A 56,858-nucleotide genomic window follows, 5' to 3' on the forward strand; every position below is an offset into this window, starting at 1 on the left:
GGGTCGACTCTCCACGAGGATGATGCCCTTGGCCATTGTGGCCGCCTCTCTTGTGCTACTCGTAGCGCACCGTCACCGAAGCCGTGTCGGGCACGCCCTGGCACGTCAGAATGTAGCCCTCGGCCACCTCGTCATCGTCAAGCGCATCGTTGACCCGCATGGTCACATGGCCTTCCTCGAGCCTGGCCATGCACGTTCCGCAGTTGCCGGCCTCGCAGTTGAACGGCGGGTCCAGGCCCGCGCGTCGCGCGCTTTCCAATAGCGTCTCGCCGGGAACCAGTGGCACCGACACTTTTTTGCGCTCGAGGAAGATCGTCACCGTGCCGGCCGCGGCACCGTTTGATGCGGGATCTGTCACCCGTGCAGTCTCCTCGATGATCGTGGCCAGCGCCGCATACTTGGGTTCCACCATGGCTGCCCTCCCGTACTTGCGTTCTTCATTATAGAGAATACTATTCTCACCAAGCGATAGGATCATCTCAAGACTGTGCAGATGGCGGGTCAGCCCGCCTGCCAGGGAAGGACGGGACGTGACCGAGCCGGCCGCGCTCGTGTTCGAGGAACGGCGGTTCACCCTGCCGCAACTCGAAGCGCTGGCCGGCGGGCTGGCAACCGCGCTGATCAAGAACGGTGTCACCGCGGGTCAGCGGGTCGCCGTCATGGCGTCCAACCGGCCGGAGTTCGTCGCCGTCGTGCAGGCGATCTGGCGGCTGAGTGCCGCGGCGGTGCTCATCAGCCCCGCCTGGAAGCGCGACGAGGTGGACCACGCGCTTGCGCTGACTGACCCGGCTCACGCCGTCGGGGACCACCCGGTGCTGGCCGACCTGATGCCGATGCTGCACCTCGACGAACCGATCGCTCCCGGAGAACCGCCAACCGGCTCGCCGGATCCGCGGGCCGACGCGGTGCTGGTGTTCAGCTCCGGCACCACCGGTCTGCCCAAAGCCGTCCGCCACACCCATGCGGCGCTGGACGAGGCGGTGCGGCAGTGGCGCGACGCGTTGCAGCTGACACGGCGTGACCGGATTCAAGTCGCCACGCCGCCGTCGCACATCCTCGGCCTGCTCAACATCCTCACGGCGCTGCGGACCGGCACCTGGATGCGGCTGCATCCGCGATTCGACATCGACCGGATGCTGCATCACATCGAAAGCGACCGCATCACAGTCGAAATGGCGGTCGCCCCCATCGCGCTGGCCATCGCCTCCCATCCCAGGCTCGAGTCGTACGACCTGTCTTCGCTGCGCTTCATCATGTGGGGAGCGACGCCGGTCAGCGCCAGCGTCGCCGAGACCGTGACCCGCCGGACCGGGGTTGGCTGGGTTCCCGCCTACGGGACCACCGAACTGCCCGTCATCGCATGCAATCCCCTCGAGGGGGCCCGGCTCGACGCAGTCGGGCGTCCGGTGCCCGGTGTGGACCTGCGGGTGGTCTCGCTGGAGACCGGCGAGCCGGTCCGTCCGGGGGAGGTCGGTGAGATTCAGGCCCGGTCGGCGTCGCTCATGGCCGGCTACCTGCCGGCGGATGCGACCGCCGAGGTGATCTGCGACGGCTGGTACCGGACCGGGGATGTCGGCTGCCTCGACACCGATGGTTGGCTGCGGATCACCGACCGTCTGAAAGAAATGATCAAAGTGCGCGGTTTCCAGGTGGCGCCGGCCGAAATCGAAAAGGTGCTGCACGGGCATCCGGCGGTCAAAGACTGCGCGGTGTTCGGCGTACCCGACGGCATCAACGGCGAAGCGATCGTTGCCGCCGTCGCGGCGCGCACTCCCTCTGACACGGAGGCCATTGAGGCGGTCGCCGCCGATCTCACCGCCCGGGTGGACCAGAAGCTGGCGTCCTACAAACACCTGAGCCGCGTCGTGTTCGTGGACGATATTCCGCGCCTGCCCTCGGGCAAGGTGCTGCGCCGAGTGCTCAAGGAGAGCTATGGATGTACGTCTGACAGCTGAGCAGCAGCAACTGCGTGACGCCGCCGCCAAGCTGGCCGACGATCTTGGACCGGGAGCAGTTCAGGATCTCGACGATGAGAGCCGAATCGCGCGTCTGGACAAGCAGGTTGAGATGACCGGGTGGCGAGCGCTGCGCTCCGACGGGGCGTCTGGCGTCGAGGTGGCCATCGTTGCAGAGGAATTCGGGCGCCGACTGGTCGACGCACCGTTCCTGGGTCCGATGCTGGCCGACGATCTGTCCCGCCGCATCGGTGCCGACAGCGCGGGAGCCCCCCTAACGACCTTCGTCGTTGACGACCGGGCGATCGACGCTCGGGGCGCCCAGCGTGCCCTGTTGCTCTCCGGCAGCACGATCCTGGCGACGGACCTGGGCGCCGGCCGCCCCGGCGCCGATTTGACTCGCGCCGAAGCGGACGTGGCGGGGTCGCCGGTGACCCTCGGTGAGGTGGGCTCCGACGTTGCCGCACAATGGCTGGCGCTCGCGCTGGTCGCCACGTCGGCGGACCTGGTCGGGATCGCCCGGGGCGCGCTCGCACTCACCTGCGACTACGCGAAAATACGTGAGCAGTACGGCAAACAGATCGGGTCTTATCAAGCCGTCGCGCACCTGTTGGCCGAAAGCCTTGCGCTGATTGAAGGTTCGGTGAGCGTGCTGCGCCATGCCGCGTGGGGGGTCGACGAACTGACGCCGGCCGAAGCCATCAGGGCCGCCCAGATCGCGAAGGCGTACTGCGCGCGCGCCACCCGCACCGTATGCGAGACCGCCGTGCAGGTGCACGGGGGCATCGGCAACACCTGGGACTGCCTGGTGCATGTCTACCTGCGCCGCGCGCTGACATCGACCGAACTGTGGCCCGTAACGCTGAAGGAGATCGACTTTGGACTTTCGTGACTCACCTGACGAGGGCGCATTTCGGGAGCGGCTGCGATCGTGGCTTTCCCTGCACGCCAAGGAGTTTTCCGGCTCCGGTGACGAGTACTGGGCCCGCCAGGCCGAATGGCATCAGGCCCTCTATGAGGGGGGCTTCTTCGGGTTGTCGTGGCCCAGCGAGTACGGCGGCCAGGAGCTACCGCCGGTGTACGACGTCATCGTGGACGAGGAATTGGCACGTGCCGGCGCCCCGCCGCGGCCCAGCGTGGGCTATTTGATCTACGGCATCGGCAGGCACGCCAGCGACGAACTGCGGAAACGCTTCCTGCCCGGCATCATCAACGGCACCGAGAGGTGGTGCCAGGGCTTCAGCGAGCCCGGCGCCGGCTCGGACCTGGCCTCGCTGACCACCACCGCCACCCGCGAGGGCGACAACTACGTCGTGCACGGGCACAAGATCTGGACCAGCTACTCCGATGTCGCCGACTGGTGTCTGCTGCTGGCCCGGACGGACCCCGAGGCAAAACGCCATCGCGGCCTCTCGGCATTCGTCATCGCGATGAAACAGCCTGGTGTGCAACAGCGTCCGCTGCGCATGATGAACGGAGTCACCAACGAATTCGGCCAGGTGTTCTTCGACGGTGCGACCGTGCCGGCTGATCGGATGGTCGGCGCTCCCGGCGACGGCTGGGCGGTCGCGATGACCGTCGTCGGACACGAGCGCGAACCGTCGACGCTCGGCTACGCGGCCCGATACGGCAAGCTTGTGCGAAGTCTGTTCGCGCGCAACGCGAACAATAAAGGTCCGGTGTCAGAAGAGCTCGCGTGGGCGGCGGTGCAGTCGGAAATGCTGACGCATCACGTCCGGCGGCGGCTGTCCGAGCAGCTGGACGGGGTCTCGCACGGGCCGGAGGGGTCGCTCGACAAGCTGCTGATGACCTGGGTCGAGCAATCCGTTGGGCACGCCGCGCTGGCCGTCGCAGGGACCCGCGATCCAGACCTGCTCAGCGCCTATCTGTACAGTCGCGCGCAGAGCGTAATGGGCGGGACATCACAGATACAGAAGAACATCATCGCCTCGCGAATCTTGGGATTGGGAGTCTGACGTGTACGACATGCCAACTGAAATCGATGTCCGTGCCGACGGTGCACTGCGGATCATCACCTTGAACCGGCCCGATTCTCTCAATTCGGTCAACGACAATCTGCACGTCGGACTCGCGCGACTATGGCAGCGATTGACCGATGACCCCACGGCCCGCGCCGCGGTGATCACCGGGGCCGGCAGGGCATTTTCGGCCGGTGGCGATTTCGGGTATCTCGAGGAGTTGGCGGGCGATGCCGACCTGCGTGCCAAGACCATCCGCGACGGGCGTGAGATAGTGCTGGGTATGGCGCGCTGCCGAATTCCCGTGGTGGCAGCGGTCAATGGCCCCGCCGTCGGACTAGGCTGCAGCCTGGTCGCGCTGAGCGATATCGTCTACATCGCCGAAGACGCCTACCTCGCCGACCCGCACGTGCAGGTGGGGTTGGTGGCCGCCGACGGCGGCCCGCTGACCTGGCCGCTGCACATCAGCCTGCTGCTGGCCAAGGAGTACGCGCTAACCGGCACTCGCATCAAAGCGCAGCGTGCGGTCGAACTCGGGCTGGCCAACCACGTGGTCGCCGACCCGGTTGCGGAGGCAATCGCATGCGCCAAAAAGATTTTGGAGCTGCCACAGCAAGCGGTCGAGAGCACCAAGCGGGTGCTCAACATTCACCTGGAACGCGCCGTTCTGGCCAGCTTGGACTACGCCCTTTCCGCCGAGAACCAGTCATTCCAAACCGAGGACTTCCGGTCAATCGTCACCAAGCTGAACGCGGGTAAGAACTAAGGCTGTCAGTCCGCTCGCGAAGGCTCAATCAGTCGTGTAGCCGCAGGAAGTCGCGCATCACCTGATCGAACCGGTCGGGCTCCTCGATGAAAGGCATGTGAGAGCTCGCTTCGAACAACTCGAACCGCGAACCCGCGATGCGCTGGTGCATTTCCCACATGTGTTCTGGCGCGCATTCGTCAAACCTGCCCGCGAGGACGAGGGTCGGCACTGCGATCTCGGGTAACCGGTCGAACACGTCCCAGTTCCGGATGGTCCCGACGATGTGAAAGTCGCTCGGTCCGAACACCGTTTCGAAGATCTCGGTGCCCATGTTTTGGAACGCGTCCAGGAGCTCGGTGGGCCAGGGACGAGCACGGCAAAGGTAGGTTTCGTTCCAGGTACGGATTGCGGACTGGTATTCGGCCGAGTGGGTCGTGCCCGCAGCTTCATGACGGTCGATAGCGGATTGGGTTGCCTGGTCAAGGTCAGTTTTCAAGCGCGCCACCATGTTCGAGAATTGGGGGATCGACGCGATGCTGTTGGAGATGGTGAGGCTGACGGCTCCCGATGTCGCGTCAAGCGCGTACTGTTGCGCCATCATCCCACCCCACGAATTGCCGAAGACATGGAAGCGGTTCAGGCCCAGCGCCCGCACCACGGCGTCCATTTCGGCCACCGAGCGTTCCATTGTCCAAAGTTCGGTGTTCGACGGGCATTCTGAATTCCCGCAACCGAGCTGGTCCCAGAAAATGACCTCTCGTTCGTCGGCCAAACGTTCCAGCGAACGCAAGTAGGTGTGCGGCAAACCGGGCCCACCATGAACCGTAAGGAGCGGACTGCCAGGCCCGCCACCAACCCGCTTGAACCAGACATTTCCGCCCGGGACCGCGACCATCCCCTCCATTGCCGACTATGCCTCCTGGGTGGGTTGGCGAGCAGACGCAGAATCGCACGATTCGATGCTGGTATATGCGATTCTGCGTCTGCTCGCGAGTCGACGCCGCACCCGGCACCTCCTTGCAACTCATCCTCTCGGCCTGAGAGAATAGTGTTCTCACCAATGTGCGGTTGGCTCTCGGGTCCCGCTCATGCATGTTGAAGTGCTCGCCGAACGGGAGAAGACCTGTGCCTGAAGCCGTCATCGTGTCCGCCCTGCGCACCCCCATCGGCACGGCCCGGAAGGGGACGCTGCGCGACACCAGTGCGTTCGACCTCGCGCACCATGTGGTCACCGAAGCGGCCAAGGATCTGGATCCGGCGCGGATCGACGATGTGATCCTGGGCGAGGGGCTCTACGGCGGCGGCGTACTCGCCCGCCACGCGGCCATCACCGCAGGCCTGACCCAGGTCCCCGGTTTGGCCAACAATCGGCACTGCGCGGCCGGTCAGGCCGCGGTGCAGAGTGCGGCGGCAAGTGTGCGCGCCGGGATGGATCAGCTCATCCTCGCCGGCGGTGTGAATTCGGCGTCCACCTCGCCGCGATCACGCATGCAGGTGGACGGTGACTGGGTCGACTGGTTCCCGCCGACCCACCCGGACCGTCCCGACGCGCCGAACCTCGACATGTCGATCACCGTGGGCTGGAACGCCGCGGTCAAAGCGGGCGTGAGTCGCGAGGAGATGGACGCGTGGGCGCTGCGATCACACCGCAATGCGATTGCCGCGATCGACGAAGGCCGCTTCAAAGAGGAGATCGTTCCTATCGAGACGCCGCACGGGCTGTTCTCGGTCGACGAGCACCCGCGCCGTGACACCAGCATGGAGAAGCTGGCCGCGCTCAAGCCGCTGCATCCGGAAATCGAGGGCTTCTCCATCACCGCCGGCAACGCCTGCGGCGCTAACGACGGTGCCGCGGTGTTGACCATCGCGAGCGACGCCCTCGGACTGCCCGCGCTGGCCACCGTACGGTCATGGGCGTCCGTCGGTGTCGACCCCGCGATTACCGGTTTGGCACCGGTGGAGGCGATACCGAAAGCGCTTGCCCGTGCTGGGCTTTCGATCTCGGACGTGGACCTGTTCGAAATCAACGAGGCGTTCGCGGCGATGTGTGTGGCCACCATCAAGCTGCTCGACCTGGACCCGGACAAGGTGAACGTGAGCGGCAGCGGCTGCTCGCTGGGGCATCCGGTCGCGGCGACCGGGGCCAGGATGCTGGTGACTCTCGTGCACGAATTGCGCCGCCGCGGCGGCGGAATGGGCGTTGCCGCCATGTGCGCGGGTGGCGGAATGGGTTCCGCGACGGTCATCGAGGTCCCGGCCCCGTAACACGCACATGACCATCGCTGACCTGATCGCGAGTGCGCGCAACGGATCTCAGCGCGCCGCGGGTCGGCTGCTCAGTCTCGTCGAAGGCGACCGGCGCGGCGAGGTGCTGGCGATCATCGACTCCGCATCGGTGCCCGCCGTCAGAGTTATCGGCATTACCGGACCACCGGGCGCGGGTAAGTCGACAACGGTCGCCGCCCTGGTCGGCGCGTACCGGGAGCGCGGGTGCCGGGTGGCCGTGCTGGCCGTGGACCCGTCGTCGCCGTTCAGCGGCGGTGCGCTGTTGGGCGATCGAATTCGAATGGCCGCGCATATCAACGACTCCGATGTGCTGATCCGTTCGGTGGCAAGCCGCGGTCATATCGGTGGTCTGTCCGCGGCGGTTCCGGCGGCGATTCGGCTACTGGGTGCCATTGGTTATGACGTGGTCCTGCTGGAGACCGTGGGGGTGGGGCAGTCCGAGATCGAGATCGCCGCCGTCGCCGACCCGACCATCGTCATCCTCAATCCCGGGGCGGGCGACGCGGTGCAGGCCGCCAAAGCCGGTGTGCTGGAAGTCGCCGACATCGTGGCCGTCAACAAGGCTGACCGGGAGGGTGCCGAACAAACCGTGCGGGACCTGCGCGCCGAAACCAACGCCCCGATCGTCAGTCTCATCGCCGCCAGGGGAGAGGGCGTCGACGATCTGGTGGCCGCCATCGACGCGCATCATCGCACCGACAGCCGGGAGCGGCGGCTGGCCCGTGCCCGCGCACAGATCTTGTCACTAGCGCAAACCCGGCTACGGACCCGGCCGGGTCTCGACCGGCTCGCCGAGGCGGTGGTCGACGGCCACGACGACCCTTACGCGGCCGCCGAACGACTGCTGTCACCTAGAGTGCAACGGGAGGATTGAACGGGCGCTGCAACGACCCTGACAGGCCGCTTAGTCACCGCCACAATCAATGACCACCGCAATCGATTTCGCGACTGTGCAAGGCCGGGTGCGAATCGTCGCGAACCGGTAAGGCTACGGGTTAGAGCAGCGGAATTCAGGCGCCCGAATATGCGAGTTGCGATGGACAGCTTTCGGCAGTGCAAATGGATATGCTCTTGATTTGTTTCTTGTCAACGAGTTTCATGAAGGTATGACGCGTTCTGCTGATGAGCTGGTAACCGAATTCTGCAAACTGTGGGCATCCCCCAACCCGGACGAGCTGGCAGGGTACTTCACCGAAGACGCCGTATACCACAACATCCCAATGGAGCCGGTACGAGGGCGCGAGGCGATCAGGGAATTCATCGCAGGGTTCCTGGCCGCATTCGACGGGATCGACTTCGAGGTACATCGGCAGGTTAGCGACGGTGCGTTGGTGATGAACGAACGCACCGACACGATGCGCCGCAAGGACGGCGAGAAAATCCCGCTGCCGGTGATGGGCGTCTTCGAGGTGGACAACGACAGGATTGTGGCGTGGCGGGACTACTTCGACATGGCGGCCATCACCAGCGCGTTCAGCTAGCCGGTTCAGCCGGAGTCGCAGCGACTGCCGTGCTGCGTGATGACTACCGGGGCTAACCGAACTCCCTCTTCGTTGGGACAGGCACGGTGAACGTGGACTTTCAAATCGCGCTTGCCCTATGAGAGTCCCGGCTCGTCATTACCGACTGCGCTACCGACAGCGCGGATGTCGGCAAGGTGGTGGACGCCCTCATGCATCGCCTGGCGGACCAACCAAAGTGCGGTGCGCTCCTCATCGGGCAGGCGGGTCGCCACGCGGCCCCAATCCTGGACGCCAGCGCGACCGATCTCTTCGCAGAAGCCGGCGACATTAGCGGCAAGCTCATCCAGAATGGGCGCCAGGTCGCGCTCGTTGTAGCGAAACCGACGCGCTCGTAGGTCGGCGAACATCGGTTCCAGCGCCGGTCGGTCCTCAGTGAGGACGCGGTGCAGACGGATTGTGAAGCTGGCATAGACGTCGCGCAGATGACAAACATATTCGGTAACCGACCATACCGGCAGGCTGGGCCGCTGGCGGCGGGCATGGTCTGCGACCGCGAACACGGCGTCGCCAACCGCGGCCGGTATCGATTGAATTACCCCGGTGGCGTGCTCCATCGAGATCTCGGAATAGTCGAGCGCGCAACGGGAACAGGTGTAATTCTCGGCGGCCAGCGGTGGCAATCCGTCGCTTGGACCGGCACCTTGTGGTGCACAGAGATCAGACATGATCACCATCATCCGACCCGGCGTGATGACAGCCAAGGTGGATAAGAGCTCACCTGCAACCATGCCAACCGCGCCGGCGCCGGCCTCAACGACGCCGAACGGGTTACCCGTGCCGGTTTATCTCGGTTGTGATCGACCTTGAAGATTCCGGTCCACGCGACGGTGATCGCAACAGCCTGGCTGTTCCCGGCATCTGTTACTTCAGGTCGACCGACTTTCCCGTGGCGGCCGCATGGCCGGCGCGGTAACCGAAAACCATTGCCGGACCGATAGTTCCGCCGGCACCACCATAAGCGCGTCCGGTCGCGCCGGCCATGGTGTTGCCCGCGGCGAACAGGCCAGGTATCGGCTCGCGATTGACGTGTAGGACGCGGCTGTCGACGTCGGTGCGCGGTCCGCCCTTGGTGCCCATCGCGCCGATGCACACTGGTACCGCGTAGTACGGGGCGGTGTCGATGGGGCCGAGGGTCTTGCCGGCAAGCGTGGGGGCCGTGTCGTCGCCCCAGTAGCCGTCGTATGCACTGGAACCGCGTCCGAAGTCGGGATCGGCACCGGCGGCCACATGGCGGTTCCATTGCTCGACGGTCCGGGTGAGGCCGTCGGCGTCGATGCCGGTCTTGGCGGCCAGCTCAGCGAGATCCGCCGATTCACAGAACCAGTCCGGAACCGGCTCTCCGGGCGCAATACCCAGGAATCCATAGCGCTGCAGGTGAACTGAATCGAACACCATCCATCCGCGATCGTTAACGTAACCACCGCGGGGATCGAGGTACTGGAAAGCGCCGGCCATCGAGTTGTAGTCGGACGCCTCGTTGACGAACCGCAGTCCCGCGGAGTTGACAATGATGCTCCTCGGACGAGTTCGTTCCAGGCGCACGCTGCGGCTGCGAGGCTTTCCCTCGATGGTGTCGCCCGGGATTTGCACAATCGGCACCCACCAGGCTTCCCCCATGTTGGCCAGATCCGCGCCGTGCGTCATCGCCATGCGCAGCCCGTCCCCGGTGTTGTTCGGTGGCGAGACCGCCCCGTGCATCGGGCCGCGCAGAAACGCCTGCACCAGAACCGGATCCCACTCGAAGCCACCGGTACCCAGGATGACTCCGCGGCGAGCACGCACGCGGATACTCTTTCCGGGCAAAGCGACCTCGACCCCTGTGATCTCCCCGGCGTCGGCGAAGAGCTGCTCGGCCCGCGCGTTCGTATGGACCGTCGCCCCGGCATCCAGCAACCCCTTGAGGAGCCCGGCTATCAGTGCGGCACCGGCGACACACAGGTGGCCGGATTGATCGTCCACCGCTGCGTGCAGGCGGGCTCTGGTCTCGGCGTCGAAACCGACGTTGGACCAGTCGGCGGGAAACGCCGTGATTCGAGTAGCCCAGTCGCCCACTTGATCGAGATCGAAAGGAACCGGGATGAGCGATCGGCCGCCGGCCGGTTGTCCTCCCGGCAACTCCGGCCGGTAGTCGGGGAAGCCGGTCGCGATCTCAAAGCGCACGCCGCTGTGTGCCTCGACAAAGTCGAGCATCGCCGGACCGGTTCGCACGAACGTCTCGACCAACGCGTCGTCCATTGCGCCGAAAGACTGCGCGCGCAGGTATTGCAACGCGTCCGCCACCGTCAATTCCCCATCGCTAGAACGGTTATGGGCGGGAATCCACACCACGCCACCCGACACCGCGGTGGTCCCGCCGACGGTCGGCGCCTTCTCGAACACCTCCACCGAGGCGCCGGCGACCGACGCGGTCAGTGCGGCGGTGAGCCCTGCGCCGCCGCTACCAAGCACGACGACATCGACTTCGTGGTCCCAAGACATGGACTGCTATCCCTTCAGCTCAGTAGCTAGCTCAGTAGCTCCGACAACTGCTTTGCGGCCTTGACGACCGCGTCCTTTCCGCGCATCACGACGTCTTCTCGGTGGGAGATGAGGTTGATGCAGGTCGGTGGCGACGGCGCCGGGCGGCGGACCGCCACGGCCAGACCGTAGGTGTTCGGTTCGATCTCCCCGTAGGTCGTCACCCAGCCGCGCTCGCGAGTGCGGGCGACCAGATCTCGTTCTCCCGGTCGCGGGGGCATGCTCGCGAGCAAGGCGATCCCGGCGGCACCGCGATCCAGCGGATATCGACTGCCCTCGTGGAAGGACAGTTGGTAGGCGACAAGACTGGGCACGATCACCGCGATAGCCACCTGCTGGTCGCCCTCGGCGATGAGCAACGACACGGTGGTGCCCAGGTCATCGGCCAGCGCGCGCAGCGTCGGCAAACTGACCTGGTGCACATTGCGATCGAACGACGCGCCGAGAACGGCGAGGCCCGCTGCGGGCCGGTAGCGCCCGTCCTCTCCTTTGGCCACCAGCCGAAACTCGGCCAAGGTCGACAGCAATCGATAGGCGATGGTGCGATGCACCCCGACCCGGTCGGCGAGCTGCTGCACGGTGAGCCCGCTCGGGGAATCCGCCACCATTTGCAGGGCAGAGAGTCCCCTGGCCAGCGTCTGCGAGCCGGTTCCCGAACCCGTCATGGCCTTGACAGACCACCATACGAGAGCGTAGCTCTATATATAACGCACATCAGTGTGCGATATTAGCACAAAAGATGTAACTCAAAGACGAGAACAAGATTTCCACTATCCGTAGGCGTGAGAGGAACCGTGGCGGAATTCGAGAGCATATGGAGCGATCTCCAGGGTGTCGCGTTTTCGCAGGGCTACCTCCACGCGGGCGGCGTCCGGACCCGCTACCTGCGTGCCGGCGATTCCAGCAAGCCGGTGCTGGTGTTCTTGCACGGATCCGGCGGCCACGCCGAGGCCTACGTCCGCAATTTGGCGGCGCACGCGGAGCATTTCTGGACCTGGTCCATCGACATGCTGGGCCACGGCTACGCCGACAAGCCGGGTCACCCGCTGGAAGTTGGCCACTATGTCGAACACCTGATGGCCGTGCTGCACGCCATCGGGGTCGATCGCGCCTGCCTGAGCGGCGAATCGCTCGGGGGCTGGGTAGCGGCCCGCACCGCTATCGACCATCCGGACGCCGTTGACCGACTGGTCCTCAACACCGCCGGCGGCTCCCAGGCCGATCCGGAGGTGATGCAGCGGATCATCACGCTGTCCATGGCGGCCGCCGAGAACCCGACGTGGGAAACCGTTCAAGCGCGGATCAAATGGTTGATGGCCGACAAGTCCAAGGATTACGACGACCTGGTCGCCAGCCGCCAACGGGTGTATCGCCAGGCGGGATTCGTCGATGCGATGCGCGACATCATGGCGTTGCAGGACCCTGAGGTCCGGGCCCGCAACATTATCGGGCCGGATGGCTACGGTTCAATCACCGCGCCAACCCTGGTGTTGTGGACGAGTGACGACCCGACCGCCGACGTGTCCGAGGGTCGCCGCATCGCGTCGATGATTCCCAATGCGCGCTTCGAAGTGATGCCCGACTGCGGTCATTGGCCGCAGTACGAGGACGCCAAGACCTTCAATCGTCTGCACCTCGACTTCCTGATGGGGCGCTGATGGTTGCAGCCGGGCAGGACAAACCAGAGGTAGATGTCGACGTTCTCGTCGTCGGCGCCGGCCCGGTCGGCTTGACGCTGGCCAATATCCTTGGTTTGCGCGGCATCCGGACTCTAGTTGTCGACGAACGGGACACGCTCATCGACTACCCACGTGGGGTTGGCCTGGATGACGAGGGGTTGCGCACCTTCCAGTCGATCGGCCTGGTTGACCGTGTCCTGCCGCACACCGTGCCCAACCAGATTCTGCGTTTCGTCGACGCCAAGCGCCGAGTGCTCGCCGAAATGGCCCCGCCCGATGCGCGTTTCGGCTGGCCGAAGCGCAATGGCTTCGTGCAGCCGCTGGTCGACGCCGAATTGCTGCGCGGTCTGGACAGATTCGAGCACGTCGAGGTGTGGTGGGAACGGCCGATGACGGCGTGTGAGCAAAGCGCCGACATGGTCACCGTCGAACTCGGTGGCAGCGCTCATGATGGCGGCGACACTTCCACTGTGCGGGCGCGTTACGTCGTCGGCTGCGACGGCGGCCGCAGCACCACCCGCCGCATGATGAATGTGTCCTTCGACGGGACGACGTCGTCGACGCGGTGGCTGGTCGTCGATCTCGCCAACGATCCGCTCGGCCATCCGAACAGCGAGGTGGGTGCCGACCCCGAACGCCCGTATGCCTCGATCTCGATCGCGCACGGGATTCGCCGTTTCGAGTTCATGATTCACGGCGACGAATCCGACGAGCAGGCGGAGGATCCCGCGTTTTTGAGGGAGATGCTGGCGCGGATGGTGCCGCACCCCGACCAAGTTGACGTGATCCGGCGCCGTGTCTACACCCATCACTCGCGGATCGCCGGCGCGTTCCGCTCCGGCCGGCTGCTGTTGGCCGGAGACGCCGCCCACCTGATGCCGGTCTGGCAGGGGCAGGGCTACAACAGCGGGATTCGGGATGCGTTCAATCTGGGGTGGAAGCTCGCGGCGGTGGTGAGCGGGCTGGCCGACGACAAGCTGCTGGATTCCTATGACATCGAGCGCCGCAAGCACGCGCGGGCGATGATCGACCTCTCCACCATGGTTGGTCGCGCGATCTCGCCGACCAACCGCCGGGTCGCCGGCGTGCGCGACCTCCTGGTGCGGTCGGCGTCAATTGTGCCCTCGCTCAAGAGGTACGTGTTGGAGATGCGGTTCAAGCCGATGCCGCGCTACGAACAGGGGGCGGTGGTGCACACTGTACCCGGCCGCGCCGACTCGCCGGTCGGCACGCTGTTCATCCAGCCGCGGGTCGATACCCGAACCCAGCAGGATGTGCTGTTGGACGAAGTACTGGGCGATTGGTTCGCCGTGGTGTGCTGGAACAACAACCCGCGAAAAATTCTGGGCGATACGGCCTTTGAGGACTGGAAAGGTGTCGGCGCACGCTTTGCCGCCCTCCGGCCCGCGACCCAGCTGCACTGGACCGGGCACGACGATCCCGACGTCGTGGTCGTCGCCGATCGCGGCGGTGCCCTCAAATCCTGGTTCGACACCCACCAGGAATCGGTGTTGTTCCTGCGCCCCGACCGTTGCATCGCCGGTGCTTGTATCGCTCAGCGCGCGCCCGAGCTGAGCGCCCGCCTTCTTGACGCCCTCACCCTCACGCCGCGAGGGGGTGATTTGCAAAGTGGTACTGGCCCTGTGCTGTATGTCGCACAGCCCGCTCCTGAATCTTCCAGGGCCGTCGCAGGACCTGCTTGACGAGATCGAAGGCGCAATCGCCCAGGCGCGAGAATTCGTCCGGGATTACGACCCCGAACTCGTCGTGATCTTTTCCCCGGATCACTACAACGGGTTCTTTTACAAGGTGATGCCGCCGTTCTGCATCGGCACGAGCGCCAACGGTGTTGGTGATTACGGCACCTACGCCGGCCCGCTCGACGTGCCGGAAAACCTCGCGGCTGACTGCGCAAACGCGGTCCTGGGCGCCGGGGTCGACGTCGCGGTATCGGCCAGCATGGACGTGGATCACGGCACCGTCCAGCCGCTCGAGAAGCTGTTCGGCGACGCTACCTCGCGGCCGGTGATACCGATCTTCGTCAACGCAGTCGCCGTGCCGCTGGGACCGCTGCACCGTTGCCGGGCGCTGGGTGCCGCCGTGGGCAACTACCTGGCCACCCTGGACAAGCGAGTCCTGGTGTTGGGATCTGGAGGACTTTCCCACAGTCCACCGGTGCCGACACTGGCGAGTGCGCCTCCGGCGGTGCTGGAGCGGATCGTGCACGGCCAGCCGATGACGTCGCAGCAGCGGCAAGCCCGGCAAGTGGCTGTGATGGACGCAGCCAAGAGTTTCGCCGCCGGCGAGAGTGCACTGCAACCGCTCAACCCGGCGTGGGACAATCGGTTCCTCGAGATCATCGACAGCGGAAGGCTTTCCGAGCTCGATGAGTGGTCGAACTTGTTCGTCGCCCACGAGGGTGGCAGCTCCGCGCAGGAGATCAGGACGTGGGTGGCGGCGTTCGCCGCCCTGGACGCCGCCGGGCCCTACCGAACGACATCGCGCTACTACAAACCGGCCCCCGAGCTTATTGCCGGGTTTGCCATTAGAACGGCGGTGCCGAAGTGACCGCTGCATCTCTAAGCGCCTCCGGCGCTTTCGATCACGTTGTCGATGTCCTCATCGTCGGGTCAGGCGGTGGAGGCATGGCGGCCGCCCTGACCGCCCAAGCCTCCGGGCTGGACGCGCTGGTGGTGGAAAAGTCGCCTTACTTCGGTGGCTCCACCGCGCTTTCCGGTGGCGGCATCTGGGTACCCGGTGCGCCCGCGCAGCGCAGGGAGGGCTACACCCCGTCGCCCGAGGGTGTGGTCGAGTATTTGCGGCAGATTACCGACGGCCTGGTCAGCGAGGCGCGGATACGGCAGTACGTGGAGTCCGCGCCACAAATGCTCGAATTCCTCGAAGACCTCTCGGGGTGGTTCGAGTTCGTCTGGAAACCTGGTTATGCCGATTACTATCCGGAACTGCCCGGCGGCTCCGAGCTTGGCAGCACGATCAATGTGCCGCCCATCGACCTGCGGAAGCTGGGTCCCGACGAACAAATGTTGCTCAAGCCGTTGGCGCTTGCTCCCAAGGGAATCTGGTTGGGCCCCAAGGAACTGCGGACCTTCTACCGAATCAGGCAGTCGTGGGCCGGCAAAGGCGTGCTGCTGAAGTTGATTTCGCGGATGGTCAGGGCCCGAGTGTTCGGCGAGCGGATGGCGGCAATCGGGCAGTCGCTGGCCGCGCGGCTGCGGCTGGCGATGCGAGAACGGGGCATCCCGCTGTGGCTGGACTCGCCGATGGCAGAGTTGCTCAGGGACGCCGATGGCTCGGTGACCGGCGCGCTGGTGGAGAGAAACGGTGGCGCGCAGCGCATCGGCGCGCGCCTGGGCGTCATCCTGGCTTCCGGAGGATTCGACCACGACCTCGCATGGCGGAAGGAACAGCTGCCGGTGCTGGACCAGGACTGGAGCTTCGGCAATCCGGCCGCGATGGGCGACGGAATCCGCGCGGGCGAGAAAATCGGCGCCGCAACCGATCTGCTCGATGAGGCCTGGTGGTTCCCGGCGATCCAATGGCCCGACGGCCGAATGCAATTCATGCTCAACGAGCGGATGATGCCTGCGCAGTTCATCGTCAACGGCGACGGGAAGCGCTTCATCAACGAGGCGGCGCCGTATATGGATTTCGGTCACGCCATGATCGACGGCCAGAAATCCGGGGTGACCCACATCCCGTGCTGGCTCATCACCGATCACAGGTCGTGGAATCGCTATGTCATCGGCGGGCATTTGCCGATACCGAAAATTCCCGGCGCGCCGGTACCCACCGGGCGTAAGGTTCCTGCTGCCTGGCTGGAATCAGGAGTCGTCAAAGCGGCCATGACGTGGGACGAACTGGCGGCAAAGATAGGAGTACCTGCACATCAACTTTCCGAAACCGCCAGCCGCTTCAACGAACTCGCGCGCAAGGGGCACGACGACGATTTCAACCGCGGTGACAGCGTGTACGACAACTACTACGGTGATCCGACATTGCCCAACCCGAATCTGTATCCGCTGGGCGATCCACCCTATTACGCGTTCCGAATCGTTCTCGGCGACCTCGGGACCTCAGGCGGCCTGCGTGTCGACGAATACGCTCGAGTACTACGAGCGGACGACACCGTCGTGCGGGGGCTCTACGCGGTGGGCAATACCGCGGCGCCCGTCATGGGCCGCAGCTATGCCGGTGCCGGGGCGACCATCGGCCCGGCCATGACTTTCGGTTTTGTCGCAGCCAAACATGTTGCGGCCCAGGCCGCCAAACAGACCCTCTAACTCTCATAGGAGGTAACAATGAAAATTTCACTGTTCTACGAATTCCCGTTGCCGCGGCCCTGGGGGCCCGACGACGAAAGGATTCTGCTGCAAGGCAGCTTGGACGAGGTCGAGGCCGCGGACAAGGCCGGATTCTCCACCGTCTGGCTCACCGAGCACCACTTCCTCGAGGAATACTGTCATTCCACGGCGCCGGAAATCTTCCTGGCCGCGGCCAGCCAGCGGACCAAGGACATCCGGCTGGGATTCGGCATCATGCACCTGCCGCCCGCGGTCAATCACCCCGCCCGGGTGGCCGAACGCATCGCCACCCTCGATCTGCTCTCCAACGGGCGCGTCGAGTACGGCACCGGGGAATCGTCCTCTGTCGGCGAACTCGGTGGATTCAATATCGACCCCGCCGACAAGCGCGCGCAGTGGGAAGAGGCGCTCGAGGTTTCGATCCGATGCATGATCGAGGAGCCGTTCTCGGGCTTCAAGGGCGAGCACATCCAGATGCCGGCCCGCAACGTCATCCCCAAGCCGTTGCAGAAGCCGCACCCACCGGTCTGGGTCGCCTGCACGCGGCCGGCCAGCGTGCAAATGGCCGCCCAAAAATGCATTGGGGCATTGAGTTTCGCCTACACCGGTCCTGGACCGCTCACCGAGCGGGTCAACGGCTACTACAAGGAATTCGAAGAGAGGGGCGTGCCGATCACGCCGGCTATCAACCCGAACATCCTGGCCATTGGCGGTGACCTGTCGATGATGGTCGCTCCGACCGACGAGCAGGCGCTCAAACGAATCGGGAAGGGCGGCGGATTCTTCTCGTTCGGAATCATGCACTACTACCTCACAGGCGAGCACACGCCCGGGCGGACCGGCGTGTGGAAGCGGTATCTGGAAGAGGTCGAGAAGGACCCGACGCTGGCCTACGGCCCGGGACGGGGCGCCATCGGATCTCCGGCTACGGTGCGTGAATTCCTGCGCGGCTACGAAGACAGCGGCGTCGACGAGCTTATCCTGCTCCTCAACCCGCGCAGCCACGAGCACACCATGGAAGCCATCGAGCTGATCGGCAAGGAGGTGCTGCCCGAGTTCATCGAGCGCGACCAAAAGGCGGTCGCCGACAAAGCCAAGCGGCTTGAGCCCGTCATCGAGAAGGTCGAGGCGCGCCGGGAGGAGTCGACCGCACCGCAATTCGACGAAAACTACTCCTTCGGCGGCTTGCCCACGGGCCGTAGCGGTAACTTCACCGCCACCGAGATTCCCGAGGCCATGGCCGAGATGAACGAGGGCCGGGTTCAGGCGGCGCAGCGCGCCAGGGAAGAGGAGCAGCGCAAGTGATCCCGGCAGGCGTCTGAATTCGGAGCAATTTAGGGGCGAGTGTTGGGACGAATCGACGACCTGTGGCGCTACGACGGCCGTCGCGCGGTGGTGACCGGATGTGCGTCGGGCATCGGCGAACACGTGGTGCGCCAGCTCACCGAACTCGGGGCCGAGGTCGTCGGATTGGACAAACGCCGACCGGCCTTCGCGATCAACGAGTTTCATGAAGTCGACCTCGCCGACCCAGTGTCAATCGATCGCGCGGTGGCGTCCATCGGCGAGCCGGTCGACGCGCTGTTCAACGTTGCCGGCGTCTCTTCCGGGATCGGCAACCCGCCGCTCGTCGTCACCATCAACTTCCTGGGCCTGCGGCACGTCACCGAGGCGCTGATCCCGAAGATGGCCGCGGGGTCGTCCATCGTGAACGTGTCCTCGCTCGCGGCGGCGGCGTACCGGGAACATCTGCGGGCGGTGGCGCCACTGCTGCATACGGCGACGATGCGGAAGGGCATCGACTGGTGTCGTGACAATCGCGATGCGCTGGGCAACGGCTACCAATTATCCAAAGAAGCGATCATCCTGTACACCATGCGAAGCGCCACTCCGCTCGGCGCCCGGGGTATCCGGATCAACTGCACCGGCCCGGGGGTCACCGAAACCCCGATCCTTGATCAGCTGCGCACCGCCTACGGGCAAAGCTTCCTCGACGACATACCCAAGCCGTTGGGCCGAGTCAGCGAACCCGCCGAGCAGGCATCGGTTCTACTCTTTCTGAACAGCCGCGCGGCCAGCTATATCTCGGGCCAGGTGGTATGGGTCGACGGCGGAAACATCGGCGCCGCGATCGCTCGTGAACTCGAGGAAGGAGCCCCGTGGCCGGCTTGACCGACTTCCGGCGGGTCGCCCGCGAGGTCTCTAACTGGGGACGATGGGGAGCCGACGACGAGCTTGGCACGCTGAACTTCATCACCGCGGATAAGGTTGCCCAGGCCGCCAGCCTGGTCCGGCATGGGAAGGTGTTCCCGCTCGGCGTGGACTTCGGCGCGTCGGGCCCGCAGGGCGCGTTCGAGTTTCGGCACAACCCGGTCCACATCATGACCATCGACGGTGGCGATGCGAGCACGCTGGCACAGTACGGGCCGGGGTGGGAACGTAATCCGTTGGCGAAGCAGTTAAGTGGCTACATGACCGCGGACAATCCATTCCGCTTCAACGACGACTTGATCATCATGCCGTTGCAGGCGGCCAGCCAGTGGGACGCGCTTTCACACGTCTACTACGAGGACCAGCTCTACAACGGCTTTCCGGCGAATTCGGTGACGAGCATGGGCGCCTACCATTGCGGCATCGACAAGGTCGACGGCAAGGGCATCACCTCGCGCGGCGTGCTTCTGGACCTGGTTCGCCATCGCGGGGCAGACGTCTTCCTGGAAGCGGGAAACCCGATCACGCCGGAAGAGCTGGACGACGTGGTACGCGCCCAGCGAGTGACCGTCGGGCGGGGCGACATCGTATTGATCAGAACCGGTTGGTGGACACGGTTTCTCATGACCGGCAACAAGACGGAAGGCTACTCCGGGCTGGACTGGCGATGCGCCTTGTGGCTGCATGATCGCGAGATTGCCGCCGTCGCGGCCGACAACCTGCAGGTCGAAGACCTGGTATCCGGAGTCGACGGGATAACCTTTCCCCTGCATCTGCTCTGCCTGCGTGACATGGGAATGATGTTCGGCGAGTACTGGGATCTCGCCGCGCTCGCGGATGACTGCGCCGCCGACGGTGTTTACGAGTTCCAGCTCGTCGCGCCACCTCTGAGAGTTGTTGGCGCCGTGGGCTCGCCGGTGAATCCGATCGCGATCAAGTAGAGAAGGACGCGGGTGGAGATTCATCGCAACACGATGTTGGTCGACGGCCTGGTCACCAGCTATCTGGAGGCAGGCGGAGGGGACCCGGTGGTGCTGCTGCACGGCGGCGAGTTCGGCGGCAGCGCCGAACTCGGCTGGGAACGCAACATCGCCGCCCTCGCGGCGCGCTACCGGGTGTTGGCGCCGGACCAGTTGGGGTTCGGGCAGTCGGCGAAGGTCATCGACTTCGTCGACGGCCGTGGGATGCGGATTCGGCATGTGGCGCGCTTTTGTGAGTTGCTTGGCATCAACTCGGCGCACTTTGTCGGCAACTCGATGGGTGCCATCAACCTGCTCACCGACGCCACATCGGATGCGCCGCTGCTACCGATCCGCAGCCTGGTGATCATCTGCGGCGGCGGAGAGATCCAACAGAACAGGCACTTTGACGCGCTGCAGCAGTACGACGCAACCCTGCCGGCGATGCAGCGCCTCGTCGAGGCGCTGTTCTACGACCCCGGCTACCCGGCCGACGAGAAATTCGTGCGGCGGCGCTACGAGTCGAGCACCGCACCCGGCGCGTGGGAGGCCGTGGCCGCGGCCCGATTTCGCCGTCCCGATGCAAAACCGTCATCGACCCGGTCGAGTACACGACCCTACGAGCGCATCGACGTGCCGACCCTCGTCGTCGAAGGCGGAGACGACAAACTCCTGCCGGCCGGCTGGGCCGCTCAGATCGCTAAGCAGATCGAGAGGGGCCGCTCGGTAGTGATCGGCAAGGCCGGTCACTGCCCGCAGATCGAGCAGTCGTCGACGGTCAACGAATTATTGCTGGACTTTCTCGGATCCGTCTGAACTGAGAAGACAACTCAGAAGACGTAGTCCAGCCGGGTCTGCATGCCGGCGAACTGATGGTAGGTATTGTGGCAGTGCATCACCCACGTGCCAGGGTTGTCGGCGACCAGCACGGCGAGGATCTTCTGCTTCGGCAGCACGATGACGGTGTCCTTGCGGGCACCGGGACTGCCGTCGGCCTTGAGCAGCTGGAAAGTGTGGCCGTGTAGGTGAATTGGGTGATACATCATCGTGGTGTTATCGAATGTGATGGTCGGCCGCTGGCCCTGTCGTACCTGTAACGGATTGGTCTTGTCGTAGGGCTCGCCGTTGATCATCCAGTTGTATTGCACCATACTGCCCCCCAAGACGACCGGAAGGTCCAGGTTGGGCTCGGGCCGGCCTAAGTTGACCGGCGTTGTGGCGGTGAACATCTCGATGGTGCCCACGCGTTTGGTCAGCTCGGCCGGCTGAAACCCCGGGTCGGGCGGGCTGCCGGCCCCGGTGGACAGCAGGGCTCGCGCCAAAGCGTTTTTCCCTTCGGCGAGCGCGACGAGCGGGAAGACACCGTCGGCGGCGGTCACCGTAACGTCATAGCGTTCGGCCATGCCGATCAGCAGGGCGTCGACCTGGGTGGGTACCACTGGGTAACCATCGGTATGGGTGACCGTCATCGAATGGCCGGCCAGGGCGACCCGAAATGCGGTGTCGGAGCCGGTATTTATGAAACGGATCCTGATCCGCTGGCCCGGCTTGGCGTTGAATGTGGTGGGGGCCGTCGGAATTCTGCCGTTGATCAGATAGTACGGGTACGCGATGTCTCCGGCGTCGCCGCCCAGCAGGTCGCTGCTGCCAACGCTGCCCCCACCCACTCCCGGCGACGCGGTCACCGACGTTGTCGAGCGTGTTGAGCTTCTCGCGCTGGTCGAGGTTGTCGGAGTTGTCGAGGTTGTCGAGGTGGTCCCCGTGGTCATCGAGGGCATATTCGTCCGGGGCTTGTTGGGATCGGTCAGTTCGGCGTAGAGCTGTTCAGGGGTTTTCCCGACGCCATCGGTCCAATCGTCAAGGACGACAATCCATTCAGCGTCGTAGTTGCCCTCGGTCGGATCGTCGACGATGACCGGCAGGTAAAGACCGGTGTCTTCTTCCAGGCCGGTGTGCGGATGGGCCCAGTAGGTGCCCGAATTCGGGACCGAGAACCGGTAAGTGAAGTCTTGGCCGGCCGAGATGTTCGGGGTGGCCGGCTCGGCGCCGTCCATGTCGTTGCGCAGCGCGATCCCGTGCCAATGCACAGACGTCGGACTGTCGAGCCGGTTGGAAACCGTTACGACAAGCTCGTCACCGATGTTGGCCCGGATCAGCGGTCCCGGGATGGTGTTGCCGAAGGTCAGCGTGCGGACGACCGGTCCACCCAGGTCGATCTGGGTCGGTTGGGGTGTCAGACTGGCGGTCACAGTGCGCCCACTGTGCGGCCTGGCCGCCTCGGCGGCAGCGATGGCGGCCGCCATTTGGGCGGCACTGGCCGATACCGGCGGCTTGGACTGGCCGCAAGCCGCCAGCGCCAATCCCCCGGCGATGCCGGCGGCCATGAAGCCCCGCCTGGTTAGCTGCAGACCGTAGAACCGGACATCGCTTGTGGGCAGCACAGGCATCGATCGCTCCTCGTCTCCGGTCGATTCGTCCCCGGCGCCTTATACCGTGCTCGGCTGCCAGCAGGAGCGCAAGTGCTGGCATCGATAAGTAACGCCCAGGTGTGCATTGGGCAGCGCAAAGGTGAGCGTGCAGCTGTGACGGCCTTCTGACAACTCGACTCCGGCCCAGCCGTTGCGGTCGACGTCCACCGCCTAGGCGTTCACCTGTCTGCTCAAGCCGCCCTCGATTTCATCGCCGGTGAATAGGTTGCGGCGGAGATCAATTCGCCGATGAGTATCACCTCGTCGGGAACCTCGGCTGCGCTGCGTCCCTAATGCGCACTACTGGGGCAGCCGGGAGGCCATCCAGTCGCTGAAGCGGGTGGGGTAAGTAATCGCGTCCTCGCCCTCAAGGGGAACGATGGTGTGCTCGTCGATCACCTCACCGAAATAGGGGGCGGACGGGTCGGTCACCACCCGGCGTGGATCACCGTGGGCGGCAAGGCTGGTCCGGATGAAGTCGTCCATGCCAAGCTTTTCGGGGCCGGCGATGTTGATGATGCCGTTGACCGGTTCGCCGACTGTCGCGCGGGTGACGGCGGTGGCGACGTCCTGGGCGGCGATGGGCTGAAACGCCCCGTGCGGCAGGCGAACCGTGTCGCCGTCGGTTGCCGAATCGGCGATGGGGTCCACGAACTCGAAGAACTGGGTCGCCCGCACGATCGAATACGGGACTTCCGATTCCTCGATCAGCTTCTCCTGGGCGACCTTGGCCCGCATGTAGCCACTGTCCGGGGCCCGGTCGGCACCCACGATCGACAGCGCGACGTGGTGCCGCACCCCGGCTGCCCGCTCGGCGGCGAGCAGGTTCATGGTGGAGGTGGTGAAGAAGTGCATCACGGGTTCGTCATCGAAGGACGGCGAGTTGGACACATCCACCACCGTGTCGGCACCCGCCACGGCATCGGCGAGACCTTCGCCGGTGACGGAGTTGACGCCGGAGCGCGGCGAGGCCGAGACCGCCTCGTGTCCCAGCTGCGTCAGATTGGCGATGACCTGCGAGCCGATGAGTCCGCTGCCGCCGATGACCAAGATCTTCATGGTCAAGCCTTCCAAGGGTGTGATGAACTGGCGAATTTCGCATTGCCTGCATGCTCGCCACTCAAACCCTTGAAAAGTCTATAGTCAGCGCGTAGCTGCGCCCCCGAATTACCCGCGCTAAATCAACTGCTTGACTTAATACGGTCCGCGCCGATTAACTCGTCGTGTGGTCAACGAACTCGCGGGCAAGGTCGCTATCGTCACCGGCGGTGCGTCCGGTATCGGTCGCGGCACGGTGGAGAAGTTTGTGACCGAGGGCGCGCGGGTCGTAATAGCCGACGTCGAAACCGAAAAAGGGGAGGAACTGGCGGCGGCGCTGGGCCCCGACGCCTTCTTCCTGCGGACCGACGTCTCGGATCCCGAACAGGTCGGGGCGCTGGTGGCAGCCGCCGTTGGGAAATTCGGCGGCCTGCATGTGATGGTGAACAACGCCGGAGTCTCGGGCACCATGCATCGCCGATTCCTCGACGATGACCTGGCCGATTTCGACCGTGTGATGGCAGTCAACGTCCTGGGCGTGATGGCGGGTACCCGAGACGCCGCTCGGCACATGGCCGACAACGGCGGGGGATCGATCATCAACATGACCTCGATAGGCGGGATCCAGGCCGGCGGCGGTGTGATGACTTATCGCGCGTCCAAAGCAGCGGTCATCCAGTTCACCCAGTCCGCGGCAATCGATTTGGCGCACTACGAGATTCGGGTCAACGCCATCGCTCCGGGCAACATACCGACGCCGTTCGTGGCGTCATCGGCGGCGAATATGGATCAAGAGCAGATCGAGCGGTACGAGGCGAAGATCCGCGAGACGATGCGCGCCGACCGGCCGCTCAAGCGCGAGGGCACTCCAGACGACATCGCCGAGGCGGCACTGTATTTCGCCAGCGAGCGGTCGCGCTACGTCACCGGAACGGTGCTGCCGGTAGACGGGGGCGCGTCTGCGGGCAAGGCGATCCGCCGCCGGAGTGAGTCGCGGGGGAGTGACTGACGGGAGGTCCGGTCAGTCACCCGCGGGATGTCCGGCGCGGGTTTCCAGTCGCAGCTTGGCCAGTGCCTCGGCCCGCTCAGAGTCTGGCGCGCCATGCATTTCGATGATCACGCTGTGGGAATGGGTCAGCACGCCCAGCACCGCCTCGGGGGACAGCTCGGGGAACTGGCGGCCGAGCACGTCGGCCGCTTGCCTCAACTCGGCTAGCTCGGGGGACGTCATCCGCCCGGCCGCCTTGGGCACCACGCGGGTGACGTCTTGGACGTAATGCAGCACGGCGACGGTCTTTCCGTCATCGCAGATCGGGGAGTTCATCGGTGTCCAGACCCGGTATAAGAAATCGCCGGGGCTCCGCCGGTCGGGCAGGTCGTAACGCTGCACGCCCATCCAGTGCCGGACCCCGCGCCGGAACACCAGCTCCATCGAGCTCAACGCGTTGGCCACGCCATCCACTTCCGGATCGGCCGGGTTGTCCGGGAAAACGTCGAACAAAAGCCGGCCGACCAGGCTGTCCCGGGGGTGCATTGATACATGTTCGTAGGCCGCGTTCACCGCACGAACGCGCAAGTCGGCATCGGCAAGCAGATACGGCGCCCACCGAGTCTGAAACCACGGGGATTCTTCGATCGTCGAGGCCTGGCGGGCTGACAGCATCAGGACGTGTACCCCCTATCAATGAATTGACGCCAGGACACCCCACCGTCGGCGCCGCGACATGCAATCCATCGTGGCCAGTGCGGACGCGCTCCACGAGGGTCCTTAGTCACCTGGACGTCCGCCGCAATCACGTCGGACGCGGCGCTCGACGCGAAGTGTTCACCGCCAAATTAAATCAATCGCTTGACTTAATACTCGAGGCGCGGTTGACTAGCGGAATGACCGCGATTGGCCGGGCCGTTCGCTCCGATCGGGCGAGCTCCACCCAGGAGGCCATCCTGGTGGCGGCCGAGCGGCTGTATGCCGAGCACGGCATGTTTGCGGTATCGAACAGGCAGGTCAGCGAGGCCGCCGGGCAGGGCAACAACGCCGCGGTCGGCTACCACTTCGGCACCAAGGCAGACCTGGTGCGCGCCATCGAGGAGAAACACCGCGGGCCCGTCGAGCAGCTTCGCGAGAAGATGGTGGCTGAGCTCTTGAAAATGGGCCGTGCCGGGGAAATGCGGGCCTGGGTGGCCTGCCTGGTGCGCCCACTCACCGACCACCTGGAGGCTCTTGGCAACCCGACCTGGTACGCGCGTTTCGCGGCGCAGGCGATGACCGATCCTGCCTACTACAACATCGTCGTCAAGGGGGCGCTCAGTTCGCCGTCGTTGGTTCAGGTCGTCGACGGCATCAACCAATGCCTGCCCAACCTGCCGACCGATGTGCGCTTCGAGCGCAACGTCATGGCCCGCAACCTGTTGATGCACACCTGCGCCGATCGTGAACGTGCGCTTGCCGCGGGCGTGCCGTCCCGTTCTTGGCGGCCCGCCGCGTCCGGCCTCATCGACGCGATCGTCGGCCTGTGGTTGGCGCCCGTGACACCGTACGAGTGAAGGGTCTGCAGATGAAAGTGACTGTCGACCAAAATATTTGCGCATCGTCGGGCAACTGCGTGCTGAATGCGCCCGAGGTATTCGACCAGCGCGACGAGGACGGCGTCGTCGTCCTGCTCAACCCGAATCCGTCGGCCGAGCAGGCCGAGGGCGCACGCCGGGCCGAGGCGGCATGCCCTGCACTGGCCATTCACATCGAGGAATGAGAAAGATGTCGGACACACTGACGAGCAGCACGACCGAGGCAGCCCGGGAGATCCCGGACTATCCGATGCCCCGACAGGCGAGCTGCCCATTCGCCCCGCCTCCGGATGTCATGGCACTCGCCGAGGCCAGGTCGCTGTCCAGGGTCCGGATCTGGGATGGCAGCACGCCGTGGCTCATCACGGGCTACGAGCAAGTGCGCGAACTGTTTTCGGACTCCCGGGTCAGTGTCGACGATCGGCTGCCGGGGTTTCCGCACTGGAACGAGGGCATGCTGTCCACGGTGCACAAGCGTCCCCGCTCGGTCTTCACCGCCGATGGCGAGGAGCACACCCGGTTCAGGCGGATGTTGTCGAAGCCCTTCACGTTCAAGCGAGTCGAAGGGCTGCGCCCGGCCATCCAGCAGATCACCGACGACCACATCGACGCGATGCTGGCCGGCCCGCAGCCTGCCGACCTTGTCACCGCGATCGCACTGCCGGTGCCGTCCCTGGTCATCAGCCAACTGCTGGGGGTGCCCTATGAGGACGCCGAGATGTTCCAGCACCACGCCAACATCGGGCTGGCGCGCTACGCGACCGGCGAGGACACCGTCAAAGGCGCCATGAGCCTGCACAAATACCTCGCCAACCTGGTCGAAGCCAAAATGGAAAACCCGGCCGAAGACGCGGTATCCGACCTGGCCGAGCGGGTCAAAGCCGGCGAGCTCAGCGTTAAAGAGGCCGCGCAGCTCGGCACCGGGTTGCTGATCGCCGGGCACGAGACCACTTCGAACATGATCGGGCTGGGGGTGCTCGCGCTGCTGGAAAATCCCGACCAGTTGGCCGTCATCCGCGATGCCGAAGATCCCAAGATCGTCGCCAACGCGGTCGAGGAACTCTTGCGCTACCTCAGCATCATCCAGAACGGCCAGCGCCGTGTGGCCCTCGAAGACATCTCCATCGCCGGAGAGGTCATCCGTGCCGGCGACGGCATCATCATCGACCTGGCCCCGGCGAACTGGGATCCGCACGTCTTCACGGAGCCGGGCCGGCTATACCTGCACCGGTCGGGTGCGGATCGCAACGTCGCGTTCGGTTACGGCAGGCACCAATGCGTGGGGCAGCAGCTTGCCCGCGCGGAGCTGCAGATCGTCTACCGCACGTTGTTCCGCCGCGTCCCCACGCTGGCGCTGGGCATCCCGTTCGGGGAAGTGCCGTTCAAAGATGACCGCCTCGCCTACGGCGTGTACGAGCTTCCGGTGACCTGGTAGGCCCACTTTTTCAGCAAGCTGGCTACTCTCAATAATGCCGATCCGAATGGAGGGTCAATGATGACGACTCAGACAAGCACCGTTTCGCTCTATCCGCCCGGAGGCTTTGGCGCACCGAAGGATCGCCGTGGGCACGCCAGCGGCACCAATGTGGGCCTGCCTGAGGGAACCGTGGTTTTCTCCGCCGACAACCACATCTCCTTGGCCGCGGACATCTTCTACGAACGCTTCCCGGACGACCTCAAGGAGAAGGCGCCCCGGATCTGGTACGAGGACGGCGCCTATCAGGTCGGGCGCAAGGGGCAGTCGTTCCTGCCGGGCGACTTCAGCGCGGTGCTGATGCAGTACGACGACCTGCCCGGAGCGGCGAGCACCAATATCGAGGCCCGGATCCAGGAGCTGCACGAGGACGGCGTTGACAAAGAACTGGCATTCCCCAACGCGGTGCTGGCGCTCTTCCACTACCCGGACAAGAAGCTGCGTGAACTCGCGTTCCGCATCTACAACGAGTACATCGCGGAGCTCCAAGAGCGCTCAGCCGGCCACTTCTACGCCGCCGGACTGATCAACTGGTGGGATCCGCAAGGCACCCGGCGCACGCTAGATGAGCTGAAATCGTTGGGGCTCAAGACTTTCCTGATGCCACTGAACCCGGGTAAGGACGACGACGACAACCCGATCGACTACGCGAGCACTTCCATGCGCGCCGTCTGGGACGAGATCGAAGCCTCCGGCCTTCCGATCGCACACCACATCGGGGAAACCCCGCCGAAGAGCCCGTGCGAGTTCAACAGCGTCGTCGTCGGGATGATGATCAACATCGACGGGTTCCGGGAGACGTTCTCCAAGTACATCTTCGGTGGCATCCTCGATCAGCACCCGGGCCTGCGGATCGGATGGTTCGAGGGCGGGATCGCTTGGGTTCCTTGGGCGTTGCAAGACGCCGAGCACCTCGTGGCGTCCTATCAGCACATGTTCAACCGGCCGCTGGAGCACGACGTGCGGTACTACTGGGACAACCACATGAGCGCATCGTTCATGGTCGACCCCCTGGGCTTGGAGTTGATCGACAAGATCGGGGTGGACAAGGTGATGTGGTCGAGCGACTATCCGCACAACGAGAGCACATTCGGCTATTCCGAGAAGTCGCTGGCTGCGGTCGTGAATGCTGTCGGGCCGGAGAACGCGGCGCGCATCGTCAGCGGCAACATCACCAAATTCCTGGGGCTGTAGTGACAACCGTCGCGCAACCGGGCACCGGCACCGGCCTGGTGATTCCCGAAACGCCCGACGTGACCCGGATGCGTCGCGAGACCGGGGCTCGGCTGCGCTCGGCGATGGCCGAACGCGGTGTTGGCGCGATGATCCTGCTCGGCAACAGCGCGGTGGTCTATGCCACCGGGACCAGTTGGCCGCTCGGCGATGCCGGGCTGTCCTATGTTGAGCGACCTGTGGCCGTGGTCGTCGCCGACGACGAATGGCCGCATCTGTTCCTGCCGTTTCGCGAAGGCGCCTCGCAGGAGTCGGAGTTGCCCGCCGATCACCTGCACGGGCCGGTCTACCTCGAATTCGACGAAGGCGTAGGCAATTTCGCCCGGCAGCTGGCCGACCTGATTCCGGCCGGAACGGTGATCGCCGTCGACGAATGCACCGGCGCCATGTCGCGCGCGGGGAAGTCGTTGTTCCCCAATGGCGCTCCCGCCGACGCGGCGGCCATCGTCAGCGGCGCCAAGGTCGTCAAAACCCCGGACGAATTGGCCTGCATCCGTACCGCCGTCCGGATCACCGACGAGGCGATGGTGGACGTGGACAAGGCTCTGGCCCCCGGCGTCCGCCAAATCGACCTGTCGGCAAGCTTTTTGCGGCGGGCCTTCGAATTGGGCGCCACGGCCAGCATGCTCGAACCGATCTGGCAGGTCATGCCGCCCAGCAAGGCGGAAGGGGTGTGGACAACGCACGGAGACTTGGCGCTGCCGCTGCTGAGCACCGAGCGCGAACTGGTCGAAGGCGACGTGCTGTGGACCGACGTCAGCATCACCTACCATGGCTACTGCTCGGACTTCGGGCGCACCTGGCTGGTGGGCCGGGAACCGACGCCACGTCAGCAGGCGCAGTTCCAGAGATGGCAGGAGATCATGACTGCCGTCGAGGGCGTGGCCCGGGCCGGCGCCACCGCCGGCGATCTCGGCAGGGCCGCCACGGCAGCCAACGGCGGTAGCCGGCCCTGGCTGCCCCACTTCTACCTCGGCCACGGCATTGGCGTGAACGCGGCCGAGATGCCCATGATCGGAACCGATCTCGGGCAGGAGTTCGACGACAGCTTCGTCCTGCAGTCGGGCATGGTGCTGGTGCTCGAGCCGGTGGTTTGGGAGGACGGTACCGGTGGCTACCGCAGCGAAGAGGTCTTGGTGATAACCGAGGAAGGTTCGACTCGATTGACCGACTACCCCTATGCCCCCTATGGCAACTGAAGTACTGCCTGACAACCAGGCGCTGCGTTCGGGTCGCCGCCGGCGGGTGCTGGACCAGATGGCGGCACACGACCTCGATGTCCTGGTCCTCGGCCGTCAGGCTAATGTCCGCTACGTTACCGGTGCTCCCCAGCTGTGGGTTGCCGGGACCCGACCGTTCGGCGCGACCTGCGTGCTGGTGCGCGCGACCGGGGCTGTTCATTTGCTGAGCACCTGGGACGAAGGCGTCCCCGATGACATCCCGCACGAGAACCTGTACGGCATTTCGTGGAACCCGGTGAAAACCATGGCGGTGCTGGAACGCATCGACGGTGCACCCACCGCGCGCCGCGTCGGAACCGACGCGCTCTCACCGGCTTTCGCGCAGCTGCTGCCAACCGCGTTTCCCAACGCCGAGCTTGTCGACGGGGAGCTCGCGATGCGCGCTGCCCGGCGCATCAAAACGGCCGAGGAGGTGGTTGCGCTACGGGAAGCGATTGCGGTAGCGGAGTCGGGTCTGGCCGCCGCAGTCGCCGAGCTGCACCCGGGCGTGCGCGAACAAACGCTGGCAGGCGTCATGCTGGAGGCCATGGCGGCCGGCGGGGTGAGCACCCCGTCGAATCAGGAATTCGCTTGGGTGACTTCGCCGGAACACCCGTGGCGCCGGGTCAACGGTGACGGTCGCGACGGTCGTGTTCAGGACGGTGACCTGGTTGCGTTTTCGGCGGGAGTGCTCGCCGGCGGCTACATGGGTGAGGTGGGACGAACGTGGCCGGCAGGCGGCGTCAGCGGCGCCCCCCTTCTGTACCGACGGTGGGACAACCTGTGGAACCGGCTGCTTGCCGCATGCCGGCCCGGCACCGCGGCCAGCGAACTGCTCGCCGCCTACCAGGCCGCGGGCGAGCCGGAGCCGCCGATGCCGGTGGCCCGAGGGTTGGGCATGGGCTTCGACCCGCCCGTCATCTCCAAGCACCTGCCTGCAAGCGCCGCCGACGAACGATTGGAGCCCGGCATGGTGCTGGCCGTGACGGGATATGTCTGGGAGCACGGAGTCGGAGCGGTCTTCGGGCGTGAAGCGGTCCTGATCGCCGCGGACGGGCCGGAGGTCCTGACTTCCAGCCCATTCTGGCGCGGATAGAATGCCCGACAACTCGGATCCCCCGGCGGAAGAGATCATTCGATACCACAGAGACGCCGAGACGCGTGTTGCCACAATCACATTCGACCGGCCCGATTACCTCAACGCACCCACGATCGCGGCGAGGCTGCGCTACGCCGACCTGCTGCATCGCGCCGGCATTGACGACGACGTCAAGGTGCTGGTGGTCCGCGGCGCCGGTGACGATCTCGGCTCGGGTGCCGATCTCACCGAGGTCATGGACGTCCAGAATGCAACGGACCAGAATCGGCGGCTCGCTGAATATCGAGTCGGTGGCGACGAAGTCAGATATCCCCCCGATGGCTCATTTCGGCGCGGCGCCACCCTCAGCCAGTGGTATGCCAATCCGAACTCCGGGATACGCGGTCTGCAGGACTTCAAGAAGATCAGCATCCTGGAGGCGAAGGGCTACTGCTACGGCTGGCACTTCTACCAGGCGGCCGACGCGGACCTCGTGATCGCGAGCGACGATGCGCTTTTCGGGCACCCGTCGTTTCGGTACTACGGCTGGGGGCCACGGATGTGGTGGTGGGCGCAGACCATGGGTATCCGGAAGTTCCAGGAAATGGTCTTCACCGGCAGGGCTTTCACCGCCGCCGAGATGTACGACTGCAACTTCCTCAACAGCGTGGTCCCCAGGGACCAACTCGAAGCAGAGGTCGAGAAATATGCGCTGGCGTGCGCGCGCAATCGCCCTACCGACACCGTGTTCATGCAGAAGGTCTTCTTCGAGATCATGAAACAGTTCCAGGGCGAGTACATGGGCAGCATGCTCAGCTGCTTCTTCGAGTCGATGGGCGGCAGCGTCCGGCCGGATTCTGGCGACGACTTCACGTTGCAGGAGGCCATCGAGCGCGGCCTGGGCGATGCGGTCAACGACAACGACAACAAATTTCCTCCGGAGTGGCGGCTCAGCAAGGGCGCGCGCAAGAAGGCACGCAACAAGAAGAAGCCCGATCGGAAGCGAGAGCGCTAGTGGCGCACGCTACGGTCGAACCGCCACTGGCCGGTTATACGGTGGTCGACCTATCCACCGGAATAGCGGGCGCCTACTGCACCAAGCTGCTCGCAGACGGCGGCGCTGAGATCATCAAAGTTGAGCCACCAGAAGGCGATCCACTGCGTGCCTGGTCGGCGTCGGGTGCCGTCACACGACCCGGTAGTGATGGCGCGTTGTTCAGCTTTCTGGCCGGGTCAAAGCACAGCGTCGTTGTCGATCCCGGCACCGAGGATGACGTCGAGCTGACCAACAGGCTGCTGGCCGCCGCGGACGCGGTGGTATGGTCTCGCGGCTCCAAAGTGGCTGAAAGCCAGGACTTTACGCCCGATGCGATACACCGGCGCCATTCCCACCTGACCGTCATGTCGATCACGCCCTTCGGGCTGGACGGTCCCTGGCGAGATCGGGCAGCCACCGAATTCACATTGCAGGCATGGTCGGGGGGAATTGTCGGGCTCGGGCGCGGCGCGCCGGACCGTGCTCCGGTGTTCATCGGTGGGCAGGTCGGGGAATATCTGGCGGGGGTGTACGCGAGTGCCGCCATCCTGACATCGAGGTGCCACCAAATCGGCGGGGCCCCAGGACAACTTCTGGACCTGTCGATGCTGGAAACACAGATCCTGGGGCTGACCTACTATCCCGCCACCTACTTCGAGATGCTCGGCCGGCCATGGCGAGATGCACGCCGCCTCACGGTGCCCGGTGTGGCTCGCGCCAAAGACGGACTGGTGGACGTCGGGTGCGGGACCGCGCAGCAGTGGTTCGACCTGTGCGCGATGGTCGGCCACGCGGAATGGATCGATGAGGAATCACCGCTGACGATCACGGAGCAGGCCAACGTCCACGCCGACGACATCTACGCATGGTTCGAGAGCAACACCGTCGATGACATTCGGGAGCTGGCAACGGCATTCCGGATTCCCAACGCGCCTGTCGGCAACGGTGCGAACGTCGCGTCGCTGGACCACTTCCGAGCGCGGGGTTCGTTTGTGCGCAACCCGCGCGACGGGTTCCATCAGCCGGGCCACCCCTACCGGTTGCTGCCCGCGCGGCTCCGCGCGCCGCAACCGGCGCCGCGGCTGGGCGAGCAGACCGCACGTTACCGGGCCGCTACCCTGACCCCTCGCCCCGGGCCAACCGGACCCGCGAATCGTTTGCCATTGAGCGGACTTCGGGTGTTGGACATGACGACGTTCTGGGCGGGCCCGTGCTGCACCCACTTTTTGGCCATGCTCGGCGCCGAGGTCATCCACGTGGAGTCCACGCGCCGCCCGGACGGCACCCGGCTGATCGCCGGGATCCCCGTCACCGAAGAGCAGTGGTGGGAGAAATCACCGATCTTCGCGTCGCTGAACACCAACAAGAAAGGGCTGACGCTGGACCTGCAGAGCCCGCGCGGACGGGAGCTGCTGTGCCGGCTCATCGAGAGATGCGATGTGATCGCGGAAAACTTCACGCCGCGGGTGCTGGACCAGATGGGCCTGGACTTCGCCGCGGTCCAATCCATCAGGCCCGACGCGGTCATGCTGCGAATGCCCGGATTCGGGCTGGACGGGCCGTGGCGGGACAATCCCGCGTTTGCCTATGTCATCGAATCCGCGGCGGGCGTGAGCTGGATGACCGGCTATCCCGACTGCACTCCGTACGAGCCGTATTCGATCGGTGATCCCAATGCCGGCGTGCACGCGCTCAATGCCCTGCTGCTGGCCCTGGAGCATCGTCGCCGCACCGGGCAGGGTGTGCTGGTGGAGGCGGCGATGGTGGATGCCGCACTGAGCATCTCGGCCGAGCAGATCATCGAGTACTCCGCATACGGGGCTCTGCTGGAGCGCGCCGGCAACCGGGGACCAACGGCGGCGCCGCAAAACCTCTACCGCACCGCCGACGTCGACGAATTCGGCCGACTCGACAGTTGGGTCGCCATCGCGGTGGCCACTGATGATCAGTGGGCGGGGTTGCGCACCGCGCTCGGATCGCCTGCCTGGGCAACCGATCCCGTGCTGTCGGCAGCAGCGGGCCGGCGCGCACAACAGGACCTGATCGACGAGCGCCTGGCCGCATGGTGTGAGCACCGCAGTGGGGACGACATCGTCGCAACCCTCTGGGATGCCGGGGTTCCGGTGGCCAAGGTAATGCAGCCCCATCGTCAAACAGAACTCGATCAGCTGGTGTTTCGCGGCTTCTTCGAGGAAGTCGAACACCCCGTGAACGGCCGGGCTAAGCTGAGCACCGTGCCAATCCGGTTCTCCGGCGGGCCCGGGCTATTCCACACGAATCCCGCACCCACACTTGGGCAGCACAATCACGAGTTGCTGGCCGAGCTGGGCCTGACCCCAGCGGAGATCGCGGAGCTGGGAGCCGACGGAATCATCGGCCGGACACCCGCGATGCACGCGACGACCTGACCGACGATGGCGATCGATCCGTCGAACATCCTGCTCACCGGCCGCGTGGCCGTCGTGACCGGCGGCGGGGCGGGCATCGGCCGCGGCATCGCGGCCGGGATGGCCGCGTTCGGCGCCAGGGTCGCAATCTGGGAGCGCGACCCGGAGAGCTGCGCGAAGGCCGCGGAATCGGTTGGTGCACTGGGAATCGTGACCGACGTCCGAGACACCGGCCAGGTTGACGCCGCGCTGCAGCGCACCACCGCCGAACTCGGGCCGGCGACGATCCTGGTGAACAACGCCGGCGGCGTATTCTCCTCACCGCTACTGGAGACCAGCGAAAATGGTTGGGACGCACTGTATAAAGCCAACCTGCGCCACGTGTTGCTATGCACCCAGCGGGTCGCGCGGCAAATGGTGTCGGCGGGCCTCCCCGGCAGCATCATCTCGGTGACGTCGATCGAAGGCGTGCGCGCCGCGCCCGGCTACGCGGCTTACGCCGCGGCCAAGGCGGGCGTCATCAACTACACCCAGACCGCGGCGCTGGAACTCGCGCCCCAGGGCATACGGGTCAACGCAATAGCACCCGATATCACGCTCACCGAAGGGCTGGCGCAGCTCGGCGGCGAGGCAGCGATGACCCGGATCGGCAATGTCGTGCCGGTGGGGCGTCCCGGTCACGTCGACGAAATCGCCAGCACCGCCGTGTTTCTGGCCTCCGACATGTCGTCGTACCTGACCGGGCAGACGCTGCATGTCGACGGCGGCACCCACGCCGCGAGCGGCTGGTACCACGACCCGCAGACCGGGGACTACCGGCTCGGGCCATCCGGCTAGTGACCCCACCCCTCGGTGGCCTGGTCGTCGAACGTACGGTCAATCCGCTCGAATCTGCGGCGGATCGAGGCCCTGGCGACCTCGTGCGGCAGGATATACAAGCGGTTGGCCAGAATTGCGTCGGCTGTCAGCCGGGCGACGTCGTCGACGCCCACGCTGTCGTCCTGCGTCGGGAGCGGCCCGAACGAGCCCTCAGGCGTTGACGACAGTCCGTAATCCGCACCGCGGATTCGTTCGGAGTTGGAGACCAGCTTGGTCTCGACGACCATCGGGCACAGCACCGACACACCTATGCCGTTGTCCTTGACCTCGCGCGCCAGCGTCTCCGCCAACCCGACCACCCCATATTTGGCAACGCCGTAGGTCCCGAGACCGGCATTGGGCACCAGGCCGGCGAAGGACGCGGTGAAGGCGATGTGGCCGCCCGTGCCCTGCTCGAGCAACCTCGGCAAGAACGCCTCCACGGCGTGGATCGAGCCCCACAGGTCGATATCGATCACCCAGCGCCAGTCGTCGTGCGTCATCTGGGCGATCGGGCCCGCCACGACGATGCCGGCGTTGCTGAATACGACGTCGACACGGCCGAGCAGCCGAAACGCCTCGTTCGCGAGGTGGACCATCTCGCCGAGGTGCCGGACGTCGCACATCACGCCGTGCGCATCGAACCCCTCGGTGCGCAACCGGCTCACCGCCTGTTCCAGCGTGGGCTGATCGACGTCGGCGAGCACCACACGGGCTCCGCGGCGGGCAAACTCCGTGGCGGTGGCCAAACCGATGCCACTCGCACCGCCGGTGATCACCGCCGCGCGCCCTTCAAATCCGTCCATGGGACGGAACCTTATTTCAGGCAGCTACCCGCATCGATAGGCAGGGTCACGCCGGTGACGTAGCGGGATTCGTCGGAGGCGAAGAACAGCACCGCATTGCTGATGTCGATGGGATCCACCCACGGAATCGGCAGCGTGTGAAACAGCTGGCAGATCGGTGCCATGTCGTCCGGGCCGGGGTTCTCCAAGTCCGGCCGGAACATCTTGAACGTTCCCTCGTTGTGCAGCATCGGAGTGCTCACGTGAGTGGGATGCACGGAGTTGACGCGAATCATGTGCTGCCCCAACTCGACCCCGAACGCCCGCATCAGCCCGACAACGCCGTGCTTGGCGGCGACGTAGTGGCCGGTATGCGGGTAGGCCTTGAGCCCGCCGACCGAGCTGGTCAGGATGATCGACCCGCCACGGCCGCCGGCCAGGATATGCGGGACACCGGCTTTCACGGTTTTCCACACCCCGGACAAGTTGACGTCGATCATCTCCGTCCAGTCTTCTTCGCTGGTCTTGTCGAGCGTTTCACCGCCGTTGCCGATGCCCGCGTTGGCCACGATGATGTCCAGTCGGCCCAGCTGCTCCACACCGCTGTCCACGGCGGCCTTCAGCGCGTCGTAGTCGCGCACGTCGACTTCGGCGGTGACGATTCTGCGGTTATGACCCTTGACGAGGTCGGCCGTCTCCGCCAGGTCCTCCGGCGTCGACGCTGGGATCGCGCTGCCTTCCACCGCGGACTCGCGGATGGGCTTACAAATGTCGATGGCGATGATGTCGGCGCCTTCCTGCGCCAACCGCACCGCGTGGCTACGGCCCTGACCGCGTGCCGCCCCGCTGATGAAAGCTACTTTGCCCTCAACACGTCCAGCCATGACTACCTCATTTCCTGACTAACGATGGAATCCCTGCCTGTTCGACGTTCCTGCCTGTTCGATCGGCGTGCCTCAGCGGAGTACAGCCGGCATCGTCTCCCAGCCCCGGACGGTGGAAGTCGGGGAGAGCTTGGCGTTGGTAAGCTCGATATCCCACTCGGGGAAGCGCTTCAAGATCTCTTCGAGCGCGATGCGGCCCTCGATCCGAGCCAGCGCCGAGCCGAGGCAGTAATGGGTGCCGACACTGAACGTCAGATGTTGGCGTCTGGCCGCGCTGACTGTCACCGGTACTCAATCGCCTCTCGCCGGAATCCGCGTTCCCCGGAATCGCGGATCGTGCCGCTTTGAACTCTGTCATCACCCCACCAAGGGTGTCAACGACGAATCCGTTTCGGCTACTTGTGATTCTGAATATTAGAGAATTTGATTCTCGGCGGGCAAATCACGTGCGCTATTTGCTCAGCGCGGTGATGGTGTCCGACGCGCGCTAGCCGACGAATCCGCGTGAGCAGAAGTCCCACACCTCATCGGCGGTGATGGGATGGACCGTCGCGTCGTCGGAGCCGCCGCTGGATTGCGCGATGAACATGACCGTCTGCATGGTCATGGCGGCGATCCGCCTCGGATTGATGCCGGCGCGCAACTCGCCGGCATCGCTTGCGGCTTCCATGAGCTCGGCCAGCAACGCCACCAGCGGCGCATGTGCCACCTTGACCTCGGCCGGATGCGTGACCAGCAACCGCGGCGCAAAGTCGGTGAACAGCGGCCGCTTGGCCGTCGGGTCGGGACGGGACGCCTCGTACAACAGCTCGACGGCGACCTTGAGCCGCTCCAGCGCATCGGTGTGGTTTTCGGTGGCGGCACGGATCTGGTCCGCGGATCGGCTCAGCGCGTCTTCGAACAGTGCGAGCAGCAACTCGTGCTTGCCGTCAAACTGCAGGTAGAAGCTCCGCAACGACTGGCGGGACCGGTCCACGACCTCCTGGACCGTAAAGTCTGTGCTGCCCTTTTCGATGATGATGGCCTGCGCCGCGTCGAGGAAACGCTGAACGCGCTGCGCTGCCCGCAGTTTCGCGGTCTTGATGGACCGCTCGACGGCGCGCTGCTTCCAGGCGGGCTCTTCGCTTGGGCTGGTCACGGGCGACTCACACGATTGCCGCGTGGGGAGAACATGGTTGGACTCTACCGGAGAACGCCGTGCCATCGCTGTGCTCGACCCCCCTCGCGACGTCGTGTCGGAGATTGTAACTTTCTCACGACGAGAATACTATTCTCTTACACGTGTGTATGGAAGCGGAATCGCAAGAGCGGGACGCGCGGTCCCGGAGAATCACAAAATCTCGATCCGTTCCGCGAGCGCCAGGGAGTTTCGGGGAATGCTGTGCAGCTGACCTTTGACGCCGACGTCGAGGCGTTCCGCGCCGAATTCGTCGCTTTCCTGGACGCGCATTTACCTTCGGAAGCTGAAGCCTTCGACCGCCCGCGGTCCAGTTCGGACATCCCTCAGTGGGCCCGCCGCTGGCAACGGTTGCTGTTCGACAGCGGGTGGCTGTTGCCGGGCAATCCGCCCGAGTTCGGTGGGCGCAACGCCACGTTGTTGCAGCAATACGTGTACCTGGAGGAGTTGGGTCGGCGGCGCATCTATCAAAGTTTCAATCCGCAGGGCGTGGGCATCATAGCGGCGTCGTTGTTGACGTTCGGCACCCCGGAACAAAAGCAACGATGGGCGGTGCCGATTCTGCGCGCCGAGATCACTGCCTCGCTGGGGATGAGCGAACCCGACGCCGGTTCGGATCTGGCGTCGCTGAAAACACGGGCGGTGCTTGACGGCGACCATTTCGTGGTCAACGGGCAGAAGGTGTGGACGTCGGGCGCCCACGACGCGGATGTGCTGTTGGCGTTCGTGCGTACGGACCCGGATGCGTCAAAACACAAGGGGATCAGTGCATTACTGATTCCGACCGATACTCCCGGTGTGGTTCGCCGGCCGTTCGCTTCGGTATCCGACAGCGACGACGTCGACTTCAACGAGGTGTTCTTCACTGACGCACGGGTGCCGGCGGAGAATTTGGTGGGGGAGCTCAATGGCGGCTGGCGGGTGGCAACGGGCTCGCTCGGCCACGAGCGCGCCATGTTGTGGCTGGACTACGCGCAGATGTTGCACGCGCTGACCGTCGATTTCGGCCCATCGGGAACGCTGCAGCGCGATCTTTACGCAACCCTGGTGATGGATTGTTATGCGCTGCGGCTGATGGGGTCGGCGGCTTTGTCCCGGGCGGCCCGCGGGGAAGAGGACGTGCCCGCCCAGTCAGTGCTCAAGCTCCTCGGTTCGGAGGCGATGCAACGCGCCTGTGAGGACGCGCTGAATGCCCAGGGGCCAGACGGGCTCGTGCTTCATGCGGTGACCGCGCCGTTCGCCCCGCTGAACCTGGACAGCCACTACGGCAGCTGGTTCGACCGGTACGCGCGCACCTTCGCCGCGACCATCGCCGGCGGGACTTCCGAAATTCAGCGCAACATCATCGCCGAACGGGTACTGGGCCTGCCGCGCAATTAAACCCGGCTGACAAAGCCTTGGTGATCAGCCGTTTCGGGCGTCCAGCCAGGAGTAGTAGCCGATGGCGACAAGGCCGGCCACGATCGAAATCGCCCCTAACGCCATGCCGGCGATCGCGATTCGGGGATTGTTGGCTTCGCCGCGCTGTACCCGCCTCCGGGCGGTGTCGCCGGTGATCACCGCCGCTATCCCGAAGGGCACCCCGATCAGCAACCAACATGTCATGAGCGCCACAGCGCCCAGGATCAGCGAGACGACGCCGAACTCGTTTCGGGGTGCGTCGGGGCTCATTGCGTCCTATCTTACGTGCACGGACGGCTTGGTTGTCCCCCGCTTCACTGCCGCAAGATTCCCATATGCCACAGAAATTTGGGACTCACGTCGCGCGCGGCCGTCAAGCGGCGCGCTCCGGAGTCCACCCCACGCCGCTACAGCTCGGCAAGCCGTGGAGCAGATCCCTTGGCCCGCAACGTCGCTCCGGCCTGGCGGGTCAGTTCTCGTGCGCTCCCGAGCAGTCCGTCCAAGATCAGCGACCTCTTGACGTGGTGGTGCAGTTGGTGCTCGGCGGTGAAACCGATACCACCCAGCACCTGCTGGCAGTGACGTGCGGTGGTCAGCGCCGCCTGGCCCGCCGCCGCCTTGGCCAGCAAGGAAGCCAGGCCGTCGTGGTCATCTGGCCGGACGGCGGCGACGTCCAGGGTCGCCTCGGCGCCCTCGATTGCGACGAGGGTCTCGGCCAGCCGGTGCCGGATCGCCTGAAACGAGCTGATGTGCCGGCCGAATTGAACGCGGTCGATGGCATGCTGACGCGCAAGTGACAGCATCGCGCGGCTGGTCCCGACCAGCCACCAGCCCAGCGCCCGCCGCCCCGCATCAAGGGCGGCCGACGGCAGTGGATCACCTTGGGGCACACGATGTATCGGTAGTTCGCCGTCGATTGCCGCACTGGTGTGATCGCCGCGCTGCCACACCACCCAGGAGCCGCCCGCGAACGGCAGTGGGAGCGTACCGCCTGGTGCACCTCCGGCCGCGCACAGCACGACGTCGTTCAGCACAGGCGCGTGTGCGCCGGTCTCGCCGAGCAGGTGGAACACCAAAGGAATTGCGGTATCCGGCATCTCGTCGAGCATGTCGAGCCAGCCGATGTCGGCCAGCGCCGCATCGAGCTTGGCGCCCGAGGCCGCTGAAGGATCTGTCATGGTTGTTCGCACCGAATCGGCCAGCAGGCGCAGTGACTCGGGGTCCGTCAGGGCATCCACGATTCACTCCTTCCCGAGGTCGAGCAGCCGGCGGGCGATGATATTGCGCTGAATCTCGGCGGTACCGCCGTAGATGGTCGCCGCACGCGAGTACAGGTACTCCGACCGCCACGGTGTGTCGTCGAGCTCAAGCGTGCCGGGCAGCAGGTCACGGACGGTGTCGTAGAGGCGTTGCTCGGCGGTGGCCAGCAGCACCTTGTCGATGGAGGTGTCCGGTCCCAGGCGCGCTCCGTCGCGCATCCGATGCTGGGTGCCGCGCGATCGGCAGCGCAACGTGTGCAGCGCGAGATACGCGGAACCAAGCTCGAATTCATCGTGTTCGCCGGGGTCTTTCGCTTCGGCGATGAGTTCGTCGAAGCGTGAGTACAGGTAGGCGATCCGCTGCCAGAAGCAGCTGGAACGCTCGTAGGGCAGCAGGTCCATCGCGAGCCGCCAGCCGTCGCCCGGCCGGCCGAGCATCCGGCTCGCCGGGATCACGACGTCGTCGTAGTACACCTCGCAGAATTCGTCGACCCCGTGCATCGTGCGCAGCGGCCGAACCGTGATGCCCGGTGTGTCCAGGTCGACGAAGAATGCGGTGATCCCGTCATGGCCCGGCGCGGTCCGGGTGAGCAGGACGCATCGGGTCGAGAACTGGGCGAAGCTGGTCCAGACCTTCTGCCCGTTGACAATCCAGTTATCGCCTTGCGGCGTCGCCCGAGTGGTCAGCGACGCCAGGTCGCTGCCGGACCCCGGCTCGGAAAAGCCCTGACACCATTGCTCGGCACCGCTGAGCAGTCGCGGCACCATTTCCGCGGCGAGGTCCGCGGGGGCGTAGTCGATGATCGTGGGTGCGAGCACCTCGAGCATCGAATAGGGGCCGGGCTCGGCGAGTCGACGACCAACCACCTCCTCGCCGACGATCGCGCGAAGCACCGCGGGCCCGCCCAACCCGCCGACTTCGACGGGCCAGCCGTAGCGCATCCAGTCGGCGTCATAAAGTGCCCGGCTGACCCGGGCGAATTGCCGCATATGGCCCTGCAGCGAGTGGTCGGGCCCGGGGGTCAGGTCGTGCTCGTCGAGCCACGCACACAGGCCCGTTCGGAACTCCTCGACATTCACGGGGTGGGACGACCGACGGCGTGCGGGCGCCCGGAGTCGTGTACGCCGCTGCGCCGAATGAACGTCATGGCGCGGGTCTTGAGCCGCCACCCGTCGGCGGTGCGGACGTAGGTGTCGCGGTAGTAGCCGATCCGCATGTCGTGTGTGGCATGGTCGATGAAGCACAACGGCTGCGTGCCGGTCGCCGAATCGCCGTCGATGTCGACCACCGCGGTTCCGGTGAGAAACAAGCCCTTTGGTGCGGCGGCCACCAGCTCCGGGAACCTGTCCAGGCTGTACGTGTCACCGAAGGCGCTGTAGGTTCCGTCGGGCGTGAAAACGGCGACAAGGCCGTCGATGTCCTCCTGTGTGATGGTCACCGCGTAGCGGGCGAGCAGCTGCTGGATCTCGACCAGATCGTCAGTTCTGGTTGGCTGTTTTGTCGACATAGACCTTGCCGCCTTTCATGACAAAGCTGACGTTCTGGGTCACGGTTATGTCTTGCAACGGGTTTCCCGGCACCGCGATGATATCGGCGAGCTGACCCTGCGCCAGCCGCCCCCTGTCGCTCGCGTTGATGAGTTCGGCGGCAGTCACCGTGGCCGCCCGCAGCACCGCCAAAGGCGGCAGGCCCCACTCGACCAGCGTGACCAGCTCGTCCGCGTTGCGGCCGTGCGGTATAGCGGGGGCGTCGGTGCCAACCGCGATCTTCACGCCGGCTTGGTAGGCGGCCAGGATCGAGGTGCGCGCCTTGGGAAACATCTCGGCAGCCTTGGCCTGCAACTCCGGCGGGGCATGGGAGACGTCCATGGCATTGCCGTCGGCCAGGCGCCGAGTGGATACCAGGAAGGTGCCGTGCTCGACCATCGTTGCGATCGCGTCGTCGTCGACCAGGAAGCCGTGCTCGATGCAGTCGATACCCGCCGCCACCGCGTGCCTGACCGCGTCGGCACCGTGTGTGTGCGCGGCGACGCGCAGCCCACGCCGGTGTGCCTCGTCGACGATCGCACGCAGCTCCTCGTCCGAATAGTGCTGCGCGCCCGGCGGTCCCGTCAGTGACATCACCCCGCCCGAGCAACAGACCTTGATGAGCTGGGCGCCGTGTTTGATCTGGTACCGCACCGCCTTGCGGATCTCGTCGACCCCGTTGGCGATGCCTTCCTCGACGGTCAAGTCGAGCGCATGCGGTGCGAACGCTGCGAACATCGTCGGATCCAGATGCCCTCCCGTGGGGGTGATGGCATGCCCGGCCGGCACCACCCGCGGCCCGTCGATCCAGCCCGCGTCGATGGCCTTGCCCAGCGCGACATCGAGCAGGTAGCCGCCGGTCTTGACGAACAGCCCCAGGTTGCGCACCGTGGTGAACCCGGCGCGCAGCGTGCGGCGGGCATTGCCGACCGCACGCAACACCCGCGTCGGCGGGTCATCCTGGACCTGGGACAAGCCGGGTTTCTCCCCGCGTCCGCCCATCAGGAGGTTGACCTCCATGTCCATCAGTCCGGGCAGCAGGATTTGGTCTCCGAGATCAATCATGTGATCGACCACGTCACCCTGGACGTCACCGCCGACCCCGGCGATCCGGTCGCCCTCGATCCGCAGGATGCCGGGCCGCAGGATCTCACCGGTGTCGACATCGAGCAGCCCGGCGGCCTTGAGCGTCAGCACAGCGGTGAGCCGCTCGGGCGAACAGCCGAGAGCACCGTTAGATCACCGGCTCCCTGATCAGATCCACCCAGGCCGCGCCGCTGTCGGGGACTCGTGGCTGCTTCCATGCTTCGATCGGGAACGACACCATGACCAGCGACTGCATCACGTGCATGAGACTCTTTGCGTCCTCGGGCAGATCGTCCAGCGGGTACTTGTCGCAGTAGGCGATCACGTCGTTCAGGCGGGGGAATGCGGCGTCATAGAACTCCTGCATCTCGCTCATTGACGAGGCCAGCCGCTTGGCGTAACGCTCGGGTTCGGTGGCCAGGTCCCAATCCAAATACGGCTCCAGGTCGGCGAATTCGTTGGGCAGTTTACTTGCGGTGGCCATTGTGGCTGTACTCCTTGACGTAGTCCCCGGCCACCTTGTGCAGATGGCGAAGAAGGATTTCCTGATCGCACAACGGAAAGTCCGTGACGACCTTGGTGCCGATCATGGTCTGGGTTGCCTCGAGGGTGTTGGCGTCCTGCAGCGCGTACTCCTTGAAAGTCACCGCGGCCAGCTCGTGGGCCAGCCGTTCCCGCGCGTTCTTCGGCGGCACGAAATACAGGCTGCACTCGAAGATGTGCCTGTCGACCGCCGTCGGCCAATAGTGGTAGGTCAGAAACCAGCCCGGCGCCCACAGCAGCAGCATGAAATTCGGGAAGAACACGAACGAGTCGATGCCCCACTGCGGCACGCGGGACGGGTTGACCCCGGGCGGTAGTTGATCCAGCCCCTCGATATCGGGTCGCTCCCATGGCCCGAACAACCCGCTGCGCAGCACCCGGTCCATCGGCTTGACCATGCTCAGGTCCGCGGGCGGTGACTGACCGCCCCAAGTCGAGATCATCGAGTGTGGACCGGACAGCTCATAGTGCAGTGCCTCGAAGCCGTACTTCTGAATCTTGGCGGCTTCTTCCTTGGTGTACTGCCCCTGGTGCAGCACTGGCGCGTGGTAGAACTCGACGAACGCGTCGATGAACAGCTTCCAGTTGCTGCCGACCTCGGCCCTGTAGGAGTAGACCTCGGTCATCTCGTGGAACGGGTAGCCCTCGAGTCCCTTGGCCATTGGTCCGAGATAATCGACCAGTGGCTTCGCGTCTTGATCGAGGTTGACGAAGATGAATCCCTCCCACACCTCGCAGCGCACCGGCACGAGTCCGTACTTGCTCTTGTCGACTTCGAAGAACTCATCCTCCTGTTGGATGAAGGTCAGCTCACCGTCGAGGCTGTAGCGCCACGCGTGGTACTTGCAGGTGAACTGGCGACAGGTGCCTGAGGTCTCCTCATGTGGATAGTCGTTCCAGACCAGCTTGTTTCCGCGGTGGCGGCAAAGGTTGTGAAACGCCTTGACGGAGCCGTCCTTGGTCTTGACGACGATCACGGACATACCCGGGGCCGCCGACGGCAGCTCCTTGGTGAAATAGCTGCCGGTGCGTGGCAGCCGCTCGACTCGGCCGACGTTGAGCCAGGTGCGCCTGAAGATCGCCCCCCGCTCGGCTTCGAAGAATGCCGGATCGATCGAGTCGCTGTAGTCGACGGGTCCGGTCCCTAGCTCGGGATAGTTCTCTGTCCAGCTTCCCGCAGCCGGTTTCGTGAAGTGGGGCAAGGCTTTCTACCTCTCTTGTTGTGCGTCGTGTTCGACCTCGACGCCAAAAGTGTTGATGGCCATCGCAAGTGCGATGTAGCCGCCGATGGTCAAGACCAAGTCCATTCGTTGCTGTTCGTCAAGCCGCTCGCAAAGAGCGGCCCATGTCTGATCTGACACGTTGGACTTCTCGTCCAGCTCGTCGACGGCGTTGAGCACGGCGCGGTCGAACTCGTCGTTCGCCTGGCCGGTTTGGGCGGCGGCGATATCGGCTTCGGACAATCCGGCTTCCTGCGCGATCTTCACGTGGTGTGTCCATTCGTAGGCGCAGCCCCGTCGATGTGCGACACGCAGGATCGCTTGCTCGCGGATACGCGTCGGCAGAGTGGAGCCGAACAGCAGATACCCGCTGAATCGCAGAAATGCGCGGGCCAGCTTCGGGTGACGCGCTAGCGTCGCCATGAGGTTGCCGGCGTCGCGGGGGTTGCAGCGTTCCGGGGGCAGCATGACAGAAAGCGACCGCCGGACGTTCTCGTCCCACTCTTCGGCCGGCAGCGGCTGCAGGCGCATCCGCAGGCTCCTCTCGGCGTCCTCTCGACCACCTCTCGGTCAAAGAGAATCAGATTCTCATTTCTAACCAATAGACTTGCACGATTCGGTCGGCTGGTCAATGCCGTCGCGCACGGCGGTGACCGCCCGCCCGTACTGCGCCGGCACGGGCTGGGTACGACTCCGCGCCTCCGAACGACACCGTTCGGGTTGCTTCGGATTGGCGTGCTCGAACGGGCTTTGCATCACTTTTGTCGCTCGGAGGCGGCCATTTCGCGTGGTCGCCGGCCGCGCTGTCCAGCGGTGAAGGGACCGCACGGCTAGCCTGGATGTTGATTCTCACTTCACGAGAAGATAGTTTTCAAAATAGTGATCTCGGCGCTAGCCGCCTGTTCGCCGAGGCTATGCGGGGCCGCGAGACCGATGGATCCGATGAGAGGGAACGGCCATGAACAAAGAAGACATGATCCTGATCAGCGTCGACGACCACACCGTCGAGCCGCCGGACATGTTCAAAGACCATCTGCCGACGAAGTACCTGGACGACGCACCTCGGCTGGTGCACAACCCAGACGGCTCGGACATGTGGAAGTTCCGCGACACGGTGATCCCCAACGTGGCGCTCAACGCGGTCGCCGGCCGGCCCAAGGAGGAGTACGGGCTGGAACCGCAGGGCCTGGATGAGATCCGGCCGGGTTGCTACAACGTCGACGAGCGCGTCAAGGACATGAATGCCGGCGGCATCCTGGCCTCGATCTGCTTCCCGTCCTTTCCCGGCTTCGCCGGCCGCCTGTTCGCCACCGAAGACCACGACTTCTCGGTGGCCCTGGTGCAGGCCTACAACGACTGGCACATCGACGAGTGGTGCGGCGCGTACCCGGCGCGGTTCATCCCGATGGCGCTGCCGGTGATCTGGGATGCCGAGGCGTGCGCCGCGGAGGTGCGGCGCGTTTCGAAGAAGGGTGTGCACGCACTCACGTTCACCGAGAACCCGGCCGCGATGGGCTACCCGAGCTTCCACAGCGAGTACTGGAATCCGCTGTGGAAGGCGTTGTGCGACACCAACACCGTGATGAACGTGCACATCGGATCCTCGGGCAGGCTCGCGATCACGGCACCGGACGCGCCGATGGACGTGATGATCACACTGCAGCCGATGAACATCGTGCAGGCCGCCGCGGATCTGCTGTGGTCCAAGCCGATCAAGGAGTACCCGGACCTGAAGATCGCGCTGTCGGAAGGCGGCACCGGGTGGATCCCATACTTCCTGGAGCGAGCCGACCGCACGTACGAGATGCACTCGACGTGGACCCACCAGAACTTCGGCGGCAAGCTGCCCAGCGAGATTTTCCGCGAGCACTTCCTGACGTGCTTCATCAGCGACAAGGTGGGAGTCAAGCTGCGCAACATGATCGGCATCGATAACATCGCCTGGGAGGCCGACTACCCGCACAGCGACTCGATGTGGCCGGGCGCACCGGAGGAGCTTTGGGATGTCCTCAGTCTGAATAACGTGCCGGACGGCGAGATCAACAAGATGACCTACGAGAATTCGATGCGGTGGTACTCGTTCGACCCGTTCACCCACATCACCCGGGAGCAGGCGGCGGTCGGCGCGCTGCGTAAGGCCGCCGAGGGACACGACGTGTCCATTCAGGCACTGAGCCACCACAAAGAAACTCGGGCGGGTTCGTCCGTCGCGGACTTTACGGCTAACGCGAAAGCCCTCACCGGCAATAAGGACTGAGGAACCACCGGAACGCGACAGCGCCGGTGCATGAACTGAGCTAAGGAGATCCGCAGTGCCCGGCGGGATGAATTTCGAGCTGACCGATGACCAGGAGCTGATCCGCAAGTCGGTCGCCGAGCTGGCGCGCAAGTTCGACGACCAGTACTGGATGGAAAAGGACCAGGCGCACGAGTTTCCGACGGAGTTCTACCGCGCCATAGCCGACGGCGGCTGGCTGGGAATGACGATTCCGACCGCGTACGGCGGCCATGGCCTCGGAATCACCGAAGCCACAATATTGCTCGAAGAGGTCGCCAAGTCTGGCGGCGCGATGAACGCCGCCAGCTCGATCCATCTGTCGATCTTCGGCATGCAACCGGTAGTCGTGCACGGCTCCGACGAACTCAAGGCGCGCACGCTGCCGTCCGTCGCGACCGGCGAGGTGCACGTCTGCTTCGGAGTGACCGAACCCGGTGCCGGACTGGACACTTCGCGCATCACCACATTCGCCAAACGCGACGGCGATCACTACGTCGTCAACGGTCGCAAGGTGTGGATCTCCAAAGCGATGGAGTCCGACAAGATTCTGCTGCTGACCCGTACCCGGACATACGACGAGGTCACCAAGAAGACCGACGGGATGACGCTGTTTATCACCGATCTCGATCGCAACCGGGTCGACATCCGCCCGATCCGCAAGATGGGCCGCAACGCCGTCAGCTCCAACGAGTTGTTCATCGACAACCTTGAAGTACCGGTCGAGGACCGAGTTGGCGAGGAAGGCAAGGGATTTCAGTACATCCTGGACGGCCTGAACCCCGAACGGATGCTGATCGCGGCCGAAGCACTTGGCATCGGCCGGGTGGCGCTGGACAAGGCGGTGAAATACGCCAACGAGCGCGAGGTCTTCGGCCGGCCCATCGGCATGAACCAGGGCATCCAATTCCCGCTCGCCGACTCGCTGGCACGCCTCGATGCTGCCGAGCTGATGTTGCGCAAGGCTACCTGGATGTACGACAACGGCAAACCCTGTGGCCGCGAAGCGAATACCGCAAAATACCTATGCGCCGATGCCGGCTTCACCGCCGCGGACCGGGCACTGCAAACCCACGGCGGCATGGGTTACGCGGAGGAGTACCACATCGCGCGCTATTTCCGCGAGGCCCGGCTGATGAAGATCGCGCCGGTCAGCCAGGAGATGATCCTGAATTTCCTGGGATCCAACACCCTGAAACTGCCGAGGAGCTATTGATGACCAATCCGCTGTTCGACCTCACCGGCCGATCGGCGTTGATCACCGGTGCCGGCAGCGGGATTGGTGCCGCGGTCGCGCGGGCATTGGCCGCTGCCGGGGCGGCGGTGCTCGTCAGCGACGTCGACGCGGACGCGGCTTCGGCTGTCGCTCAAGATATTTGCGCAAATAGCGGCAAAGCCGACAGCATCGCCCTCGACGTCCGCGACCGCCGGGCGGCTGACGCCGCGGCCGCACGCGCCGCCGGGCTCACCGAGGGGGCCCTGCACATCCTGGTCAACAACGCCGGAGTGACCGCGCCGGCGATGTTCGCCGATCTCACCGACGAGAGCTTCCATCGGGCCACTCGACACCCACCTCATGGGCGCCTTTCACTGCACTCAGGCCGCGCTCGGCTTCCTCCCCACCGACGGCACCGGCCGCATCATCAACGTCGTCTCGTCAGCGGGGATCACCGGCACGCTTGGCCAGGTGAATTATTCCGCCGCCAAGGCCAGCATCATCGGGTTCACCAAGTCGTTGGCGCGCGAGATGGCGCGCAACAACATTCTGGTCAACGCGCTGGCGCCACTGGCGGCGACGCGCATGACCGAGACCATTCGCACCAATGAGAAATTCGCGGCCAACATGATGGCCCGAATTCCGTTGAAGCGCTGGGCCGCACCGGAGGAGGTGGCGGGCGCGTTCGTCTTTCTCGCCTCCGATGCCGCGTCCTACATCACCGGGCAGGTGCTGCCGGTGGATGGCGGCATGGTGATGTGATGCCCGATCGCCGCCGATGACGTCTTCGAACCAGAGCGAGTCTGGGACCGACGACTCCGTGCTGCTGTCCGATGACTGCGCCGGGGTGCGCACGCTGACCCTGAACCGTCCGCGCCGCAAGAACGCGATCAACCCGGAGCTGTGGATCGCGTTGCGGGACGCGCTTAACGCGGCCGGTCGTGATCGCAGCGTGCGCGCACTCGTGATCACCGGCGCCGGCGGGAGCTTCTGCTCCGGCGCCGACATCTCCGTCCCCGACGACGTTCATCCGAAATACAAGCTGCAGCGGTTGACCGACGTGGCGCTGGCGTTGCACGAGCTTCCGATCCCGACGATCGCCAAGGTGACCGGGGTGGCCGTCGGCGCGGGATGGAACCTGGCACTGGGCTGCGATTTGGTGGTCGCGACGCCGGAATCGACGTTCTCCCAGATCTTTTCCAAGCGGGGACTGTCAATCGATTTGGGCGGGTCCTGGCTGTTACCGAAACTCGTTGGCCTGCAACAGGCCAAGCGCCTCGCGCTGCTGGCCGAAACCATCGACGCCGCGGAAGCTCACGCCCTGAACCTGGTGACCTGGGTGGTGTCCGCGGCGGAGATCGACGCCTTCGTCAAGGACCTCGCTGACCGGCTGGCGGCCGGTCCGCCGATCGCGCTGGCCCAGACCAAGGCATTGCTGAACGAGGGTGCCGACCGCACCATGCGCGACGCGCTGGCGAACGAGGCGCGCGCGCAGATCGGCAATTTCGCGACGGCGGACGCGGCGGCCGCCTATGCCGCCTTCGCGCAGCGGCGCGAGCCGTCGTTTACTGGTCGCTGGGCCCTATCACGATCTGACACACAATCGGAGTAGACACATGCGGGAGACAGTCATCGTCGAAGCGGTACGCACGGCGGTAGGGAAGCGCAACGGCGGGTTGTCCGGCATGCATGCCGCCGACCTGTCCGCGGTCGTCCTCAACGAACTGCTGGAGCGCACCGGGGTCGATCCGGAGATCGTCGACGACGTGATCTGGGGATGCGTGTCGCAGGTCGGCGACCAGTCCAGCAACATCGGGCGCTACGCGGTGCTGGCCGCCGGCTGGCCGGAGACCATCCCCGGGACCACAGTCAACCGGGCGTGCGGTTCCAGCCAGCAGGCACTCGATTTCGCGGTGCAGGCCGTGATGTCCGGCGAGCAAGACGTCGTCGTGGCCGGCGGTGTCGAGGTGATGAGCCGCGTCCCGCTCGGCGCGGCCAGGGCAACCGGGATGCCCTACGGACCGAAAGTCCTTGCCCGCTATGACGATTTCTCCTTCAACCAGGGTCTGTCGGCGGAGATGATCGCCAAGAAGTGGGGGTTCTCCCGCGGCCAGCTCGACGAATACTCGGTCCGGTCCCACGAACGGGCCGCCGCCGCGCAGGACGCCGGCGCGTTCACCGACCAGATCGTCCCCGTCTTCACCGATGACGGAGCCCAGAAAAGCCAGGAAAGCATCGTCGCCGCTGACGAGGGCGTGCGGCGCGGGACCACCGTCGAAAAGCTGGCGGCGCTCAAGCCCGCGTTCGTCGATGATGGCGTGATCCACGCGGGCAACTCCTCACAGATCTCCGACGGCGCGGCCGCGCTGCTGGTGACCACCTCGGAGATGGCGCTCAGCCTGGGGTTGACCCCGCTGGTGCGTTACCGCGCGGGCGCGGTCACCGGGGCGGATCCGGTGCTCATGCTCACCGGCCCCATCCCGGCGACCGAGAAGGTGCTGAGCAAGGCCGGCATCCCGCTGTCGGAAGTGGGCGTATTCGAGGTGAACGAAGCCTTCGCGCCGGTCCCCCTGGCGTGGATCGCCGAAACCGGCGCGGACCCGCGGCGGGTCAATCCGCTGGGCGGCGCCATCGCGCTGGGGCACCCGCTGGGCGCTTCCGGCGCCGTGCTGATGACGCGCATGGCGTACCACATGCGCGACAACGGCATCCGCTACGGGCTGCAGACCATGTGCGAAGGCGGCGGCACGGCCAACGCCACCCTGGTCGAACTCGTCTCGTAACGCCCCGCCGAAATAGCTCTCAGGTGAGACCCTTGTCACAGCGGCCAAACCAACCTACTGTGTGTTCACTAGGTTGGTTCAGGCCCCCCCGTCGACAAGGAGACCGGTGCCCGACGCACGCCGATACGACACGCTGCTCGCCAAGGGTGAGGACCGCAAGCAGCGAATCCTGGCGGTCGCACAGAGCCTGCTCACGCGCAACGGCTGGCGCAACACGACGCTCGCCCAGATCGCCGGGGAAGCCGAGATCACCCCCGCGGGCCTGCTGCATCATTTCGAATCCAAGGAGCAGCTGCTGCACGCGGTGCTCGACGCGCGGGACCTCGATGACGACTCCCACGCCGACCGGACCGGCGATCTGCTCGACCAGATCGCTCAGGTCGCCGATCGCTTTCACCGGGCACCCGAACTGGTGGGCACCTTCACCGTGCTGCTGGTCGAAAACATCCTTCCCGACGCTCCGCTGCACGACCGCATGCTGTCCCGGCACCGGGCCGCGATCGACATCGTCGCCGAGCTCATCCGCCGTGGCCAGGCGGACGGCCGGTACCGCACGGACATAGACCCCGCCATCAAGGCAGTAGAAATTCTCGCCTTCGTCCACGGAATGGAAACCACATGGTTGCTCGATCCTTCGATACCACTGACCGAGGTGTTCAAGCAGTACGCGGAAACACTGGCGCGGGACTTCGCGCCGCCCAAGACGTGCGAGAAGACATGAGATACCGGCTCGACGTCGTCGCCGCCGACGTCGTCGACGTGGTGCGGTTCGCCGGTGGTTGGCTCTTTGATCGGGCGATGGCGGGATGGGATGTCACCGTGCTCCTCACCGACCACTCCGCCGATCACCCTGACGATCGGCCGCTGCAGATCCTCGGAGCGCAGGTGCTCGACCTCGAGGAGGCCTTGGCTGCGATCGATTCAGGGGTGGATTCCAGGCCGCGCCCCCAGGCCCTGGCGGCCGCGGCGGATCTACTCGGCTGCGACTCGCGAGTGCGCCAAGGCGTGTTGCAGGCCCTCGATCATGGCGTCACCGAGGTCACGCTGTGGGGGGAGACCTGGCCGGCCGAGCTGGATGACAGCGTTGGCCTGGTGCAACATCGGCTGAGCATGGCCGCGAAGACGTTCAAGGCCAAGGCGCTGGCGGCCGCCGCCGTTCCGCACGGCTCGATCGGTCACATCGAAACGTTCCGAAGCGGGCTGCTGGCATGCCCGTCCGTCGCCGCCGATCTGGTTCCCGCCGGCTAAATGCCGCCAAAGAGCGCCGAGTGTGAACACTGCGACGCACTACCGGCGAGTCCCGTCGCCGATTTACCACTCGGCAGCCGGACCCGTCGTTGACGATGACCATGCCGTGTGGAAATGTAATACTCATCTCTGAGAGGAACATTCTCACCAGGCGAGATTCGAACGGAGCAAGGGAATGGTGAACGACTTCGCCGAGATGGATTTCTTCCGCGATCCCCGGCTCGTCGAGGACCCGTACCCCTACTACGAGGCCCTGCGGCAGCGCTGCCCGGTGACCAAGGAGAACCACCACGGGGTCACCATGGTGACCGGTTGGGACGAGGCCGTCGGCGTGTTGAACGACGCCGAGACGTTTTCGTCGTGCATCTCGGTGACCGGCCCGTTCCCCGGCTTTCCGGTGCCGATCGAAAGTGACGACATCACCGACCTGATCGAGCAACACCGCGACGAGCTGCCGTTCAGTGACCAGCTGCCGACCCTGGACCCGCCGACGCACACCAACCACCGCGCCCTGCTCATGCGGCTGATCACCCCCAAGCGCCTCAAGGAGAACGAGGACGCGATGTGGGTACTCGCCGACAGCGTGTTGGACACCTTCCTGGCGCCGGGCGAGGGCGACTTCATCAAGGGCTTCGCGGGCCCCTTCACGCTTTTGGTCATCGCCGACCTGCTCGGCGTGCCCGAGGAGGATCGCGGTCAGTTCGTCAACAACATCCGCAAGCACTCGGGCGGCGGCATCGGGGGCACCGGCAAGGAATCGCTGGCGCACAGCCCGCTCGAATTCCTCTACGGAACCTTCTCCGACTACGTCCGGGACCGCCGCCGCGAACCGCGCGACGACGTGCTGACCGGCCTGGCCACCGCCACCTTCCCCGACGGCTCCGTTCCCGACGTCGAAGACGTGGCGCGCGTCGCCAGCAACGTCTTCTCGGCGGGCCAGGAAACCACCGTGCGCCTGCTGGGCGCCGCGTTGCAGACCCTCGGGGAGCGCCCCGACATTCAGGCGCAGTTGCGTAAGGACCGCAGCCTGATCCCGAACTTCATCGAAGAGGCGCTGCGCATCGAGAGCCCGGTCAAGGGCGACTTCCGGATGAACCGGGTGCCCGTCAATGTCGGCGGGGTCGACCTGCCCGCGGGCACCACCGTGATGGTTGTGCAGGCGGCCGCCAACCGTGATCCGCGCCGGTTCGAAGACCCCACTACATTCGATCCGGCTCGCAAGAACGCCCGGCAGCATCTCTCGTTTGGGCGCGGGATCCACAGCTGCCCCGGCGCGCCGCTGGCGCGCGCCGAAACCAGGGTGGCGATCGAGCGGCTGCTCGACCGGACATCCGACATCAGGATCAGCGAGCGCCATCACGGTCCGGCGAATGACCGCCACTACCAATATGTTCCGACCTACATCCTGCGCGGCCTAACGGAGCTGCACCTGGAGTTCACGCCGGCATGAGAGTTTCGGTCGACGACCAGCGCTGTCGCGGTCACGGCGTGTGCACGACGCTGTGTCCGGACGTGTTCAGCCTGACCGACGACGGTTACGCGGTGGCGATAGCATCCGATGTCCCAACGGGATTGGAGGCCGCTACCCAAGAGGCCATCCAATGCTGTCCCGAGCAGGCCATCAGCGAGATCTGATCTAGGAGATGTAGTGGCGAAAGGGTATGTCATTCTAACCGAGGCCATCAAGGATCCGGAGGGCATGAAGGCTTACGCCAAAGCCGCCGGGCCGGCGATGGGCGGCGTCAACGTACTTGCGGTGGAGACCGCGCCCAAGGTCGTCGAGGGCACCTGGCACGGCGACCAGACCGTGGTGCTGGAATTCGAATCGGTGGATGCGGCCCGCGCGTGGTACGAGTCCGAGGCCTACCAAAAGGCGGCGAAACTGCGCCAGGCGGCAGCCGACTGCAACGCGGTCATCCTCGCCGGATTCGAAATACCTTCGGCCGCCGGCTGATCGCTACTCCACGATCGAGATCGCCTGCCGGGGGCATTGACGGACGGCTTCGCGCACGTCCGACTCGTTCTCCGGTGTGACTTCTGGCTGCAGGACGGTCAGCATGTCGTCGTCGCCGAGGTGGAATATCTCCGGGTTGATGCCCATGCAGACGCCGTTGCTCTCGCAGAGTCCCCAGTCGACTTCGATCTTCTTCGTCACCGCGACCCCCTTACCGAAGCACTTTGACGGGCACGTTCTTCCAGCCCGCGACGTTTTGCATCGTCACCCGCTTGCATCCCGCCCAGTCCACCTCGTAGCGGGGCATGAAGTCGAGAAGTCTCTCCAACGCGATCCTGCTTTCCAGGCGCGCCAGCGCGGCGCCGAGGCAGCTGTGAATCCCGTACCCGAGACCGAGGTGCTGCGCCTCGGTCTGGTCGCGCTCGATGTCGAATGTGTCGGCGTCGGTGAAGGCATCGCTATCGCGGTTGGCCGCGGCGCCGCACAGGAACACAGGTTTGAACGGGGGAATCACGCCGCCGCTGACGTGTGCCTCCTTGAGGGTGTAGCGGACGTTGTATTGGACCGGCCCCTCGTAGCGCAATAGCTCTTCGACCGCCCCGGGGATCTTCTCGCGGTCGTCCTGCAGCTTCTGCCACTGGTCGGGGTGGCGGGCGAAGATCACCGCCGCGTTTCCGAGCAACTTGGTGACGGTCTCGGCGCCCGCACCGCCCAAAAGGGTGGCGAAACCCGTGATTTCAATGTCGTCGAGCTTGCGGGTCTGGCCGTCTTCGCCGGGGATCTCGGCCGCGATCAGCCTGCTGATCATGTCATCCTGCGGATCCTGACGGCGTTCCTGGATCAGGCCGAAGTAATACATCGCGGTGTCGATGTTGGCCTGTATGCCGGCCTCACTGACCTCGATCTGTCCCGGTTCGTGATGCAGGCCGGTGTCGATCCAGTGGCGCACCTGCTGGCGGTATTCCTCCGGCACTCCGGCCATTCGGGTGATGACCTCCACCGGGAACGGCCCGGAGAAGTCCTGCACGACGTCGAAGTGGTCGGAGTGGACGGCGCCCAGGTACTTGTCGATCACCTCGATGATCGTCTCCCGCTGCGATTGAATCGCCCTCGGGGTGAACGCCTTGTTGAGCAGGCTTCGCATATGGCGGTGCTCCGGCGGATCCATGAAGATGATCGACTTCTGCTCGCGGGAGATGCCCTTGCGCACCATTGCCAGGTCGCAGCCACGCGCCGAGGAGTACGTGTCGAAATCTTTGAACGCGGCCGAAACGTCCTCATGGCGGGTCAGCGCGTAGAAGTCTTCCTTCTCGTCGTAATACAACGGCGCGTCCTCGCGCATCCGTCGATATATCTCGAACGGATCGTTGTAGAAGTCTTCCGAATAAGGATCGAAGACGACTTTCGGTTTTGTCACTGCGTCCTCCTCGGCGGCGACGTTAGGGCGGGCTGGACCGTTACGGCTGAATGCCTGACTGTAACGCTAACGGTAGCGGTTTCGCGGCGAACGGAAAAGAACCAAACCGCCGCCATGTCACACCTTCCCCGCGGCGTCGGTGACCTTGATGACGTCGTCCAACACGCCCAGATCGGTGCCGAGTTCCTCGACGATCCGGCGGACGACGGCCACGTCTTTGCCGACGAAATCACCGGCTACCTCGGTGAACGACGCGACGGAACCCCTGGCCGCGACCAGGCCGAGCACCCGGCTGGTGGCGCTGCCATGCGCCAATGCGGCCAGCAGGGTCGACTCCGGCACGCCGAGCCGTTGGCCCAGCCGCACCGACGCCGCGAGCAACCCGATCTGGCCTGCGAACAGTGCGTTGTTGACCAACTTCACCTTCTGGCCGGCGCCGCTCGGCCCGACGTGCAGAACCGGATCGCAGTAACAACCCAGCACCGGTCGCACTCGTGCCACGACATCGTCGGCACCCCCCACGAAGAGCGTCAGCTTGCCGGCCGCG

At 65.1% G+C, this 56,858-nt stretch carries 55 protein-coding genes and 5 pseudogenes (1 of these 60 running past the window's edge); 37 read left to right on the forward strand and 23 right to left on the reverse strand.

The features are described from left to right. Positions 1-55 precede the first annotated feature (55 nt). A complete protein-coding gene (locus ACLP4W_RS13590; protein WP_442386672.1) occupies positions 56-412 on the reverse strand; it encodes a 2Fe-2S iron-sulfur cluster-binding protein in 357 nt (118 codons plus the stop codon). Positions 413-530: 118 nt separating this feature from the next. Between ACLP4W_RS13590 and ACLP4W_RS13595 the strand changes: the two genes are divergently transcribed. Genes ACLP4W_RS13595 through ACLP4W_RS13610 form a run of 4 tightly spaced genes read left to right on the forward strand, consistent with a single transcriptional unit; the run spans position 531 to position 4,700 of the window. After that, positions 531-1,955, forward strand: a complete 1,425-nt coding sequence (locus ACLP4W_RS13595; protein WP_442386674.1) for a class I adenylate-forming enzyme family protein — start codon at positions 531-533, stop codon at positions 1,953-1,955. Continuing rightward, positions 1,933-2,847, forward strand: coding sequence for an acyl-CoA dehydrogenase family protein (locus ACLP4W_RS13600; protein WP_442386675.1), 915 nt, complete (start codon positions 1,933-1,935; stop codon positions 2,845-2,847). The genes ACLP4W_RS13595 and ACLP4W_RS13600 overlap by 23 nt, the downstream gene beginning before the upstream one ends. Further along, positions 2,834-3,931 carry an acyl-CoA dehydrogenase family protein gene (locus ACLP4W_RS13605; RefSeq protein WP_442386677.1) on the forward strand — a complete coding sequence of 366 codons (1,098 nt, stop codon included), beginning with the start codon at positions 2,834-2,836 and terminating at the stop codon, positions 3,929-3,931. The genes ACLP4W_RS13600 and ACLP4W_RS13605 overlap by 14 nt, the downstream gene beginning before the upstream one ends. A gap of 1 nt (position 3,932) precedes the next feature. Continuing rightward, positions 3,933-4,700: an enoyl-CoA hydratase/isomerase family protein gene (locus tag ACLP4W_RS13610; RefSeq protein WP_442386679.1), complete on the forward strand. Its 768-nt coding sequence runs from the start codon at positions 3,933-3,935 to the stop codon at positions 4,698-4,700. 28 nt (positions 4,701-4,728) lie between these two features. Here ACLP4W_RS13610 and ACLP4W_RS13615 read toward each other — a convergent pair whose 3' ends face one another. Beyond that, positions 4,729-5,586: a proline iminopeptidase-family hydrolase gene (locus ACLP4W_RS13615; protein ID WP_442386680.1), complete on the reverse strand. Its 858-nt coding sequence runs from the start codon at positions 5,584-5,586 to the stop codon at positions 4,729-4,731. Between the two features lie 221 nt (positions 5,587-5,807). On the opposite strand from ACLP4W_RS13615, the gene ACLP4W_RS13620 reads away from it, so the two are divergent. From ACLP4W_RS13620 to ACLP4W_RS13630, 3 genes are all read left to right on the forward strand, one after another. After that, the gene (locus ACLP4W_RS13620; protein WP_442386682.1) at positions 5,808-6,947 is read left to right on the forward strand and encodes a thiolase family protein; all 1,140 of its coding nucleotides are present in this window, start codon (positions 5,808-5,810) and stop codon (positions 6,945-6,947) included. 7 nt (positions 6,948-6,954) lie between these two features. After that, positions 6,955-7,842 carry a methylmalonyl Co-A mutase-associated GTPase MeaB gene (gene meaB / locus ACLP4W_RS13625; protein WP_442386684.1) on the forward strand — a complete coding sequence of 296 codons (888 nt, stop codon included), beginning with the start codon at positions 6,955-6,957 and terminating at the stop codon, positions 7,840-7,842. Between the two features lie 232 nt (positions 7,843-8,074). Further along, complete coding sequence (locus tag ACLP4W_RS13630) at positions 8,075-8,449, forward strand: nuclear transport factor 2 family protein (RefSeq protein ID WP_442386686.1); 375 nt, start codon at positions 8,075-8,077, stop codon at positions 8,447-8,449. A gap of 116 nt (positions 8,450-8,565) precedes the next feature. Here the strand turns inward: ACLP4W_RS13630 and ACLP4W_RS13635 are convergent, their stop codons facing one another. From ACLP4W_RS13635 to ACLP4W_RS13645, 3 genes are all read right to left on the reverse strand, one after another. After that, positions 8,566-9,156 carry a DinB family protein gene (locus ACLP4W_RS13635; RefSeq protein ID WP_442386688.1) on the reverse strand — a complete coding sequence of 197 codons (591 nt, stop codon included), beginning with the start codon at positions 9,154-9,156 and terminating at the stop codon, positions 8,566-8,568. Positions 9,157-9,352: 196 nt separating this feature from the next. Then, positions 9,353-10,969: an FAD-dependent oxidoreductase gene (locus ACLP4W_RS13640; protein WP_442386689.1), complete on the reverse strand. Its 1,617-nt coding sequence runs from the start codon at positions 10,967-10,969 to the stop codon at positions 9,353-9,355. Positions 10,970-10,995: 26 nt separating this feature from the next. Further along, positions 10,996-11,673 carry an IclR family transcriptional regulator gene (locus ACLP4W_RS13645; protein ID WP_442386691.1) on the reverse strand — a complete coding sequence of 226 codons (678 nt, stop codon included), beginning with the start codon at positions 11,671-11,673 and terminating at the stop codon, positions 10,996-10,998. Between the two features lie 129 nt (positions 11,674-11,802). Between ACLP4W_RS13645 and ACLP4W_RS13650 the strand changes: the two genes are divergently transcribed. From ACLP4W_RS13650 to ACLP4W_RS13685, 8 genes and pseudogenes are all read left to right on the forward strand, one after another. After that, positions 11,803-12,666 carry an alpha/beta fold hydrolase gene (locus tag ACLP4W_RS13650; RefSeq protein ID WP_442386791.1) on the forward strand — a complete coding sequence of 288 codons (864 nt, stop codon included), beginning with the start codon at positions 11,803-11,805 and terminating at the stop codon, positions 12,664-12,666. After that, positions 12,666-14,390 carry a bifunctional 3-(3-hydroxy-phenyl)propionate/3-hydroxycinnamic acid hydroxylase gene (locus tag ACLP4W_RS13655; protein WP_442386693.1) on the forward strand — a complete coding sequence of 575 codons (1,725 nt, stop codon included), beginning with the start codon at positions 12,666-12,668 and terminating at the stop codon, positions 14,388-14,390. The genes ACLP4W_RS13650 and ACLP4W_RS13655 overlap by 1 nt, the downstream gene beginning before the upstream one ends. Then, positions 14,338-15,255 (forward strand): 3-carboxyethylcatechol 2,3-dioxygenase, encoded by a 918-nt coding sequence (locus tag ACLP4W_RS13660; RefSeq protein ID WP_442386695.1) that lies wholly within the window; start codon positions 14,338-14,340, stop codon positions 15,253-15,255. The genes ACLP4W_RS13655 and ACLP4W_RS13660 overlap by 53 nt, the downstream gene beginning before the upstream one ends. 77 nt (positions 15,256-15,332) lie before the next feature. Continuing rightward, positions 15,333-17,004: pseudogene (locus tag ACLP4W_RS13665) on the forward strand (FAD-binding protein). Positions 17,005-17,006: 2 nt separating this feature from the next. Next, complete coding sequence (locus tag ACLP4W_RS13670) at positions 17,007-18,314, forward strand: LLM class flavin-dependent oxidoreductase (RefSeq protein ID WP_442386697.1); 1,308 nt, start codon at positions 17,007-17,009, stop codon at positions 18,312-18,314. A 42-nt stretch (positions 18,315-18,356) separates the two neighbouring features. Further along, positions 18,357-19,181, forward strand: a complete 825-nt coding sequence (locus tag ACLP4W_RS13675; RefSeq protein WP_442386699.1) for a coniferyl-alcohol dehydrogenase — start codon at positions 18,357-18,359, stop codon at positions 19,179-19,181. After that, entirely contained in the window at positions 19,169-20,161 is a 993-nt protein-coding gene (locus ACLP4W_RS13680; protein ID WP_442386701.1) for a cyclase family protein, read from the forward strand. Before ACLP4W_RS13675 ends, ACLP4W_RS13680 begins: the two co-directional genes overlap by 13 nt. A 12-nt stretch (positions 20,162-20,173) precedes the next feature. After that, the gene (locus ACLP4W_RS13685) at positions 20,174-20,995 is read left to right on the forward strand and encodes an alpha/beta fold hydrolase (protein WP_442386703.1); all 822 of its coding nucleotides are present in this window, start codon (positions 20,174-20,176) and stop codon (positions 20,993-20,995) included. 14 nt (positions 20,996-21,009) lie between these two features. Here the strand turns inward: ACLP4W_RS13685 and ACLP4W_RS13690 are convergent, their stop codons facing one another. Further along, on the reverse strand, positions 21,010-22,626 hold the full coding sequence (locus ACLP4W_RS13690; RefSeq protein WP_442386704.1) for a multicopper oxidase family protein: 1,617 nt from the start codon (positions 22,624-22,626) through the stop codon (positions 21,010-21,012). 321 nt (positions 22,627-22,947) lie between these two features. Continuing rightward, positions 22,948-23,706 (reverse strand): SDR family oxidoreductase, encoded by a 759-nt coding sequence (locus ACLP4W_RS13695; protein ID WP_442386707.1) that lies wholly within the window; start codon positions 23,704-23,706, stop codon positions 22,948-22,950. 166 nt (positions 23,707-23,872) lie between these two features. Between ACLP4W_RS13695 and ACLP4W_RS13700 the strand changes: the two genes are divergently transcribed. Further along, positions 23,873-24,694, forward strand: coding sequence for an SDR family NAD(P)-dependent oxidoreductase (locus ACLP4W_RS13700; RefSeq protein ID WP_442386709.1), 822 nt, complete (start codon positions 23,873-23,875; stop codon positions 24,692-24,694). A gap of 12 nt (positions 24,695-24,706) precedes the next feature. On the opposite strand, the gene ACLP4W_RS13705 is transcribed toward ACLP4W_RS13700, so the two are convergent. Then, positions 24,707-25,348: a PAS domain-containing protein gene (locus ACLP4W_RS13705; RefSeq protein WP_442386711.1), complete on the reverse strand. Its 642-nt coding sequence runs from the start codon at positions 25,346-25,348 to the stop codon at positions 24,707-24,709. A 221-nt stretch (positions 25,349-25,569) separates the two neighbouring features. Between ACLP4W_RS13705 and ACLP4W_RS13710 the strand changes: the two genes are divergently transcribed. The 9 genes from ACLP4W_RS13710 (at position 25,570) to ACLP4W_RS13750 (ending at position 35,515) form a co-directional block, all read left to right on the forward strand. Next, entirely contained in the window at positions 25,570-26,229 is a 660-nt protein-coding gene (locus ACLP4W_RS13710) for a TetR/AcrR family transcriptional regulator (RefSeq protein ID WP_442386713.1), read from the forward strand. Positions 26,230-26,240: 11 nt separating this feature from the next. Then, positions 26,241-26,435 carry a ferredoxin gene (locus ACLP4W_RS13715; RefSeq protein ID WP_442386714.1) on the forward strand — a complete coding sequence of 65 codons (195 nt, stop codon included), beginning with the start codon at positions 26,241-26,243 and terminating at the stop codon, positions 26,433-26,435. A 5-nt stretch (positions 26,436-26,440) separates the two neighbouring features. Next, complete coding sequence (locus ACLP4W_RS13720; protein WP_442386716.1) at positions 26,441-27,685, forward strand: cytochrome P450; 1,245 nt, start codon at positions 26,441-26,443, stop codon at positions 27,683-27,685. Between the two features lie 171 nt (positions 27,686-27,856). After that, positions 27,857-28,918 carry an amidohydrolase family protein gene (locus ACLP4W_RS13725; protein WP_442386793.1) on the forward strand — a complete coding sequence of 354 codons (1,062 nt, stop codon included), beginning with the start codon at positions 27,857-27,859 and terminating at the stop codon, positions 28,916-28,918. Positions 28,919-28,986: 68 nt separating this feature from the next. Next, on the forward strand, positions 28,987-30,156 hold the full coding sequence (locus tag ACLP4W_RS13730; RefSeq protein ID WP_442386795.1) for a M24 family metallopeptidase: 1,170 nt from the start codon (positions 28,987-28,989) through the stop codon (positions 30,154-30,156). Continuing rightward, positions 30,146-31,273, forward strand: a complete 1,128-nt coding sequence (locus ACLP4W_RS13735) for a M24 family metallopeptidase (RefSeq protein WP_442386717.1) — start codon at positions 30,146-30,148, stop codon at positions 31,271-31,273. The genes ACLP4W_RS13730 and ACLP4W_RS13735 overlap by 11 nt, the downstream gene beginning before the upstream one ends. A 1-nt stretch (position 31,274) precedes the next feature. Further along, positions 31,275-32,270, forward strand: a complete 996-nt coding sequence (locus tag ACLP4W_RS13740) for an enoyl-CoA hydratase/isomerase family protein (protein WP_442386719.1) — start codon at positions 31,275-31,277, stop codon at positions 32,268-32,270. Further along, complete coding sequence (locus ACLP4W_RS13745) at positions 32,270-34,699, forward strand: CaiB/BaiF CoA transferase family protein (protein ID WP_442386721.1); 2,430 nt, start codon at positions 32,270-32,272, stop codon at positions 34,697-34,699. Before ACLP4W_RS13740 ends, ACLP4W_RS13745 begins: the two co-directional genes overlap by 1 nt. A 6-nt stretch (positions 34,700-34,705) precedes the next feature. Next, positions 34,706-35,515: an SDR family NAD(P)-dependent oxidoreductase gene (locus ACLP4W_RS13750; RefSeq protein WP_442386723.1), complete on the forward strand. Its 810-nt coding sequence runs from the start codon at positions 34,706-34,708 to the stop codon at positions 35,513-35,515. On the opposite strand, the gene ACLP4W_RS13755 is transcribed toward ACLP4W_RS13750, so the two are convergent. The 4 genes and pseudogenes from ACLP4W_RS13755 to ACLP4W_RS13770 all read right to left on the reverse strand — a co-directional run bounded on the left by ACLP4W_RS13755 (position 35,512) and on the right by ACLP4W_RS13770 (position 38,343). Beyond that, on the reverse strand, positions 35,512-36,342 hold the full coding sequence (locus ACLP4W_RS13755) for an SDR family NAD(P)-dependent oxidoreductase (protein WP_442386725.1): 831 nt from the start codon (positions 36,340-36,342) through the stop codon (positions 35,512-35,514). The two genes, ACLP4W_RS13750 and ACLP4W_RS13755, sit on opposite strands and share 4 nt — an antisense overlap. 11 nt (positions 36,343-36,353) lie before the next feature. Further along, positions 36,354-37,205 (reverse strand): mycofactocin-coupled SDR family oxidoreductase, encoded by an 852-nt coding sequence (locus ACLP4W_RS13760; RefSeq protein ID WP_442386727.1) that lies wholly within the window; start codon positions 37,203-37,205, stop codon positions 36,354-36,356. Positions 37,206-37,277: 72 nt separating this feature from the next. Further along, positions 37,278-37,469 (reverse strand): annotated as a pseudogene (locus ACLP4W_RS13765) (cytochrome P450); the annotation flags it as partial. A gap of 223 nt (positions 37,470-37,692) precedes the next feature. Further along, on the reverse strand, positions 37,693-38,343 hold the full coding sequence (locus tag ACLP4W_RS13770) for a TetR/AcrR family transcriptional regulator (RefSeq protein WP_442386729.1): 651 nt from the start codon (positions 38,341-38,343) through the stop codon (positions 37,693-37,695). 33 nt (positions 38,344-38,376) lie between these two features. Here ACLP4W_RS13770 and ACLP4W_RS13775 point away from each other — a divergent pair. Next, positions 38,377-39,240: pseudogene (locus ACLP4W_RS13775) on the forward strand (acyl-CoA dehydrogenase family protein); the annotation flags it as partial. A 60-nt stretch (positions 39,241-39,300) separates the two neighbouring features. Further along, positions 39,301-39,762: pseudogene (locus tag ACLP4W_RS13780) on the forward strand (acyl-CoA dehydrogenase family protein); the annotation flags it as partial. A 24-nt stretch (positions 39,763-39,786) separates the two neighbouring features. Here ACLP4W_RS13780 and ACLP4W_RS13785 read toward each other — a convergent pair. From ACLP4W_RS13785 to ACLP4W_RS13820, 8 genes are all read right to left on the reverse strand, one after another. Continuing rightward, positions 39,787-40,053: a DUF4190 domain-containing protein gene (locus ACLP4W_RS13785; protein WP_442386730.1), complete on the reverse strand. Its 267-nt coding sequence runs from the start codon at positions 40,051-40,053 to the stop codon at positions 39,787-39,789. A 137-nt stretch (positions 40,054-40,190) separates the two neighbouring features. Then, a complete protein-coding gene (locus tag ACLP4W_RS13790) occupies positions 40,191-40,961 on the reverse strand; it encodes an acyl-CoA dehydrogenase family protein (RefSeq protein ID WP_442386797.1) in 771 nt (256 codons plus the stop codon). Between the two features lie 63 nt (positions 40,962-41,024). Next, positions 41,025-42,122, reverse strand: a complete 1,098-nt coding sequence (locus tag ACLP4W_RS13795) for an acyl-CoA dehydrogenase family protein (RefSeq protein ID WP_442386732.1) — start codon at positions 42,120-42,122, stop codon at positions 41,025-41,027. Beyond that, positions 42,119-42,550, reverse strand: a complete 432-nt coding sequence (locus ACLP4W_RS13800; protein WP_442386734.1) for a nuclear transport factor 2 family protein — start codon at positions 42,548-42,550, stop codon at positions 42,119-42,121. Before ACLP4W_RS13800 ends, ACLP4W_RS13795 begins: the two co-directional genes overlap by 4 nt. Then, on the reverse strand, positions 42,522-43,766 hold the full coding sequence (locus ACLP4W_RS13805) for an amidohydrolase family protein (RefSeq protein WP_442386736.1): 1,245 nt from the start codon (positions 43,764-43,766) through the stop codon (positions 42,522-42,524). Before ACLP4W_RS13805 ends, ACLP4W_RS13800 begins: the two co-directional genes overlap by 29 nt. A gap of 37 nt (positions 43,767-43,803) precedes the next feature. Then, positions 43,804-44,139 carry a hypothetical protein gene (locus ACLP4W_RS13810; RefSeq protein ID WP_442386738.1) on the reverse strand — a complete coding sequence of 112 codons (336 nt, stop codon included), beginning with the start codon at positions 44,137-44,139 and terminating at the stop codon, positions 43,804-43,806. Continuing rightward, entirely contained in the window at positions 44,123-45,400 is a 1,278-nt protein-coding gene (locus tag ACLP4W_RS13815; RefSeq protein ID WP_442386740.1) for an aromatic ring-hydroxylating oxygenase subunit alpha, read from the reverse strand. The genes ACLP4W_RS13810 and ACLP4W_RS13815 overlap by 17 nt, the downstream gene beginning before the upstream one ends. Positions 45,401-45,406: 6 nt before the next feature. After that, on the reverse strand, positions 45,407-45,949 hold the full coding sequence (locus tag ACLP4W_RS13820) for a carboxymuconolactone decarboxylase family protein (protein ID WP_442386742.1): 543 nt from the start codon (positions 45,947-45,949) through the stop codon (positions 45,407-45,409). Positions 45,950-46,376: 427 nt separating this feature from the next. Here ACLP4W_RS13820 and ACLP4W_RS13825 point away from each other — a divergent pair, with 427 nt between their 5' ends. The 10 genes and pseudogenes from ACLP4W_RS13825 to ACLP4W_RS13870 all read left to right on the forward strand — a co-directional run bounded on the left by ACLP4W_RS13825 (position 46,377) and on the right by ACLP4W_RS13870 (position 54,894). After that, a complete protein-coding gene (locus ACLP4W_RS13825) occupies positions 46,377-47,675 on the forward strand; it encodes an amidohydrolase family protein (protein ID WP_442386743.1) in 1,299 nt (432 codons plus the stop codon). A 67-nt stretch (positions 47,676-47,742) separates the two neighbouring features. Continuing rightward, a complete protein-coding gene (locus ACLP4W_RS13830; protein WP_442386799.1) occupies positions 47,743-48,909 on the forward strand; it encodes an acyl-CoA dehydrogenase family protein in 1,167 nt (388 codons plus the stop codon). Then, positions 48,909-49,671 (forward strand): annotated as a pseudogene (locus ACLP4W_RS13835) (SDR family NAD(P)-dependent oxidoreductase). Before ACLP4W_RS13830 ends, ACLP4W_RS13835 begins: the two are co-directional and overlap by 1 nt. Before the next feature lie 16 nt (positions 49,672-49,687). Beyond that, positions 49,688-50,521 carry an enoyl-CoA hydratase/isomerase family protein gene (locus ACLP4W_RS13840; protein WP_442386745.1) on the forward strand — a complete coding sequence of 278 codons (834 nt, stop codon included), beginning with the start codon at positions 49,688-49,690 and terminating at the stop codon, positions 50,519-50,521. 4 nt (positions 50,522-50,525) lie between these two features. Further along, a complete protein-coding gene (locus ACLP4W_RS13845) occupies positions 50,526-51,692 on the forward strand; it encodes a thiolase family protein (RefSeq protein WP_442386748.1) in 1,167 nt (388 codons plus the stop codon). Between the two features lie 106 nt (positions 51,693-51,798). Further along, positions 51,799-52,413 carry a TetR/AcrR family transcriptional regulator gene (locus tag ACLP4W_RS13850; protein ID WP_442386750.1) on the forward strand — a complete coding sequence of 205 codons (615 nt, stop codon included), beginning with the start codon at positions 51,799-51,801 and terminating at the stop codon, positions 52,411-52,413. Next, positions 52,410-52,940 carry a hypothetical protein gene (locus ACLP4W_RS13855; RefSeq protein WP_442386752.1) on the forward strand — a complete coding sequence of 177 codons (531 nt, stop codon included), beginning with the start codon at positions 52,410-52,412 and terminating at the stop codon, positions 52,938-52,940. The genes ACLP4W_RS13850 and ACLP4W_RS13855 overlap by 4 nt, the downstream gene beginning before the upstream one ends. Positions 52,941-53,115: 175 nt before the next feature. Further along, entirely contained in the window at positions 53,116-54,390 is a 1,275-nt protein-coding gene (locus ACLP4W_RS13860; RefSeq protein ID WP_442386753.1) for a cytochrome P450, read from the forward strand. Next, positions 54,387-54,575: a ferredoxin gene (locus ACLP4W_RS13865; RefSeq protein WP_442386755.1), complete on the forward strand. Its 189-nt coding sequence runs from the start codon at positions 54,387-54,389 to the stop codon at positions 54,573-54,575. The genes ACLP4W_RS13860 and ACLP4W_RS13865 overlap by 4 nt, the downstream gene beginning before the upstream one ends. A gap of 64 nt (positions 54,576-54,639) precedes the next feature. Beyond that, entirely contained in the window at positions 54,640-54,894 is a 255-nt protein-coding gene (locus ACLP4W_RS13870; protein ID WP_442386801.1) for a DUF1330 domain-containing protein, read from the forward strand. 3 nt (positions 54,895-54,897) lie between these two features. Here the strand turns inward: ACLP4W_RS13870 and ACLP4W_RS13875 are convergent, their stop codons facing one another. The 3 genes from ACLP4W_RS13875 to ACLP4W_RS13885 all read right to left on the reverse strand — a co-directional run. Further along, positions 54,898-55,095 (reverse strand): ferredoxin, encoded by a 198-nt coding sequence (locus tag ACLP4W_RS13875; protein ID WP_442386757.1) that lies wholly within the window; start codon positions 55,093-55,095, stop codon positions 54,898-54,900. Between the two features lie 10 nt (positions 55,096-55,105). Next, on the reverse strand, positions 55,106-56,311 hold the full coding sequence (locus tag ACLP4W_RS13880; RefSeq protein ID WP_442386759.1) for a cytochrome P450: 1,206 nt from the start codon (positions 56,309-56,311) through the stop codon (positions 55,106-55,108). 117 nt (positions 56,312-56,428) lie between these two features. Beyond that, positions 56,429-56,858: the 3' portion of an NAD(P)-dependent oxidoreductase gene (locus ACLP4W_RS13885; RefSeq protein ID WP_442386761.1), read on the reverse strand. The gene runs 371 nt beyond the window's last position; 430 of the gene's 801 nt are visible here — the last part of the coding sequence; the start codon falls outside the window, past its right edge; it ends in the stop codon at positions 56,429-56,431.

This window comes from Mycobacterium sp., assembly GCF_052145595.1.
Classification (GTDB): domain Bacteria; phylum Actinomycetota; class Actinomycetes; order Mycobacteriales; family Mycobacteriaceae; genus Mycobacterium.

Coding starts and splice junctions, on each gene's coding strand:
- ACLP4W_RS13590 (WP_442386672.1), bottom strand. CDS start 412: ATGGTGGAACCCAAGTATGCGGCGCTGGCCACGATCATCGAGGAGACT.
- ACLP4W_RS13600 (WP_442386675.1), top strand. CDS start 1,933: ATGGATGTACGTCTGACAGCTGAGCAGCAGCAACTGCGTGACGCCGCC.
- ACLP4W_RS13615 (WP_442386680.1), bottom strand. CDS start 5,586: ATGGAGGGGATGGTCGCGGTCCCGGGCGGAAATGTCTGGTTCAAGCGG.
- meaB (WP_442386684.1), top strand. CDS start 6,955: ATGACCATCGCTGACCTGATCGCGAGTGCGCGCAACGGATCTCAGCGC.
- ACLP4W_RS13630 (WP_442386686.1), top strand. CDS start 8,075: ATGACGCGTTCTGCTGATGAGCTGGTAACCGAATTCTGCAAACTGTGG.
- ACLP4W_RS13635 (WP_442386688.1), bottom strand. CDS start 9,156: ATGTCTGATCTCTGTGCACCACAAGGTGCCGGTCCAAGCGACGGATTG.
- ACLP4W_RS13640 (WP_442386689.1), bottom strand. CDS start 10,969: ATGTCTTGGGACCACGAAGTCGATGTCGTCGTGCTTGGTAGCGGCGGC.
- ACLP4W_RS13645 (WP_442386691.1), bottom strand. CDS start 11,673: ATGACGGGTTCGGGAACCGGCTCGCAGACGCTGGCCAGGGGACTCTCT.
- ACLP4W_RS13655 (WP_442386693.1), top strand. CDS start 12,666: ATGGTTGCAGCCGGGCAGGACAAACCAGAGGTAGATGTCGACGTTCTC.
- ACLP4W_RS13660 (WP_442386695.1), top strand. CDS start 14,338: ATGTCGCACAGCCCGCTCCTGAATCTTCCAGGGCCGTCGCAGGACCTG.
- ACLP4W_RS13670 (WP_442386697.1), top strand. CDS start 17,007: ATGAAAATTTCACTGTTCTACGAATTCCCGTTGCCGCGGCCCTGGGGG.
- ACLP4W_RS13690 (WP_442386704.1), bottom strand. CDS start 22,626: ATGCCTGTGCTGCCCACAAGCGATGTCCGGTTCTACGGTCTGCAGCTA.
- ACLP4W_RS13695 (WP_442386707.1), bottom strand. CDS start 23,706: ATGAAGATCTTGGTCATCGGCGGCAGCGGACTCATCGGCTCGCAGGTC.
- ACLP4W_RS13705 (WP_442386711.1), bottom strand. CDS start 25,348: ATGCTGTCAGCCCGCCAGGCCTCGACGATCGAAGAATCCCCGTGGTTT.
- ACLP4W_RS13710 (WP_442386713.1), top strand. CDS start 25,570: ATGACCGCGATTGGCCGGGCCGTTCGCTCCGATCGGGCGAGCTCCACC.
- ACLP4W_RS13715 (WP_442386714.1), top strand. CDS start 26,241: ATGAAAGTGACTGTCGACCAAAATATTTGCGCATCGTCGGGCAACTGC.
- ACLP4W_RS13720 (WP_442386716.1), top strand. CDS start 26,441: ATGTCGGACACACTGACGAGCAGCACGACCGAGGCAGCCCGGGAGATC.
- ACLP4W_RS13730 (WP_442386795.1), top strand. CDS start 28,987: ATGCGTCGCGAGACCGGGGCTCGGCTGCGCTCGGCGATGGCCGAACGC.
- ACLP4W_RS13735 (WP_442386717.1), top strand. CDS start 30,146: ATGGCAACTGAAGTACTGCCTGACAACCAGGCGCTGCGTTCGGGTCGC.
- ACLP4W_RS13740 (WP_442386719.1), top strand. CDS start 31,275: ATGCCCGACAACTCGGATCCCCCGGCGGAAGAGATCATTCGATACCAC.
- ACLP4W_RS13750 (WP_442386723.1), top strand. CDS start 34,706: ATGGCGATCGATCCGTCGAACATCCTGCTCACCGGCCGCGTGGCCGTC.
- ACLP4W_RS13755 (WP_442386725.1), bottom strand. CDS start 36,342: ATGGACGGATTTGAAGGGCGCGCGGCGGTGATCACCGGCGGTGCGAGT.
- ACLP4W_RS13760 (WP_442386727.1), bottom strand. CDS start 37,205: ATGGCTGGACGTGTTGAGGGCAAAGTAGCTTTCATCAGCGGGGCGGCA.
- ACLP4W_RS13785 (WP_442386730.1), bottom strand. CDS start 40,053: ATGAGCCCCGACGCACCCCGAAACGAGTTCGGCGTCGTCTCGCTGATC.
- ACLP4W_RS13790 (WP_442386797.1), bottom strand. CDS start 40,961: ATGACAGATCCTTCAGCGGCCTCGGGCGCCAAGCTCGATGCGGCGCTG.
- ACLP4W_RS13800 (WP_442386734.1), bottom strand. CDS start 42,550: ATGTCGACAAAACAGCCAACCAGAACTGACGATCTGGTCGAGATCCAG.
- ACLP4W_RS13810 (WP_442386738.1), bottom strand. CDS start 44,139: ATGGCCACCGCAAGTAAACTGCCCAACGAATTCGCCGACCTGGAGCCG.
- ACLP4W_RS13820 (WP_442386742.1), bottom strand. CDS start 45,949: ATGCGCCTGCAGCCGCTGCCGGCCGAAGAGTGGGACGAGAACGTCCGG.
- ACLP4W_RS13825 (WP_442386743.1), top strand. CDS start 46,377: ATGAACAAAGAAGACATGATCCTGATCAGCGTCGACGACCACACCGTC.
- ACLP4W_RS13830 (WP_442386799.1), top strand. CDS start 47,743: ATGAATTTCGAGCTGACCGATGACCAGGAGCTGATCCGCAAGTCGGTC.
- ACLP4W_RS13840 (WP_442386745.1), top strand. CDS start 49,688: ATGACGTCTTCGAACCAGAGCGAGTCTGGGACCGACGACTCCGTGCTG.
- ACLP4W_RS13845 (WP_442386748.1), top strand. CDS start 50,526: ATGCGGGAGACAGTCATCGTCGAAGCGGTACGCACGGCGGTAGGGAAG.
- ACLP4W_RS13855 (WP_442386752.1), top strand. CDS start 52,410: ATGAGATACCGGCTCGACGTCGTCGCCGCCGACGTCGTCGACGTGGTG.
- ACLP4W_RS13860 (WP_442386753.1), top strand. CDS start 53,116: ATGGTGAACGACTTCGCCGAGATGGATTTCTTCCGCGATCCCCGGCTC.
- ACLP4W_RS13865 (WP_442386755.1), top strand. CDS start 54,387: ATGAGAGTTTCGGTCGACGACCAGCGCTGTCGCGGTCACGGCGTGTGC.
- ACLP4W_RS13870 (WP_442386801.1), top strand. CDS start 54,640: ATGAAGGCTTACGCCAAAGCCGCCGGGCCGGCGATGGGCGGCGTCAAC.